We start from the raw sequence: 57,671 nt of genomic DNA, 5'->3' as shown, positions 1-57,671 counted from the left end.
GTCAGCGCGACGGAACGAGTTATTGATACGTTTAACCACGGCTGGCACAGAATCAACAGGGTACAATGACTGGTCCGGATACATGCTTGATGCAGTATTATTATCCGCTGCGACCTGCCAGCCTGACAGATAAACAGCCTCGATACCTGCTTTCGCTTGCTGAACAGCTTGACCACCCGTTAGCGCACCCAAACAGTTCACATACCCTTTTTTGGCAGAACCGTTCACCAGCTCCCACAGCTTGTCCGCACCGCGCTGAGCAATCGTCTGCTCAGGGATGAAAGAACCACGCAGTGCGACCACTTCTTCTGCTGTATAGGTACGTTTTACGTGTTTCCAGCGTGGGTTTTCTGCCCAATCTGTGTTCAACGCGTCGATTTGCTGCTGTCTTGTCAAAGTCATTGTGATTCCCTCTCTCAATGTAATTTTAAATCTTGGTTTCCATTTTCTTGGGCTTACATAATCTTGATGGTGCTTAATCCAGTAATTCGTATCCAGACAAGGTTAAGAAATCGGCCAGCTCATCACTGGTGGTCAGTTGTTCCATCAAACTGGCCGCCTGCTGGTACTTCCCTTGATTGAATACGTCTTCGCCTAGCTCGTCTTTCAGCACCGACATTTCTTCCGCAAGGCAAGCTCTGAAAAAGTCTGCCGTCACGGTTTTACCGTTGCTGAGTGTTTTTTGGTGTTTGATCCACTGCCAAATCGAAGCGCGTGAGATCTCTGCCGTTGCCGCATCTTCCATCAGGCCATAAATTGGCACACAGCCATTACCGGAGATCCATGCTTCGATGTATTGCACCGCAACACGAATATTGTGACGCATACCGTCTTCGGTGCGCTCACCGTCGCAAGGTGCCACCAGCTCAGTTGCCGTGATTGGTGCATCTTGCTCACGCATCACATCAAGCTGATTTTTACGCTCACCAAGTGCGGTATCGAATACTGCTTTGGCTGTGTCTGCCAGACCTGGGTGGGCAACCCAAGTACCGTCGTGACCATTCTTCGCTTCGAGCGATTTGTCAGACTGAATCTTGTCCAATACCCATGCGTTTTTCTCTGGGTCTTTCGATGGAATAAACGCTGCCATGCCACCCATCGCCATTGCACCACGGCGGTGACACGTTCTCACCAACAAGCGTGAATAGGCATTAAGAAACGGTTTTTCCATCGTGACCACTTGGCGATCAGGTAAGACGCGGTCTGGATGGTTACGAAAGGTTTTGATATAGCTGAAAATGTAATCCCAACGACCGCAGTTCAGCGCCACAATGTGATCTTTCAGGCTATAAAGAATCTCATCCATTTCAAACACAGCGGGCAGCGTCTCGATCAACACGGTTGCTTTGATCGTGCCGCGCGGCAAGTCGAAATGATCTTCGGTGAAACAGAACACATCGTTCCACCAAGCGGCTTCTTGATGCGACTGCAATTTCGGCAGGTAGAAATACGGGCCCGATCCACTTTCCATTAGCGCTTTGTGGTTACGATAAAAGTACAAACCGAAATCGAACAATGCACCCGGAATCGGCTTGCCACTTAGCAACACGTGCTTCTCTTTCAAGTGAAGGCCGCGAACACGACAGATAAGCACCGCAGGATCTTCGCTCAATGCATATTGCTTACCATTGCCGGGATTTTCATAAGAGATGGTGCGATTAATCGCGTCAGTCAGGTTACGTTGACCTTGAAGCACCGGTCCCCACGCAGGAGAGAATGAATCTTCAAAATCTGCCATGAACACTTTCACGTTGGCGTTCAGTGCATTGATCACCATTTTTCGCTCTGGTGGCCCAGTGATCTCTAAGCGGCGGTCTTGTAAATCTTCAGGGATGCCACGAATCTTCCAAGACTCTTCGCGAATATTTGCGGTTTCAACAAGGAAGTACGGTAACTCGCCAGCATCAAACTTCGCCTGACGTGCTTCTCGTGCGGTCAATAAAGCTGGAATACGGTCAGCAAAGCGCACCGCTAAGGTGTGAAGGAATGAAAGTGCATCATCAGTTAAAACATCAGATTCTTTCTGAGTGATCGGCGGAACGCATGAGAGTTCCTGTGAAACCTGTTGTGCATGTGTGTCCATAAACTGCCCTCCAATTCCATTTGTAACTAAATCACAACAATATCAATTGTTGTCGTACCGCTTCGATTTCTTTCATGTCGCCGAAACACAACACTAAACTGGCGTATTTAGCGTAACACGTCAACACGCCACGTCGCGTTAGACTTAAGTATTAAATGATCAATATATATTAAAATCAGAAGCTTACACTAAAATAGAGTTTTAACTCAAAACACTGAATTAAAACAAATCTCAGATTGTTCTTCCGTTTGTGATCTTTTCATCCTTTGGTGCCATTTTTGTAACCACTTACGAAATTAAATTACATAACGGGTTTCTAGGTTGAACTCAAAACAGACCTGTTTTAAACGTAGCAGCAGAACTGTGATTTTGCAGAAATTCTTTCTATAACAAAAAGTTAACAATAGTGAAAGATATCAACACCCAACAAAAGTTCTCGCTAAGTGGTTAATAATTGTCAAAAAATATGTCGCAATATAGACAGAATTTAATTTCAGAAATGCATCAGGGTTACCAAACCGTTTTCGGAGTTATAGTCTGGTTAAATCAAAGAAATTAGAGGAATAAACCAAAGTTATAAGAAAAAGCAACGAGAGGTAAAGATTCTTGAAAAGTCAGAGGTAACTTCATCGTTTTGTGCATCCAGGCACATAACCAACGTAATCATTGACCTCTGACGTAAACCAACAAAACAGGAAACCGTGCAATATAGTGAGCAAGGCTAGAGCAGTGTTTTGACCAAATCCGCCAAAGCTTCAAAGGTCGGCTTACGGCTGGATGTAGGACGCCAAACCAAGCCAATATCACGATATGCCTTACGACCTGGCGGTTCGACGACAACCAAATCTAGGTTATCTAACAAACCATGATTAATCGCCATTTGAGGAATAAAGGTAGAGCCAAGGCCATTGGCAACCATTTGCACTAATGTATGCAAACTGGTGGCCGAGAACGGATTGATTTTTTCTGTGGTCGTTAACTGACAAGCAGATACCGCATGATCGGTTAAACAATGCTCGCGTTCGAGCAAAAATACGGATTCATCAGGAAGATCGGCATACCGTATTGGTACATTCACTTTTTCTGCCTGTGATTGACTGAGCACCATTTTGAATGCGTCCGCCCCGACAACACGGCTTTCCATGCCGCCAATCTCAACAGGCAAAGCCAAAATCAACACATCCATCTCACCGCTTTTCAACGCAGCAAGAAGGTTAACGGTGGTGTCTTCGCGCAACAGTAAATCCAACTCAGGAAAATGCTGATTCACCGCACGCACTAAATCACACAACAAAAACGGCGCAATGGTCGGAATGCAGCCCACACGCAGTTTTCCCTGCATGGGCAACTCACTCACTTTTGTCAGCTCCATCAGATCTTGGCTACGCGCCAAAATTTCCCGACTTCGCACCACCACATCTTCACCGATAGCAGAGAAAACCAGCGTTTTGTTATCGCGCTCAATAAGTTGAGTGCCAATGAGATCTTCTAAGTTCTGAATGCCGGAACTTAGTGTAGACTGACTAACGAAACACTGTTTGGCCGCCTCACCGAAATGGCGAGTTTCATGCAGTGTCACAAGATAATGGAGCTGTTTGAGAGAAGGGAATTTTGTCATCGATTTTTCCGATTGCAATAATCTATTAAATTCACTTTTTTCAATCTAACAGTTCCACTATAGTTTGTCCTGTTCATAGATGAATTAAGGCGTTCACGCCTGACAACGACACATTTTAGGAGCTGAGAAATGGTACTAGTAGGCCGTCAAGCCCCAGATTTTACTGCAGCAGCAGTACTGGGCAATGGTGAAATCGTAGATAACTTCAACATGAAAGAATTCACCAAAGGTAAGAAAACGGTTCTGTTCTTCTACCCACTGGATTTCACTTTCGTATGTCCTTCTGAGCTGATTGCTTTTGACAAGCGTCACGCAGACTTCCAAGCGAAAGGCGTTGAGGTTATCGGCGTTTCTATCGATTCTCAGTTCTCTCACAACGCATGGCGTAACACTGCTGTTGATGACGGCGGTATCGGTCAAGTTAAATACCCATTGGTTGCTGACGTTAAGCACGAAATCTGTAAAGCATACGACGTTGAGCACCCAGAAGCGGGTGTTGCTTTCCGTGGTTCTTTCCTGATCGACGAAGACGGTCTGGTACGTCACCAAGTGGTTAACGACCTGCCACTAGGCCGTAACATCGACGAGATGCTACGCATGGTTGACGCATTGAACTTCCACCAGAAAAACGGTGAAGTTTGCCCTGCACAGTGGGAAGAAGGCAAAGCAGGCATGGACGCATCACCTAAAGGTGTTGCAGCTTACCTGTCTGAGCACACTGAAGACCTGTAATTTGGCTAACTGCTTCACCGCAGTTTCCCCCTAGCGCGAAAGCGTAAAGCCAAAGTCAGCGAAAAATAGAATGAGGCCCGGACCACCGGGCCCTTTTTTTACCAAAATTTCACACCCTCCCCGCTTCTCTTTCTGTTTCAACTCCCTGATGATGTTCGTCGTCTTTTAGTAAGGAACACGTAATGTCTGTATTGATCGAAGTCTGTATCGATAGCCTTGAGTCTCTTCCTATCGCCCAACGCGCTGGCGCTGGACGTATTGAACTTTGTAGCTCTTTAGCCACAGGTGGCTTAACTGCCAGCGCGGGTTACATGAAGCATGCCGCTCGCATTGCAACGGTTCCTGTATACGGTATTATTCGCCCGCGCGAAGGGGATTTTCTGTATTCCAGCGCCGACATAGAGATCATGCTGGAGGATATTCATACCGCTAAATTGGCGGGATTAAACGGTGTGGTGATTGGCGCACTTGGTGCTGACGGAAAAATCGATGAGGTAGCGGTTAAAGCGATGATCAACGCCGCCTCTGGCATGGGTATTACCTTTCATCGTGCCATTGACCATTGCTCTGCCCCGTTTGAGGCGCTGGAGTTTTTGATGGCTCATGGCGTAGAGCGCGTGCTGACCTCTGGACTTGCCAAGCGTGCCGACGAAGGTATTAACACGCTAAAAGACATGGTAAAGCTGACCCAAGGCCGACTCAGCATCATGCCGGGCGCAGGGGTTTCTCCAGAGAATGCAAAACGCATTATTGTCGAAACAGGCGCGACAGAAATTCACCTTTCCGGTAAGACCACGCGCCCATCCTTGATGAGTTACCGCAATGAGAAAGCGACCATGGGCAGCGGCGAAAGCGACTTCGCAATAACCGTGACCAACCCAGACACCATCTTACACATGGTTGCGGCGCTGCAATAAGCCAAGCTCGCACTTTTCCTGACGGGGGATTGCAATGCTCCCCCATCCTTCTTAGGGTGAACAAGACCAAGTAGCACGTCACCTATCGCTATAAGGCACCCGAACAAGCAGGAGCGACAGCAGCATGGCAAACGCAGACAAATCCAAAATCATCCCGAAAAAACGCAAACTCACCAAAGAAACCTACGAAAATACGCTGGCCGATCTTCAAACTGAACTCGTAAAACTTCAAGAGTGGGTAAAACACCAAGGGCTAAAAGTCGTGGTGGTGTTTGAAGGGCGTGATGCCGCAGGAAAAGGTGGCGTGATCAAACGCATGACTGAAAAGCTCAACCCTCGCGTTTGTCGCATTGTCGCTCTGGATAAGCCCAACGAACGTGAACGCTCTCAATGGTATTTCCAACGTTACGTTTCTCACCTTCCTGGAGCGGGGGAAATCGTGTTGTTTGACCGCAGTTGGTATAATCGCGCAGGCGTGGAAAAAGTGATGGGATTTTGCAGCGACGACGAATACGAAGAATTCTTCCGAACGTGTCCTGAGTTCGAGCGCATGCTGCAACGCTCTGGCATTATTTTGCTGAAATACTGGTTTTCAGTGTCTGATGAAGAACAAGAAAAACGCTTTCAAGAACGCATAGATACACCGATAAAACGCTGGAAATTCAGCCCAATGGATTTAGAGTCTCGCAGCCGCTGGGTGGCTTATAGCGAAGCCAAAGATCGCATGTTCTCCTACACAGACACCAAAGAGTCACCGTGGTGGGTCGTCGACGCCGACAACAAAAAACGCGCACGCTTGAACTGCATTTCTCACCTTCTCTCGAGCATCCCCTATCAAGACATTCAATACGACAAAATCGCACTGCCTGAGATCAGCAAAGAGGGTTATGTCCGCGTGCCATTAGACAGCCAAAGCTTTGTGCCGGATGTGACAAGCAAGCGGGAATAACACCACGAACCTCAAACAAAAGGCGCAATCTGAAAGGGTTGTGCTTTTTTATCTGGCTTTTCTTTCTGTCTGCGCCCCTATTTAGGCATCGCCAAAAAGCCGTCTCCCCTCACAATTCTGTCGGTTATTTGGCGCTAATTTGCCCCCGCAGCCCATTCCGCACTGAGATTTGTGGGACTGCTTCAAATAACGGCCTGTTCTCATCACTCACGCGCTAATCCATCTATATATTCCCGCCCCATCGTTCACTAAAAACAATAACAAGCAGATGAAAAAGAAACAGTTAGCATGCCTGATCACGGCATTACTCGCAGGAATTTGCAGCCCAGCCGCATTCGCTAGCCCACCAAACGCTCAAACCGTTTACTTCAATCAAAAAGCCTTACCTTCTGATACTCAAGGCACGCTTGCTGCCAGCGTCAGCATGGCACAAAGCGTTATTATGCCGACCGTGCATGGTATAGAAGGTGATCGCCAGCCACACGTTGTCGCTTTGCGCAAAACGCTGGTGATTTTTGAACCCCATACGCAAGAAGCTCGCCAAGACGAAGAGATCACGGTTGTCGTGAAAAACCGCCAGGGCACCGAAGTACACCGAGCAACCATGCTCCCGCCTTCGGCACAGCCAAAACCCACAGGCCAAATTGACATAAACACGACCATTGTCGTGCCAGAGAGCTACGCACACCGTATCTCTTCACAGCATGCCATTAGCGCTATCGCTGGCACTCAGGGGCAAGCAGAATTTAACGCACTGCTAACCCAACATGGCACGCTTGAAGTCGCAACAAGCAATGGCAACTTTGCTTATGACTTTATGCTGCCTGAAGGCCAAGAGCTTGATGGAAAGATCGTGACCTTCTCCTCACAGGCTGGCTACAACTCCACCATTAGATACTCTCACGGCGTGGACACACTCAGCCAGGGCAATCGCATCACCTATAACAATGTGGGCGGGCTTTGGTACGCTCAATCTGATGTTGATTATGGCAAGCTTGCCTACAGCGACAAAGCATACACAACGGTACTGCCTGCCGAAGTGATTGAGCCAGGCTTGAGCCTGACGTTCAGCAATGGTGATCGTGAAGGTGTCGTGGAAAGCATTAAGATCGGTGCAAATACCACACTAATCATCAACACGGTAGACGTGGGTCTGTTAACTGAGCCGCGTGGCGAGTTCCGTTTTATGACCGATGAGAAACTGCATCGTGACTATTTCCAGTCAATCCAAATCAGCAAACTTATCGTCAACCCTTACGCACCGATCCATCTTGAAGAAATCATGTTGCCGGATGGTCGCCTATTGGTCGATGTTGACCCCAGCGAGGCCGACGCTTACGGCAGTGACTCCCACTACCGTATTGCCCGCGAGCTGATATCTTCCGGTATCAACAGCGCCAACTACGGCGTAAACAGTGCTGATGTAATGAACAGTTCTGTGTGGAATATCAGTGCGCCCTATCATGCTGCGCAAGTTACCGTCAATAACGCCATCGGCAATTACAGCGATGGCCTCATCACACACGGCATGCTGGGTTCCTACGCGGGAGTGGCGTCGGTTGTTAGCTCAACGGGCAATGAATTCAGCCATGAAGTCGGCCACGAGTTTGGCGCTGGCACACATGCAGCAGCGCACTATCTGGGTGGGTTTGCTGGCTCAGTACATAACCGTTCAACCAACATCAATGCGACTTGGGGTTGGAACCTGTTCGGCAACACCTTCCTCCCCAACCTCAGCAAAGGACGAAACAACGGCTCATCGTGCTATGAAGGTCAATGCGCGGAACCGTTCGAAGGTCACAGCTTTGGCTGGGGAACCATGGCCGGTGGTTGGCCATTGCACCCGAATGGCAACGAATACACACTTCACACCCCTTACGAACTGAATGTGTTTCAGGGCTTTATGGAAAGCAAAGCTAACTTTGACCCTTCTTCACCGTCGGGTTTCAGTAAGTGGGACAAAGAAACCCAAACCATGCAGCCTTGGGGCAATAACCTCTCCGATGATCTCAACCTTTCTGTGATTAGCGTGAGCGGCAACAATGAGCTCGCAGCGTTTGGCCCAGACAATCGCAAGTTCCATGAACTGTTCGAGACCGTCAACGCGGTTCGCATTCAAACCGGTAACGGACACTGGGCGCGTGATTTCTACCTGCCTGCTGACAACGCCTTTGAAGGTAAAATCGTGGTATTTAGCTCCAGTGCGGGCTACAACTCCCACATCCACATTGGCGATACCTCCATTTTGCTGTCCAATGGCAACAAGCACGCATTCCGTTTCGCGTCAGGCCAATGGACCGCCGTTGAGAATGACATACTTGATAAAACCGTAGCCCGCATACCAGAGAAACAAGGTGTTGCTGTCACCACCCTTGTCGGTTACTACGACCCAGAAAACACACTACCTAGTTACCTTTACCCTGCCCTTCACGGCGCTTATGGCGCAGTGTATGTCGATAACTTCAGCGCTTCCTCGTGCCAGCTGGACGTACTGACACAGAAAGGCGGCACCAAGACCTACAACCTGCACAACCGCCGTTTCAAAGAAGGCCTGATGAACCGCTTCCATATCAATGTGGAAAGCGCGCTGTCTCCTTATCGCGCCGAGGTTTACTGTGACAATCAGCTACTCACCAGCATAACGATCAGTGCGCCACAAACAGCATTGAAAGCGGGCATTGTAACCACAGAGCTGGGCGAAGCACCGACGATTTCAGGCGTTAGCGATATCACGCTTCAACAAGGTGACGTGTTTAACGCACTCGATAGGATTACAGCGTTTGATGCGGAAGATGGCGACATGACGGCCAACATTGAGGTTTTCGGCAACGTTGATCCCCAAACGCCGGGCAGCTATGTGCTGACGTATCGCGTGACTGACAGCGAAGGCCAGACGGTTTCAGTGACTCGCACGGTAACCGTTGAAGCAAGTGCGGCTTGTATCGCCAACTGGGGAAAACACACCATTTACGTGGGCGGCGACAAAGTTTCACACAACCATGTCGTATGGTTAGCCGGTTGGTGGACCAACGGTGAAGAGCCGGGCACGACGGGCGAATGGGGCGTTTGGAAGCAAACCGACGACAACAGTTGCGGCGCCCCAGAACCCACGCCTGATCCAGATCCAGAAGTGACACCGCCACCGCCAGGTGAATACCCAACGTATCAACCGGGCTTAGCGTATCAAGAAGGGGATATCGTGAAAGGCAGTGACAACAAACTGTATCAGTGCAAGCCGTGGCCAAACTCCGGATGGTGCTCAAACCCTAGCTATGCGCCGGGTACAACACCGTTTTGGCAAGATGCCTGGAACTCGTTCATCTAAATAGAGAAAGCGGAACAAAAAAGCGGTGACCATGTTCACCGCTTTTCTTTATCTTTCTCTTTAACCGAATGTTAGTTGAAATCCGCTAGTCACCTTTTCGCATCGGGTTGAGCTTTCCGCCCGTCACTGGGTCAGATTTGCCTTCCGCTTTCATACGTTCAGCACGGCGGCGACGGATCTCTTTGGGATCAGCCATCAAAGGACGATAGATTTCAATGCGATCGCCATCGTGGACCAGCGCATCCAGCTTCACCAAGCGGCTAAACACACCCACTTTGTTCTGTTTCAGATCAATCTCAGGGTATGCATCCAAAATGCCAGAATGACGAATAATGTCTTCCACATGCATATCAGGTGTCACAATCGACTTAAACACACGCTGCACGTCGGGCAACGCGTAAATCACTTCAATATGCAGCAGCTTTTCATCGCTCATACACGACTCTCGCCCTTTGCGTAAACGCTGTCACCATGTTGACCGCTAACTCGTTAAACACCCGGCCAAACGCCATTTCCACCAAACCATTGGTAAATTCAAAATCCAGATTCAGCTCGATTTTGCATGCATCTGCATCCAGCGACGTAAAATGCCACCCGCCGACTAATTTACGGAACGGGCCGTCGACCAGCTCCATCTTAATCGCTTGCCCTTCCACCAACTCATTGCGAGTCGTGAAGGTTTTACGGATACCCGCTTTAGCCACATCCACCGATGCTGTCATCGCACTGCCAGTCTCTTCTAACACGCGAGATCCAGAGCAACCCGGCACAAACGCAGGGTAAGCTTCTACATCATTAACAAGCTTAAACATTTGTTCAGCACTGAACGGCACAAGTGCAGAACGTGTAATTCGCGGCATACCATCTCCTCATTGCCTGATGTCACATCATATCATCGGAGCGTATTTATCCCCAAACGTCTTAAAAATGCAGAAGATAGGCTGTGTTTTAGCCATCCAACCCCTCCTTTATGTGAACGAAACTGGCGAGAATCCAAAAATCCCATAAAAACTATATCGCCCGTCACTACCACTACGTATAATGCCGCCATTATGGTAAAGAAAAATTCAAAGAATAAAGCGGGCGCCAATACAATTGCGCAGAACCGCCAAGCTCGCCACGACTACTTCATTCAAGATGACATTGAAGTCGGGCTTGAGCTACAAGGTTGGGAAGTGAAAGCCCTACGAGCCGGTAAGGTCAACATCGCGGAAAGCTACGTGTTTTTCAAAGATGGCGAAGCTTACATGTCGGGTGCCACTATTACTCCTCTTAACGTTGCTTCTACGCATGTAGTGGCAGACCCTACGCGTATCCGCAAATTATTGCTGAAACGTCGTGAACTAGACACACTGATGGGCAAGGTAAACCGTGAAGGTTACACCCTTGTTGCTTTATCTATGTACTGGAAACAGTCATGGGCTAAACTTAAGGTAGGTCTGGCGAAAGGTAAAAAACTTCATGACAAACGTGATTCTTCAAAAGATCGCGATTGGGAACGCGATAAAGCGCGTATCATGAAGCATTCAACCAGATAATCATTGACGCAGCAGGGCTTTATGCTAACATCTGCGTCAGAAAAAATCCGGGGCTGATTCAGGATTCGACAGGATCAAGAAGGCTCGTGGAGCATGCCGAGGGGCGGTTTGCCTCGTTAAAAGCCGCAAAACAATAGTCGCAAACGACGAAAACTACGCACTAGCAGCTTAATAACCTGCTAGAGCCTGCTCTCCCTAGCCTTTGTCGGTAGGACGGGGATCAAGATGCAGTCAAACCCAAACAGACTCGCGTGGAGGCTTACACCTAATAGCCAAAGCGTTAAAACTAAATTAGGTATGTCATTACATAGCGTGTCTATTCGCAGTGTGGTGCCGAGAATAAAGATAGACTAAGCATGTAGCGCCATTAGTTAGACTGATTTTGGACGCGGGTTCAACTCCCGCCAGCTCCACCAATCGATTGGTTCATGAATCTTCATGAAGCTTAAAAAGCCCGTAAGTTCTAGTGACTTACGGGCTTTTTTGTGCCTATACTTATCCATTAGCGTTCATAAAATAACACCTAACTTACACCAAAAATAACACCAAGATTTCTTGGTGCCATTTTCTTGGTGTTATTCCTAAAGTGGGTGTCATGAATTGAAAGGATACGTATGGCACGCATGGTAGTCCCGCTGACTGACACTGAGATCAGGCACGCCAAACCCAAAGATAAACCTTACATCCTCTATGATGGTGGGAATCTGGAGCTTTCGGTTCGCCCAAGCGGGAAAAAGGTATGGATATTCGTCTACAGCCGCCCATACACCAAAAAACGCACAAAACTCACTTTAGGGCCTTACCCAACACTCACCCTTTCCAACGCACGTAGAAAACGCGAAGAATATGCCACGCTGTTGCTCGATAATATCGACCCTCAAGAGTACCTTGATAACGAGCAACGAAGAGTCTTAGAGAGCATAGAAAACACACTCAGCAAAGTGGCAGCGGCCTGGTTTCAAGTAAAGAAAAATGATATCAGCGAAGACTATGCTGAAGACGTTTGGCGATCACTCGAACGACACGTTTTCCCCAAGCTTGGGCACTGCCCGATAACCAAACTCTCAGCACAACAAACTATTGCTGTACTCAACCCCATTGCCAAGAAAGGTAATCTCGAAACCGTTCGTCGACTGTGCCAGCGACTCAATGAAATTATGATCTATGCCATTAACACAGGGATTCTTTTTGCGAATCCTCTTGGTGGGATCAAAGCGGCTTTTATCAAGCCTCAAAAAACAAACATGGCCACGATCAGGCCTGATGAACTGCCCGCTTTTCTAAACGCCCTCTCCAGAGCCAGTATCAACAACGTCACCCGATGTATGATTGAATGGCAACTTCACACAATGACTAGGCCCAGCGAAACAGCGGAAGCCAGGTGGGATGAAATCAACCTAGATGCCCAAGTTTGGTCAATCCCAGCTTCCAGGATGAAAGCCAAAAGAGAGCATGTTGTGCCGCTGACGCCACAAACACTGGCGATACTGGAAGAGATGAAAGCAATTTCTGGCCACCGTGTTCACATTTTCCCTGGAAACGGAAATCCGACAAAGCCAGCCAATTCCCAAACAGCAAACATGGCCATCAAGCGTATGGGATACAAAGATTTACTTGTCGCTCACGGACTTCGCTCCATCGCAAGTACTGCGCTCAATGAGTCAAAAGCCTTCGATGCCGACCTTATTGAATCCGCTTTGGCACACAAAGACCACAATGAAGTACGCTCCGCGTATAACAGAGCACACTATTTGGAACTTCGTAGAGAGCTTATGGCCTGGTGGAGTAACTACATCGATGATGCGTTTAGTAAGAGCTTGAGAAGACACTGATTGATGTTGAGCGAACACCGCAAACTCGAAACTGGTGTTCTTCTTACCGCAGGTTTCGACCACTATTCCCACGGAATAACTGCAAAATTTCAAAGTGGTTCAATACCATGGCATCGGAGAAACTATGAGAGTACCAGTTAAAACTGATAATGCAGGTGAACGTTTCTTTGAAATACCAAACGAGCTGCTTGAAGAATTAGGCTGGCAAGAAGGCGACGAGTTGGAATGGGACAAGAACGATGATGGCTCGTATACGTTATCGAAAAAACACACATCAGTTGACCACTTGTATGTTGAAGCTTTGGGTGATTAGCTATCTCCAAGCTCTAAAGTCAGTGAGGATGCTTGGCCACATAATGCAAAGTGAGTCAAAGTAATTGAATTTAATGATATATTTTAGGATCACTCCTTCTATTTTACATTTGTTAGCTCGAGGATTGTGGCACTAAAGTAAAAAGGCATGGTGCTATCTGAATACAGTTTATAGATGCTTTCTTTATCGCCTGATAGGAAGAGCACTGCTGTTGTATCAAAGCAATCCAAAAGATTTCGGATTTGCGTGTGAAACAGGTAAAGGTGTGGCCTTAGCAAAAGCTCGGTGTTTTGAACAATTAGTAATGGACGTCGCTTATCCCCGCACAAGTGAAGCAACGCCTGCATTTCTCTGAATTCGATTGCAGCATCCTGCTCGGAATTTAAACTAGATAGCTCCACATGTTTGCATACAAAATCAAACTCATCTCCCATTGGCTTCACTATAAATCTCACAAAGCCTCCAACATCAAAGTTCGCATCATGTTTAATAACACGCCTAAAGACAAGTCCTAACCCCACAGCTCTTAAACACTGCTCAGTAAAATGCTCCAAACTGTCATCTATATTCATGATTTTAATGTTTTTTATTTATTGGAGTAATTCTGACGGTACCACATATTGTCAACGCCAGTTTAAATTTGACCCACTTTTCGAAGTTATCGCCGAAGTAAAACTGACCACCCATGTAGCCGACTGCAATATCAAAGATGCACGACATTGCTATCGGTATGATGCACAGGCTCAATCCCCGACGCTTTTTTCAATTTGCTCAAACAACCAAACAACGCATATTGCCTAGACTCGGACAGACCAAGATCAACCAGCTGGCTTACCGTCGCTTGAGGATGCAATTGAATATAGCAGCTCACCATATACAGCTGAAATATGTCTTTCATACTGAATCCAGCCGAAATCCATCGTGACATGTCAAAATCATCACGCTCTTGCATCTCCAGCATCGACTTGACCAACTCTTCCAACATTAGCTTGGTTGAAACTCCCATATCACTGTCTCCCATTTAGTGGCTTTGTACAGCATTCGTATCTACATAAGACACACGATAAACCCTAGACTCCAATTTGAATCCTGTAAAGATACGAATTGAATCTTTTAAAGATACTTCTCGTATCTTTCAGGGATACCAAGTTGTCCACAATGTATCTTTATAAGATCCTTTATGTGATCGTAACGTGATTAAACGAGAGATAACCGAAGAGTTACGCTCTTTTCCAAGATGTTTTCTTAGTTACTTGATAGGATTGAAAAATCCATTCGATGAGATTCTGTCTGTATATGATTCAACCGATGTTCATATACATCCAAAAATAAAAATGATTAGATTCAAAGTCCAAGAACAAATTGAACGTAAGTCCCTAAAAGAGGGAAGGAAAATCACTGCCGCAGAGGTAGCTAGAGCTATCGGCGTGCAACGAGCGGCTATCAGTAAGATGGTCCGAAATGACGACTACTCAACGACAACGAAAACGCTTAACGCATTGTGTGAATACTTTGAGTGTGAGTTGCATGATTTAGTGGCTTACGAAAAAGCCTAGATAATATCTGCCACAAATATCAGCCAGCGATGGCTGGGTAGCTGGCTGGTATTCACTTATCTTTGCCAGCCAGCGCGAGAACATACAAACCAACAAAAATACCAACCACCATACTCGCTACCGCAGCAAAACCATTCAAAGACAATGAAGGCATCGCCACCAATAGTTGAGAATCATTCCCGCCTTTCGCCATCACTGCGCCAACCCCCATCAAACATCCTGCAGCAAAATGCTTAGCTGCGCTTTGAAATGCCATGCCGCGCAAAAGAAACGACCCCGTTAGCTTTGCGGCAACAAACATACCCAAAATTAAAATAGCCACCAGCATAAATCTTGTAGATTCAGGCCATTTTTCAGTATCACCATGCCAGATCGAAAGACTCATCGAGCGCAACAATCCACTTGGTGTCCAATGAGGTTCATACAGAAAAACCAAACCACCCAATAGCCCGATTCCAAGAATAGAGAGCCACAACTTCCGACGCTCTGGCCTAACAAAGAAAAGACAACACAGAACAACCAAAGATAATGCCGTCAAAGTACCATAGCGTATCGGCCCACTTAGGTGGATTGACTCAGGAGCCGTCGCTTGAGGAATTAAAGGTTCAAGGGCTAACCAAGCAACTACCCATCCCAAAATAGTCATGACCATCGGTAATTCGCCACGAGCAAAACGGCTTACCGTCGATACGCCGCATCCCCCGTTTGCAGCTGCACCAAGACCAAAGAGCAACCCGCCTACAAATGAGAAAGTGCTTGGGTATAAACCACGTTGAGGCTCCATAGCGACGAAATAGTGCCCACTGGCCATAAGTATCCAAGCGAAAGTACCACTTGTAACAATGGCTAATAAGAAAAAGGGGTTTCCCGATTTCGCTTGCTTAACCCCTCTTACCATGCAAAGCCCTGTTGATTGAGAAAGGTAGCCAATCGAAAAAATGCACACCATAGTCAGAATAAAAAGCATTCCATCTCCATGTCAGTATCCAAAGAAATCCATTCTGTTTACTATAGACAAATACAGACCTCGAAGGAGTTGCTATGCGGAGACAACTGATTGATTGGTTTAGGTATATGCATCCAGACACTCCAGTGCATTTAGAGAACCAGCCACTTCACTTCGACAGTATCGACGCCCTAAACATGCTTGATACAGATATTCTGGGTCCCATCGAACTCCAACATGGCTCAGTCTCCATCACCTACGGCTTTACCTCCAATACGCTTAAAAACCATCTGCTACGCCATAGCCCAGGTCAAATGGCCCCCGCTCTTGACCAACACGCAGCTTCAGAGCTCAATGCCAACGGAAAACTCATTTGCAAACGACAAGGTGCAGCTTGTGATTTTCTGGTGATGGGGTTTGAAAAACGGATGGACATCATTGCTCAATTCATCATTACCCAGCTACCTTTCGATAGACTCTACTTCTATGGCAAAGACAGGCCTATTCATGTGAGCATTGGCCCAGACAACAGTCGATTTGTACAGATAATGAAACCAAGCAACCAAGGGCATGCAGTGCCAACAAAGCGAGCAACAAGCATAGATAGCCTCAGATTGTTTGAATAGCGAGGATGAAACATGGACAGTGCGCAGTTTCAAAAGTTGGTGGCAGAAGCCTCTACAGGAAAACACCTTCCCGATGCCATCTACCTCCACAAAGACGCCTTTAACGCTCTTCCATCTGCACTGGCCGAGTTCATTTATAACGTTGCCAAGGCCCTGAAAATTTCCGAAGATAACTGGCATATCGTCAAACTCAGTAAAAACGATTTTCGCCTGTCACTGCTTAACTACCCTACTTTCTACACCGAGGCCTATCCCAGCCTAAAACAAAGCGTCACCGTCGACTTGTCCAAACTGATGCATCGTATTACCTCTTATGAAGACAGCGATAATCCGCCGATACTGCATCGTAAAGAGCTGATGATTTTACCGGACAGCCCTTCATATGCGGATTTTCAGCAGGTAACACAGGAAGGAGAAAACGCAGGACTTTACGAGAATTCACGATTAATTGGTTTTAAGCAATCTTGGTTAAACCTCATCGCCCAGCACGGTTACGAGCTGGTGGATGGTCGCTTGTTTAGAACGGCAATGCTGGCCGATAGCGATGAGCATCAGATAGACAGACACAAAACCGCGATTGTCCGGCATGCACTTTCTTCCCCCATGAAAGCTCTCGCCAAAAGCGGCTACCTCAATGGTGACTATTCCGTTTTTGATTACGGATGCGGCCGAGGTGACGACATGCGAGAGCTCCTTGCCCATGGCATTGATGTACTCGGATGGGATCCAAACCACTACCCAGACGGAGAAAAAAGCCATTCAGACATCGTCAATCTTGGCTTTGTACTTAATGTGATTGAAGACAGGGACGAAAGGCTCGATGCGCTCCTCAACGCTTGGGAGCTCACAGACAAACTACTAGTTATCAGCGTCATGTTAGGGACAGAGCAATTCATCGCCCAATTTACGCCCTACAAAGATGGCGTGATCACCTCACGCAACACTTTCCAAAAGTACTACCAACAAAGCGAGATAAAAGCCCATATTGAACGAAGCCTGGATGAACAAGCCATTACTGTCGCGCCTGGCATCTTTTACGTGTTTAAAGACAAGCTAGAAGAGCAAGCATACCTGCAAAACCGCTATCGCCGACATCATGGCTGGAAGCAAATCACCGCCCCAAAAACACCCACACAAAAAGAAAAGGCCACTCTCGTTATCACTCAAAACGCCATGCTTTTTGATGCCTTTTGGGTCACAAGCTTAGCGCTCGGACGCGTCCCCGCAATTGATGAGTTCGAACACTCAGACGCCATTAGGGAGCTTCTTGGATCGCATAAGAAAATCCATAGGCTGCTATGTGAATATCACGGTGAAGAGGCGTTCGAGCTAGCGGAAGTGCAGAGAAAAGAAGACCTATTGCTTTACTTTGCAATGGGACTGTTCGAAAAGCGGCGCCCTTACACACAACAACCAGAGCGGTTGAAGCGAGATATCAAAGCCTTCTTTGGTGACTACAACACAGCCTTAACACTCGCGCAGGACTTACTGTATTCCATTGCTGATACCACAGCCATAGAACAAGCTTGTATTGACGCACACCAAACTCTTCCAGCGAGCATACTGAACGACGGCCATTCACTGCTGTTTCACCAACGTTATTTAGGCCAGTTACCGCAAATACTCCGCGTGTACGTGGACGCAGGCCTCCAAATGTATGGTGATATCGACAATGTCGATGTGATTAAAGTGCACATTCAATCTGGAAAACTCACCTTGGCTACCTATGACGACTTTGACAACAGCGCCGTTCCATTTCTCGTCGAGCGAGTAAAGATCAAGATGGCCGAGCAAGACATCGACTTTTTTGATTATGTTGTTGAAAGCAAACGCCCGCCTCTTCTCAACAAAGGCCTACTACTAGGCGAAGACGTTGAACAACAAAGCAAGCAACGCGCTTTTGATAAACGCTTGGCGACACTATTGGGGGTTTCTCATCAAAGTGAGGCATTGATGGGGCGGGCCACATTTGAGCGTGGGCTGTTTGAAGAAGGGAAAATGATAGCAGGGTATAGATTAACCCCCATGAAGCAACCCAACTACTCAAATAACAAATCAGATTCGTAGTCATAAATATCAATAGATTGACGCTGAACACCAATGCCTTTATCTATCATAATATCAGCAAGTTGCTCACCATCGATCAGAATGATTGGAACACAACCTGGTTTGAAAGAAATATCTTGGGCTTCTCTTGTAAAACTACTGGTCGTTATGAAAATACCCTGTTCAAAGTCACCTGTAATATCCCCTCGGAATTGAGACACATCAGGTCGACCTACTTTATTGCCTTCTGCATAGCGTTTACATTGGGCTGCAACACGCATCTCTGCCAAACCAATTTTCAAAAGTCCTTTAACATCAATCCCTCCATCACGACTAAGACTGGTTACCGACATTTTGGTAAAGCCATAACGATTTAGGAAGATCTTACTGAACTCTTCAAACTTAGCCGGACTCAGTTGGCGCAGAGAAGCAAGTATTTCGAACTTAACTCGCTCTCTCTGTTCAGCAGCCAAATCTTTTATGCGTTCAATTAGATCAATAACGACCATCTCTTCCTTGATGAGATTGCTTTTACTATCATTCAGGTTCAGATCGCCCGAAGGATATCTTTGAGAGTCGTAAAGTTCGTATGTCCCATCCGGATGGGCAACAAAATAGCGCTCTTTATGCATGTTGCTCATGGACTTGTTGACGCAATGCCGTCCCAACGTTACGCGAAGAACACTCAGTGGTGTCTTTGCACCAAAGGTATAGAGATCTTCGGTCACAATGACATTCATGATTTTCTCAAGAGAGTCTCGACCACCAAGTCGATTTAATGCTTCAATTGCAGCGCTAGAAATAGTATGAGTTGTCACAGATATTGCTTTAACTTGTCTAGTATTTCCTGCAATGGTAACTCTTTAGTCATATAACACCAAGACATCCTGATCGCATTATCAATAACTTCTTCGTCAAGCTGCATCGCAGTAAGCACATGACTTGGTGTATAGCTATTTGACGTACATGCAGAGCCATTAGACACTGCCGCAATCCCCTTTAACGCTAACATTGCTGTTTCTGAGTTAAGTTCAGGAATAGAAAAGTTAATCACATGAGGGGCAGTATTCGCACCGTTGACAACCACATTGAGTTCACTTAGCGCATCAAGCGCTTGTTCCTTAAGTAACAAACAATGCTTAGCCCAATCCAGTGAATATTGGTTTGCTAACCTTGAGGCTTCACCTAGTCCCGCAATCAATGCGACTGGGAGCGTTCCCGGGCGCAACCCTTTCTCCTGGTCACCACCAAACATGATTGGCTTTAAAGGTGTCTTTCTGAAACCGCGTCGCCGACAAATTAGCGCACCGACCCCTTTAGGCGCATAAACCTTATGACCACTAACACTAACCAAGTCGATACGCTTGTTTTTTAAATCATCACTATATTTACCGAAGCTTTGGGCCGCATCAACGTGAAAGTAGGCATCGTGTTCTTCCAGAACTTCACAAAATCCTCTAACATCCTGTATACAACCCGTTTCGTTATTAACGTGCATGATTGAAACCAAGCATGTGTCTGGTCGCAACGCTTCACGAAGAGAATCGGGAGATACAATTCCTTGGCTTGTCACTTCAAGGTAAGTAACGTCAAAGCCTTCTTTTTCTAACTGTTCAAAAGGCTCCAGAACAGCCTTATGTTCGATACAGGTAGTGATGAAGTGTTTTTTGCCAGAACACATTGCGTGCTCACGCATTCCCAAAATGGCGATGTTGTTGCTCTCTGTAGCCCCACTAGTGAATACAACCTCTGTCGGATCCGCATCCAATACTACCGCAACTTGCTTTCTTGCCGATTCAATGGCTTGCTTTGCCCGCACGCCAAACTCATGAGTTCGACTTCCTGCGTTACCAAATTCTTCTAGCATGTACTTGCTAACTAATTCTGCAACTTCAGGTGCTACTGGTGTCGTTGCATTGCAATCTAAATAAGCAGTCACTGGTGATTTCCTATATCTAAAGGGAGACTTTTTGCTTTCACTGACGTATAGTACACAACCTGTTCGTACGAACAAAATCACTTGTTCGTAAATACATAAAGTTACGTTTGGATATGGCAAAGCTAATTTCAGGAACTTCGTTTCCGGCAATAAAAGGCATTCAAGCTGACACTGAGTTTTACACCGTTATGTGTCCTCTCAAGCGCCTCAGAAGAATATTCACCTTCGATGAGAGCACATTACCTGTTAATGAGCGGGCTCAGCGCATTCTGAACCCAGAGCGTATACCTGAAATCAGCAACTACATTCTCTCAAACAGAGACAGCTATGTCTTCTCTGCGTTGACAGCATGTATTGATGGTGAAAGTGATTTTACGCCAATCGGAGACGGCAAACACCAACAACGCATTGGTACACTCACTATCGATGACGACGCCGAGGTCTATATCACTGATGGTCAACATCGAAACGCAGCGATTCTTGAAGCCCTAAAGCAAGATCCGTCGCTTGGTGATGAAAGTATTTCTGTTGTGTTCTTTGTAGGTAAAACTCTGCCAGAGAGGCAAAAGATATTCAAAGACCTCAATCTTTATCCTGTCAAAACAGACAGTTCTCTCAGTCTCACTTACGACGATGAGCCAGATGCGTTGCTTTCTAAAAGTGTGGTTTTTGACAGCCCAGTGCTTTCGAAATTAATACATATGGAAAAGAGCAATTTAGGTGCCCGCTCTAAAAAACTCGTCAGCCATAGCGCGTTGAACAAAGCAACGAGAGAGCTTTTTGATGTCATTAATGAAAAGACGTTCCAGGACCAAATCCCTGCTGCGAGAGAATTTTGGGAACACTTGGTGAAAGTGATTCCTGCTTGGCATCTAGTATATCGGGAACAGGTGTCGGGGGGAGAGGTGCGAGAGGACTCAATCCACGCGTACTCCGTAACTTTTCAAGCACTTGGAATCGTCGGCAATTGGCTTCTGAAAAACGATCCAGACTGGAAGAAGACAACAACATTGCTCGGAGATATTGATTGGTCTCGAGCCAATAAAAAAGATTGGGAAGGCCGCTGCGTTGTCAATGGTGCCATGCGCAACTCTTCTGTAGCGACTAAATTAACGGCCAATCGCATCAAGCACTATTTAAATGTTCCTCTCAGCGAGAAAGAAAAAGCTGAAGAGAAAAAATTCAAACAGGCGAAACAGAGCAAGTAACTATTAGGCTCAACGAATATTATGACAGTACAAACACATACACCTACTTACTCTGCATTCAACGAACTTGGTCTAAAGCAGACGGTTCAAAATCTAGTTGAACGTACGAAAAACCTCTATCTGAAAGACGATATTCCTTGGGTTATCGGCTATAGCGGAGGTAAAGACTCAACAGCGATTTTACAGCTAGTGTGGACCGCAATCAGCGAGCTGAATGCTGAGGGAAATGCCCACAAGCCAGTTCATGTCATCAGCACTGATACGCTGGTAGAAAATCCAATTGTGGCCCTTTGGGTAGAACGATCTCTCAACCAAATGCGTATAGCCGTTGAAGAGCAATCATTGCCGATTCAACCTCATAGATTGACCCCGAAAGTCACCGACCGCTTCTGGGTCAACTTGGTGGGTAGAGGTTACCCAGCACCTAGATACAAATTTCGTTGGTGCACTGATCGACTAAAGATCAGCCCTTCGAACAGCTTTATCCAGGATGTCGTTAAGAAAAACGGCGAAGCGATACTGGTTCTCGGCACTCGTAAGCATGAAAGCTCCGTACGCACTGCGAGTATGGAGAACATTGAGAAGCGCACTGACAATACCCGTAAGAATGACGGACTAAATGTTAATACACAACTTGACCGTGTATGGGTTTACACGCCTGTCGAAGATTGGACAAACGATGATGTTTGGGCGTATCTCACGTCCCAAAAGAATCCTTGGGGCTTCAGAAATGCCGACTTATTAGGCATGTACCAAGGCGCTACAGAAGGCGGTGAGTGCCCGCTGGTCGTCGACAAATCGACACCAAGCTGTGGTGATAGTCGTTTTGGCTGCTACGTCTGCACCATGGTAGGCGAAGACAAATCGATGGCGGCTATGATTGCCAACGACGATGAAAAAGAATGGATGCTTCCGCTTCTTGAGCTCCGTAATGAAATTGACATTAACGATCCCAATGAAGATAAAAAGAAGAACAAGATTGCTCGCGATAAGAGCAATCGCGATTTTCGACGCATGAACGGTAGTCTTACCGTTCACATCAGCATGAAGGACTTTAGTGACTCTAAGGAACTTGAAGATAGCGAAGATCCTTTCGAGCTGCTTGCTCAGTACGAAGATACCACTGATTACAAGTACGAAAACTTGCCGGCAGATATTGTTCGCGGTCCTTATAAGCAAGAGTTCCGTGTTCGCATGCTCAGAAAAATTCTAGAAGCTCAACTTTATGTTCAAGAAACAGGTCCAATCGAAGTTGCCAACTTAGAGCTGCTTACGCTTGAAGATCTAGAAGAAATTCGCCGTTTGTGGGTAGAAGATAAAAACGAAGTAGAAGACTTCGTGCCTGTGATTTTTGAGGAAGTCATGGGTAAAAAATATCCTGGTCCAAAGCGTGCTTATAGCCCTGTAATCAACAATGAAATGCTGCGCAAGTTAAAAATATTCTGTGAACAATTCGATGACAAAGACGGATTGAAGTATCAACAACTTCGCTCGCTTCTTGCAATAGAAGACAGATATAAGCACCAGCTACGCCGAGCTAAAATTTCAGATGATCTCGAATCAGCTATCGAAAAAGGGGCTTTTGCAAGTATTAGTGAAGCACGCAGATTTGCCCTTGAAAGAAGCAAAAACGAATATGCCATCAAGTTAAAACGCCTTGAAGAGGCTGGAGAAACGCGAGAGTTTATCGACAACATTGAGCGTAATTTGCAGATACTTGATGTCAAGAAAGATCTAAACAAAGTAAAAAAATATAAGCAGTTACTCGCGCAACTCACCAACACTGGACAACCATCCGAGAGTCGCGAGATCGCGCCGAATATCATTGATGGTCTTAAAAAGTTGTATAACTACTACATCAAACAGATAGATTTTTCTGTCGCTCTTCTAGCAAAAAAAGAGCATGAGGACAGAGAAAACGACGAACGAAATGCAAAACTAACCCAACCAGAGCAAGTAAACGTTCTGGAGATTAATTCATGATTTTTAAAGCAGTAAAACTCCATAACTTCGGCATATACCGTGGTGAGCACTTTATTGATCTAAGTGCTTGCGAGCATGACAAACCGGTCATCCTATTTGGCGGTTTGAATGGCGGTGGTAAAACCACCTTTCTTGATTCCTTACAGCTAGCTCTGTACGGTAAACATGCCAGATGTTCGAATCGAGGGAAGCTGTCATACAGTGACTATCTAAAACAGGCAGTGAACCGCTATGCGGAAGAGGGTACGGCTTCTGTCTCTCTTACATTTACGCACCAGCAGGTCACCAAACTCAATGAGTATGAAATAACGCGCTCTTGGGCAATAAATGGCATAAAAGACATTGCAGACTCAATAACAGTCAACGTAAATGGTAATTTCGATAAACTACTCACCGAGAACTGGGATGATTTTGTTTCGGAGTTTATTCCACAAAGTATGTCAGAGTTATTCTTTTTTGATGGTGAAAAAATTGAAGATCTCGCGGACCCTTTGCGGTCAGCCCAGCTTATTAAAACCGGCATTGAAGCACTGCTAGGATTGGATCTTTTTAGTCAATTGTCTGTCGACCTCAACACTCAAAGGCAAAATAGACAAAAGAGAAACTTGGATAGAGAAGCCTCCAAGAAAGTAGAAGACTTAACTTCACGCAAAGAGGTTTTAGAGGGCAACCTTAAAGCTTTAGATTCATTGATTGCAAAAACGATCACTGAAAAGGAAGAGCTTCAGGACCAACAAACCATTTTGGATTTCAGATTCAAAAATTCAGGCGCTCATCTGTTAGAAGCATTAAGTGAACTACAAGTCGAAGAGAGCTCTGTCAAAGCAAGAATTGGGGCGATAGATAGCAACCTAGTAAAACTTGCTGCTAGTGCATTGCCACTTTCTCTCGCATCAGAGCTCTTTGAAGCAACTTACAAGCAATCTAAACTTGAAGAGGATCAAAAAGAGCGAAGAAGTGCTGCAAAGTATATATCTCAGCACAACGAGATGTTACTTGATTTGATTAGGGAGAAAAGTTCAGATCTAGTTGGTACGATGGAAACCGTGCTTAACGAGATGGAAGGACGTCAAAAAGCGAGCGAACAAGATTTGGGTGAAGTATTCCTTAACTCCAACCCTGCAGTTTTTGAGCTTGTTTCGTCATCCATCGAAGCTGAAAAGGAAGACGCGAGAACCCTACTTGCTGAAAAAAAAGACCTTATTGAAAGCTTGTCAATTATTGAGAAGAAACTCGAAGCGATTCCCGATTACGCATCGGTTGAGAGCATAATCAAAGAAAAAGATTCGCTATCTCAATCTATCGAGCAAAAAACTCATCAGTTAAAAGCCGCTCTCGAAGATAGAGCTCAATGCAAAAACCAACTGCATGAGAATGAATCTAAGCTTGATGCTACATTGATTCAGAAGAACTCAGAGGAATTCGAGCACCAACGAAATCAGCAAGTGGCAGAGCATCTTGTTGACATGAAAGCTATTGTTGATGAGTTTAAGGCAAGTCTGGTCAAAGAGAATATTTCAGGTTTGGAAAGGGCGATTAAAGCGAAGTTCGATCAGCTCGGAAGAAAAGAAGCGCTTGTTTCTGATGTGAAAATCAATCCAACAACGTTTAATATGACGCTGTTTGGGCTAGATCGCAAACCACTTGATCCAAAAAGATTATCTGCAGGTGAACGTCAATTACTTTCAGTTGCTATTCTTTGGGCTTTGGCAGAAAAGTCGAAGAAAGAAATCCCAACGATTATTGATACTCCGATGGGACGCTTAGACGGAAAGCATAGAACCAAACTAGTAGAAAACTATTTTCCAAATGCAGCAGGACAAGTCATTTTACTTTCCACCGACGAAGAGATTAACGGTCAGTATTACAAGAAACTTAAGCCATCAATCGCTAAGGAATACCATATCCTCTATGACGATGCTTCGCGTACTTCAACTATTGAATTAGGTTATTTTGGAGGTCAGCTATGAGCATTGAAAACATCCGTTTATCGGAGAAAGCAAAAAGCCAGCTCATCACCATTAAACGTAATACAAAAATCGAGAACTGGAATGTACTTTGCCGGTGGACCTAATGCTTTCCCTCAAAGAGCCTAGCATTCCACCACATGAAGATATTGTCACTGACAGTAATGTGGAAATGACATGGAAGGTTTTTGGTGGTGAATTTTCCGATATCTATCTTGCGATGCTTAAGCAACGCATATATTTAGATCATGGCAAGGTCGATGAAGATGAGCTCTACTATCATTTCAAGCTTCATATTCATCGAGGTATCTCTTATCTAACACGCAACTGCAAAAGCATAGAACAATTGCTATCTTGCTAATTTATAAAGCAGGCTCTATTTTATAGAGCCTGCTACACTAAAACTAGTGAGATTTAATCATCAAGATCTTGATAATACTCATTCTCTTGCTGTTCAGGTGAACGAGTGAGTACACAAGCATCAAACCAACTATCGAGAACTGGATAAGTGTATCCAAACCATTTTTTTAGAGAACTTTTTAACTGAGATTTCGTGCTTTCAGAGGCCTTTTCAATGTATTCATCTTTATTTTTACTCCAGTCAGAGTTTGTGACATTTGCTTTTATAGAATTTTCATTTAAGTTAAGTAGATAGTTATAATACCCAACTCTTGATTCGGAAATCAAATATTCAACAACATCAAAATCCACGTCACAACTTAACTCATCATCTCTTGATAGATAAAGCAACTCTAACCAAAAATAGCGAAAATACGTTGCATCCGGCTTATCCATGCCTTTTATTCTATTTAAAGGATTATCTATATCTCTAAGTAGAAATGTTTTTAATTTCCCACTTTTCTTGTTCAATGATTCATTCAAACAAACAATAATAGATTCAACTAAATTTGGAACACTGCTCCCGACAACATTTTGCCTTTTTGCTACAGATGCCAATGCCAGGAAAAAACCTACAAAAGAGGCATATGTGTTGAATAGCTCGTAAAATTTCTTTGTATTTTCAACATTTAATTGTGAGTCACTTCCAAGATACTCCTTAGCTAAAAGTCTATCAAAATCATTTCTCTTAGCGCCAATAGCCTCCCATGCCCTTGAGGTATCATCTATTTCTTTTTGGCCATACTCCTTCCAGTGATCATAACTATCCTTAAGAGTCCAATACATGCCTTGGCCTTGGCTTATAGCCTCTTTTGCCAAGGAAGCATGGACCTCTACAGTGCTCCAATTTTCAAGCAAACTAGTCAGAGCTGCTGAATGAGCTTTGAAAGGCAGAAATGTTTCAAAAACAAGAATTATGGCATCTCCCCAACACTCCATATATTTTTCAATAAATTCATCTGCCAGATTCTTGGGGAAGAAATCTTTTCTTATCTTACTTCTTTCAAATATTTGACCTTCATACTCCACTTCTCTAGGCAACCAGTCTGCAAGTCCTAAAGTTTCTCTCATATACCTATTTTTATCTGTCCAGTTTGGTTTCCCTGATATTTTTATATTAACATCATCAACAAATTTAGTAGGTCCAAAAACTGTTCTAAGTACTGCATCCCGCAGCATTTCAATATTTGCAATAGCACTCCACTTTATCGGCCTTGATGACTGTTGCTTTTTACTAGACCCAGGATAGTCATATTCAATACCATAAATTGGAAAGCTACAGTTCTCAGTTCTTATTTTGTTAAGTGTTTTACGGGTAAATATATTAAGGAGATCGTTATCAGATAAAAGTATAATACGACTCTCTGATGGTCTCCTAGCATTTTGGTTTACGTCAACAAATAGTTTTCTTGCACTATCATGTTGATCAATCAAGCTTGAACCATTAGCAAACTTCAAAACACAGACTGGAAATTCTATTTTTGATATATTTTCATCCAGCCATTTATCCCCACCAAGACTTTTTATTATTTCATTCACTCTATTCTCATAAAAGTACTTATATTTTTCACCGCTTTCTTTCCATGAATCAGTAATAGTTCTAGCAATTGCTAACATAGCCATTGCTCTATGTTGCCCATCCAATACAACTAATCTAGCTCCCCCCTCATTCCAACTTAATCTTGACAAAGGTAGCGAGCCTTTTTCTCCTTTAGATGTTGCTAGATCTTGATATTTATATGCCTTACCGCTCTTATATCCTTTCCAATATGCGCCACCATGCTTTTCAAGTGCTATTTCAGTTTCATCATCAAATTTTGAGCGAGGTAACGTCTTTCTAAATGGAAGAATAGCAGCTACGATTGGAGGGAAAAATGACAAACCTTTATGTGCATTTTCTAATAAATATGGAATAAGTTCAGTTGCAACCCTATGATCATCCAAGTCTCGTTGCAGTAATTGATCAAAATCCATTTTACTAAAATCTAAGAGCTCTCTCACCGGGAATAGCTGTCTAGTCAATCTTTCTGAAGACTCATTTTCCTCAAGTGACAGTCGAGCATTTGTCAGTATATAGTCAACTGTGCCTGCAGCACTCCAAAATTGACCTTTTGTTCCTGTGATTTCATGCTCCCAATTAATCACTTCATCTTCTATATCATCAAAAATTAAATCGTCCATTATATTTTTCCTAAAATTGGTCTATACATTCTATTTAGCATATACTCGATAAAAAGAACAATTTTCTTTGCATCCTCGCTATTGGGCTGATTAACCTCAAAGTGTTTACAAATTGATTTAATATCCAAAGTATAAACAATCAACTCCTCTGCTGAAAATCCTGCGCCATACACCCGCTCTGCAAAGGTCTCTCCTTCAAAGTAGAATTTATCTTTTTCCTTTGGAGATACTTCAAATAGTGAGTCAATTTGAGATTTATGCTCTAAGAGGCGTTTTTTTAGACTGTATGCTTTTCCTATGTAAAGAGGCGAGCTCATTACCTCTTGGCTTACATTAAGAAACTCTGAGATAACATTCCTATTACCTTCACTAGATAAAACAACATCAACATCCTGAGAGTCACTAATAGATTCATCATTAGTAATTTTTTGAGTCACTGCATCACGCCAAGATATGAGGCTTTTTTCCTCTAACTTACTATTCCACTTCAAACCGAAGTTACTATTTACTTCGGCAATAAGATTACTAGGTCTATACAAATCAAATATTGATGTAACTAAACCAACGAAGTCTTCTCCATCTCTCGACCAGTCTACACGTTCTATTTTCAAAGAACCGAACCAGCAATATATCCCTGGCTCGTCAGTCACCCTATGAAGCTCGTCAATTTTATATTTTTTAAATAAAGTATTAATATAGCCATCAATCATCATTTAACTTCCGGCAAATCGAAAACATATCGCCATAAATATTCTCATAGTATCTTTTTAAGTACTGATGACCTGATATACTTGAAAATTCATCGACAAGCAAGAAAAGTGCATTTAACTCTAAGCTTAAAGTGCGAATCTCATCACCACAGAATTTAATTACACTAGCCTTTTCACTCGCATCAGTAAGATTTATTGTTATAAAAACCCTTTTGAGTTCAATCGATCCTCTAGTTTTATATGACTTAACTTCACTATTTAAAAGTGTTACTACTTTTTTATCTATCGTGCTTATTATTTTATATATATCATTTTTCTTTTCGCTTTTTTCCAGCTCAATAATTTGCCTTTCAGATATTTCATTCTGGCACCTTGCAAAATCAGCTGTTTTCTCTTGAGCAGAAACACTGTTGCTCAACTCAATTCTTGTCAACGCTAGTTCTTTTTGCTGAATTTGAATTGTGTATAAAAGTGCTACAAATGAAAAGAAAGCAAGTATTGGGTTAAGAACTCCACCAAAGAAGTCACCAAAGGTCCCCACTTCTCCGGGTTATTAGATATTTCATACTCACCAAAGTGGAAAATGTAAATCCCAAGCACTGTTGAAACTGCAACTATGACGATAAAAACAACGCTAAAAATAAAAACATCACTCTTGCTCATAATAACTTACCATAACAAAAACTCTAAAAAGCTTATTTGACTTATATTTAGCAACACTAACTGCAATGATTATGCTTTGAACCTCGCAGGTCTATATGTATTTACTATTGTACTTGGAAGGCAGTTTTCACTGCCTTTCAATGTGTTATGCCAACAACTCCCAGAATGCTTTATCCCGCATTTTCTGGATTTGCTTCGCTCCATCGATATATAAGCTGTAGTGCTTATCGAGCTTGTTGATAGTTTCCATCAACCTCTCCTGCTCGTTCTTATCATTGACGCCGAACATCGCTTTTAACTCTTGTGGGCGGATCTTCGCAACACGGTGAATCACCCAAGTCAGCACATAACTGGAATAGTCGTTATCCCCAGTTTGGAAGTGTGTGATGTCCTGTGTAGAAAGGATCATTCCCACACCATATTCACGGCCCTCTTTGAGGATTTTGCGCAGGCTCGGGAAGTTTTGAGACATAAAGTTATCGACCTCATCCACCAGAATCATCTTGGTGATTTGACGGAAATCACCTACGACTTCTGGCTTTCCTTTCTTCTGCATTTGCGAGTAGAACAAATCCAGTGTCAGTGCTACTACGAGGTTTTGGATCTCTGATGGGTAACCTGCCAACTCAACTACTCTAATACCATCAACAAGATCGTAAAGGCTCATACACTTGGTGTTGTCATCTTCGAAGATTTCCAGCTCATATAGGCTCTCAAGTGCAGCGTATAGTGAGTCTTCATCTGGCTCTGTTTCAATGAACAAATCCCACACTTGAGAGATTGTCGGTGCTGGTTTTGACCAAGTGTTTGGATCTGCTTTACGAATACCAGCTAACTCATAAGCTTCGCCCACCAACTTACGCAAACGCAGTTGCTGTTTTTGCCCTAAGCCAAAAGCTTTACCCATAGTTTCAGAAAAGCCGCGCGCGGTGTGCACTGGCAGCATTGGCGTATCACCAAATAGGCTCAGCGGGTTATATGGCAGTTTGTGAAGATTAAACTTTTTGCCAGCTGTCGCTTGCTGGAATTTGTCGTCTACGTAGTCAGACTTATAGTCGAAAATCAGCATGCCAATTGACACACTCTCCACGTTATCCGCCTGATTGCGGTGAAGCTGTGTAATCACCGATTTAGTAAACTGGGTTTTACCTGTCCCCATGGTGCCAATAATACCCGTGTTGGTATTCATAAACTTGGCAGTGTTAGTAGGCTCCCAATTTAACGGCGCATTTGTTGTTACATTGTGTCCGAATAGCACTTGCAAGTTGTTGCCTGAATGCTCATTCCCTGTAGATGCTGTTACACTCGCTTCTCCTTGATCTTCGCGCTCTGCTGCGTGAGAAGTGCTTTGTAATTCAGTCCTTAAAACATTTTTACCGTGCTCGTTTTTTGTCTCATCCGAATCTCCCGGAGGCAGCCCCTCTTTTGGAGAAAGTTCCGTAGGTCCGGGATTCGTTTTCCCGATAAGTATGTACCTATCAGGAACGTGACATAACTTCGCTATATCAATATCGTGAATCAGTTCCTGAAATGGCGTCTGGACCAGTTTCGGCAGTAGTGCCATCGGCAAATCGACTTTTAAAATACCATCGGTCAGCGCGTAGTTTGGCTCTAAGCAACTAGCGGATTCAATATGACTTACCACAAAACCATCAGGGTAGTTCGCCACTTTGACTAGCGAATAGTCTCCTCGTAACCACTCTTCTTTGTTGGCTAACAGTGCATCGAAATAGTCGTTCTCAAACACCTTGTATAGGCGGTATTTGTCTACTTGCATCAGCACTTGGCGAATAAATAGTCCCCGGTAAAGCTTGCAAGCTAGCGAGGTACCACCTAGCAATGTTTCACTAAGGTAGCGAAGCAACTCTTTGGCTTGAGTAATGGCTTTTTTGTAATCAGGGATAGCTCCCGTTTTTACTTCAACCGGCAAGAGATACATTTTGTCGTCTTTGAAGCCCACCAGCAGTACATCGTCAGAAATCGCACCTTTCTTATAGCCTTGAACATTACGTGAGAAGTCACTTTCAGACATCTTCAAACCAATGTTGCCAGAAACACGAATCATCTCGGCGACAGAAAGCGGTACCCAGGTAATATCAGATTGGTAAACCAGGCTGGTAACAAACTTATATGCTCCAATCACACCGCGACGCTCTTTATTGATGGTCTGATCACAAGTCATCATTTTAAGCAACCAGTCACCGTTAAAAGCATTGAACTCGTTGATTTGACCACCTTCACCTTGTTGTACGACTTTCTCGAACAATCCACGTTGGGCCGTGACGGTAATGGCGTCGTAGCTTGATGAACTGGTGTATTGATCCGAGTAATGAATCAGCACCACATCTTCATTGCTATGGAAGAAATCGAGGGTCACTTTAGGATCAATAATGGTGGTCCAAATCGAGTTATCGTAAGACCGCGAAAGCAATGCTTTGAAATCTTCTTTCACTGCAATAGCAATGGCATTGGAACCATTGTAAAGCGTGTTTGGTCTTAAGGCTGGTTTAATGAGTGCCCCAAGATACTTTGCCATCATCAGATGCGGCTGGTTACTGTAGTCGACATTTTTAAGACCAAAGGCAGTGAAATAAGAGCCAGACTTGCTCTCTGATGCTTCACCAGCTAAAAGTCCATCACACGCAATGCCCGAAGCTAAATCATCAATATCCACATCAGAGCAATCGACTTTTTCGTTGTTACGGAAAAACGTTAAATGAGCATACGCTTGACCACTGTTCAGCGCTTGCTTGTTTGTAAATTTGCTATACGTCAGGCGCGTACGAAGAATATCAATTACCGTATCTGCAATCTCTCGTGCTTTGCCTTTGTTGAGTTCAAGTTTATCTTTTAACGTGTCGTAGTTTGCTGTTTCCGCAAATTGATCAAAGGCATTGACCAAAAGCGCATCGTCATAGAGGTTAACGTGCACAGCCGCAGCATCATCTAGATTGGCTTTGATGTAATCGACTATGCCAAGAAAGAGTTGCTCTGCTGAATCTTGATTAACAGCATTAATAATGATGCTCTTCTCCGAACCTTCAAAAAGCTTCTCAAACGCGCTTTGGAATTCTTTAATCTTTTCTCTAACCAGTTTGCGAACAAATAGCAGCGTGCTTTTTTCTTGCGGTACACTTTTAAGCCAAAATGCGTTTTCTTTAAAAGCTTGGTTGTAAGCAAACTCATGCTTGGGATGATAAACAAGCGGCATCAGCCCTTTTGCAGAGAGACGCTCAAGTGTTATGTCAGGCAGGTCGGCAAAGCTTAAGTCTTTCACCATTGCTTGCCTTAGCGATAGGTAATACGCCAATACCAATGGATGAAAAGGAGAATAGAGCTCTTCCTCTTCATTTTTCAACATACCAAGTTCAAGCGCTAACTTCTGTGGTTCAGTCAGCACCTCCCCTCTTGAAATAGCGGAGAAATAGTCAATATATGCTGAGACTAAACGCTCAACAATGCCGGTAAACTCACCGCCCCAGGAAACAAGAGAAGGTACGGTATTTCTCGCTTCAAGATATTCAAACAGATCTCGATAGCCTTGTTGAATCGCCGTATCGATAGTTCCTAAATCATCCAATGTGACATGCTTGAAGGGCAGCTTCGCCACTAGTTTGTTACGCACAAACTCTTCTTCAAGTCGCAGCAGCTTCAATCGCGTAGCAGGAACAATGGATTCACTGTTATCTAAACTCACCTTGCCTCGGGCTGAAATAAGTTCACCGTTGAAGTTATCATTGAAAAGCTGTCGAAAACGCCTTCGATTTAATAGTAAAGGCAGCACGAGAGAGTCTGTTGCTACAGCTCCTTCTACGTTAAAGGTAAGCGTGCTCTGTCCCGACATAACTTGAAAAGTAATCTCATCCGCTTCGTTTGCCAGCGATTCGAAATCTACCTCTGCATAAACCCCTGTACACACTTCTAACGATTTATCTGAAAGAACAACACTCTCCCCATCGCTCTCACGAATTTTGAGCTTGTTTTCGTCCATTTTTAGCGTTAAATGCTGCTTCTTGGAGCTAGACTCAATTAGAAAGTTGCTCTTAAATGGTGAGATATAAAACTCGCCTTGTCTCAATACAACACAGCGGAAGTTATAAACTTCCGATTTATTCTCTCGCTTCAGAGCGAGGTTAAAGAATGTTGGTTTACCATCAAACGGAGCCGAGACGGTCACGATAGTTCGAGTACCATTTCGGACAGTTATCTGTGCTTCTTTTGCCAAATCTTTATTGTGCTGAATAACAAATTCATCTTTGGTTAGGTTATCAACACCTTGGAAATAGAGCTTCAATTCAAAGTTACTAATACCTTGGGCTACCTCTATGATCATATGGCGATCCCGCATCCCTGCATTCGACTCACTGCGGTTGCGTGCGGTTAGGGTCATGCCAGCGACCACGCTCTCTGATTCCAACACCAATTGCTGCTTAGCGTTTTTTTTACGCTCTTGAACGTAAGCTTCATATTCTACGGTTTTCCATTTATCAGACTCCGTAAACGTCTCCTTAATAAACTTGTCACTAAAGTGCTTTAAACGTTCTTGAAGTTGGTCTGGATAATCTTCCACATCTTTTGCGATCATCGTATAAAGCGCGCGGTTATCTTCTAGGCGTTGTTTTATCTGTTTTATATTGCCACCCATTTGAACAATGAGCGGATCTTCTAACATGCCTAGCTCCCCAAAGTGCAAATCACCATCACATACAGCATTGTAGAGAGACTCAAGGCTAAACATTGTGTCCCCACTCTCCGGTGAGATGGAGCTGAACTGTGCTTCGAGTAAGCTGTGAGAGACGTCACGATGTTGATCCTGGTCATCAATCAAATTCGAAAGCAGTTTTTTGATGTTTCCAAGACTCCAGAGCAAACCTTCTGTAGCCAAGTCCTTGGATGAATTGACAATAGTGTCAAGCGAGCTATTGTGTATGTACAAAATGGCACAGCCATCTAGAGGCGTAAGCTGATCAACCACCTGATCTCGGAGTTTGGCTAGATAATTCTCGTGGGCACCTTTTTGCTTTTTCTCATCGTCAGCGTGAAGAAGTGGTACGAGATAACACGAATTCACTTTCAACTTTGGATACTCATGCCCTTCTAAGTTGACTGTGGAAATCTGGTATTTCTCCAGTGCATCAAATAAGCGCAGTCGAAGCGCATAATCTTGGCAACGAAACTGATATCGACTGCCAGCTCTCATTTCAAGTCCTACCCCCGAAAAGAGCAATTCTGCGAGAAAATCATCGAATGGTTTTACGGACATACACTGCGTCTCCACTATCACTCATGCGCTCAACGTTACCGATGCGCTCATAAAACTTAACTAACTCTTGCTCTGTTTGCTTATCAACGAAAATACCGCGCTGCCTAAATGCGGAAAGCAGTTCGTGAAAACGCAGCTTATCTCTGTTACCGACAACTAGATTCGTTAACAAGATGACATAATCTTGATTCAACACCATCACACGCCCTGCTGACCCTCGGCGTTGAATAAAGTGGCGGCATATGAATTTTTCTGTGTCTTTAACAAAATCGTTATTGTAAGAAAAAAGGCGTTCACCTCTTTCAAACTGCCCAACGGTGAGCTGCATAAGGTTCCCTAACCAATCCAACGCGGTATCGGTCTGAGAGAAAACAGTTTTCAACCCCCTTTGAGTTCGAAATGCCTTCGCATAATTTTCTAGCTTTAACTTTACTGCGTCTTGTAACTCAGAGTTCTCAATGTCATTTGCTATTTGCCAGAGTGGGCGTTTCGATGGGCTATTTTTCTTAGCATCACCAGCTTGAAGGGACTCCAGCATAGATAGCATTGGAAAAAGTTTTTTTGATGCTTCACTAAACGCCTTATAGCCATCACGCTTAATATGCGGGCGCTCTTTTCCTGCCCGCTCATGATCCATGATAAAGTACAATGGTTTGGCCTTCGGTGCCTCGCAAGAACGCCAGCCACCTATAGAAAGACTGAGTTGTGCGGTATACGTAAATGCATAAAATGAAAGAAAATTCTCAAACTCGGCAAGCATATACTTGGGTTTAGACGCGATAAAACGTAAGTCCTCCCGGAAAGCGTCCGAAATAAACGGTAAGTATGGAAGCTCTTTTACTGCTTCAACAGCCTCATCTTTCATTTTGCTACGCAGCGTCACTAACATTTCGGTTTCAATGAAAGTCAGGCTCGGATCAATGGGTTTGATCTGTTCATTCTGGAGTAAATTGGTAAAAAGCTTCGCAAAGCGAGCATCCGTCTGGGTAACGCTTTTTTGTGCGTGAAAAAGCAAAAATTCAGGGCTAACCGTGAAAATATCACGCTGCTCGAAGTACATCTCTTGTAGCACTTGCCAGAAGTCATCTTTCACTGCTTTTCCAGCAAACATGATACGGCAATCTTCTTCGAAGGTTGCGTAGTCATAGTTTTTAATTTTCTTACGCAATAGGCGACGAAGCACTGAACCGACGACAACATCCATATTGAAATCATTGGATTTTGTACGAATCGGTAGAAAGCTACTTGACATATTTTTAGCAGGAACTTCCTCAGGAGTCTGTGGAAGGTCATGGTTAATTGGCCATGTATAATTATCAGTCATCTCAAATGTCACCCACTACATGATAACGCGAACGCTTATTGGTCACTTTGCAACTCCAAGTACCTTTAAAAATGTGAAGACTGCTTTTACTTTTCGCTATCGACACGATCTGCTCAGCAATTTCATCCAGTAATAGAACGGCATTTTTGTCATGCTTATTGGGGCGATAGCCTCGGTTAATTTTTTCAAGCAAATCGAGAAGATTGACACTGACTGGAATAGGGTTTAGCTCTTTGTCATCTACTTCTAGACAAGCCGTAAAATAGCTAATTTTGTCGGACGGTTTAATCCGTTTCGTCAATGCATCAAAACACGCCCCGACTTCGAGTTCCGCAGCAGTGGTAAAGCCGTTGTATTGGGAGATATAAAAAACACCTTCGTCTAACGATGGGCAATTTCGGTTGCAGTACTTTCTGATTGCCGAAATGAGCGTATCTTCATAAAACTCATCAAGCGCAAGTTCTTGTGCAGGAGTACCTTCAAAATTCCGATGCATCAACCAAACGCTGGCATACTTTTCCAGCAACTGGCTTTCAAAGCCTGACTTGAATGACGTAACCAGCCGGCTGTTAAGCTCTGGCTCTCCTTTAAGGAGGTACATCATTCGGATATAAGAAGCTGCATTTTCCAGTCCAAACACCCCCCAGGATTGTGCTTTTTCTTTGAATTCGAGAAATGCAGGCTCTTCAATACCAAGCGCTAACTGAAGAACAAATTCATCCAGCTTTTGCGTATGCTGGTTACTAGGATCAAAGCTTTGGATATGGCGGAGCAACTCATTCTTTCCTCCAGCAAACAAGGCATCAAATAGGTATTTCTCTTGTGTCAGGATCTGAAAAACAAAATCAAGAAGCGCTCGTGCTGTCAGAAACTGATCTTTAATGAGGCGCGCTTTGAGCAGCAAAGTAACGATGCTTTTCTGCACTGAAGGCAAAGATAGCAGAGCATAATTCGTAGTTAGTATTGTGTGTCCCTTCTTCTCTATTTCGTTCTTGTAGAGAGGAAAGTAAGGATTAATGTCTGTTGGGATTGTTAGCTTTGCCAAGAATTCTGCTGCGAACTTCGAGGTATTTTCGTCATGCCCAAGCGAAAACTTCGGGAACTGTTCAAAGTCGAGGAAGTGATGATTTTCCGGTGTAACATCGCCTTCGAGAAAGGCTTTGATAGAGCTTTTAATATCGCTGTGTTGCTCATCACCCTCTTCTGCATAGTTGCCCAACATGCCGACGTTGATGCCCACGACCAAAGGCTTAGATTCCGCTTTAAACGATGTGAAGCGCTCGTCTAAGGCCTGAATCGCATTCTGTGTTGGCTTAAAGCTATGGGTAGCATCAAGGTGAAACTCACGGGTTGCCTCATAATCGCGGCTGTATTTTGTCAATATTTCTGACTTGCCATCACCACTACTACCACATAGAAAAATGATATCTCCCGCTTTGGCAGATTTCAGCTTGGTTTCAAACGCATCTTCAATATCCATTCGGATTCGAATGTACTCTTTGTATGTCGAAAACCGATCGTATTCATCGTCCCGTTCAGTGCTCACCGCATATGGCGATGACATTTCAAAGATTCCTAATGCCTGCTTTAAGTCCAAAATTCCATACCCGATATATTAAGTTTGATCCTGGAATTTTACCGTAATACTCGCAAATAAATTAGTGATATAACACCGAACAATGAACAACCGACCACATAGCACTCATAAATTACGCCCGAACTTTCAGACTAGTGTATCAATCTTTGCATACAAGCAAGTGCTGCGAGATTGCATATTGAACGACCTCACTTAATGTTCATTGCTCGTTCAACACATTAGACGTGGGGAAACAAACCAACTTCAGATATATGTCATGGCAGTGAACACATGTGTTTCACTGCTTAAGGAGTTGTTTATGTTGGCTTCTGACTATGATGGTCTTGAATTGCCTCAATCGTTGTGCGCTTTGTTTGAGGAGATCCTCTCTCGGTACGAGATCCCCGACGATACCCGTCAGGCTACGTTGAATTGCCGCGATACTAAGTTCTACAAAACAAGAAAGGGGTTGCACCCTGTCGAGTTCAGGTTCAAACGTGAGGATGTAAAAGCACCTTGGAAGCTGGCTTTTGTGGCGAGTTTCTCTTATCGCGACGAAAGCGATGAGTCGCTGGATGTGGAGCTTTACTTTCACCTCGCCAATCGTTGGTGCTTTCAACCTGACGCTGGCGTTGCTGACCTCAATCACCCCACCGTTTTAGATTTGTTTTACACCTGGTGTGCAGCGTTCGAACGGCACGTCCACCAGCACGCGTTCGACGATATTCAATTAACCCTGTTGCGTTAACCCCTTCCCAAATCCAATCACATCTTACTCTTGTAGGAGGCATCATCATGTCTGACGTAACCTTTGAGCCATCGAGCTTGCCGATATCAAATAAGCTTCATGCACTGCTGGCGTTAACGCTGCGTGAGAAGCAAAAGCAAGACGCTCGCCTTTGCGATGGCCGGTACTTGATCTTCAACTTTCGTCAAAGTAGCTATAGCGCTGAAGCTGGTGGCTTTCACCCTGTTGAAATCGGCATTTGCAAAACTGACAGATGGACCTTGAACATCGAATACATCACCAACTTTGCTTACGTGGGAAACTGTTACCCGGAACTAAAAGGCTGCATCGACTTCGATTTTCGCGTGCAGTCGTTCTTTGCCCAGTACTGTGGCTGGCAATGCTTCTGCGGTTGAGCTCTATCAGCTTTGGGAGGGGAACTTTCTTAGCTATGCGGAGATGGCAGTATACGACGAGGGACAGTGAGCGCGGACTGCTGAATAAAGCAGAAGGCCAAGTTGGCCTTCTGCTCAACACTTCTTAAATGTCGTAGATTTTGTATTTCCTCATTTCCCATTTTTATCGCTTACCAATAGGCTGTATCACAAAGAAAAAGGTGCCACACTGCCACACCAGCGAGTATATTGAGTAAGCATTTTAATACGTTAGCTTTAGAGGTGTGTTCATGGACAAATGGTCAACGGTTAGCTTTTTCGAACGGTACGGAGTACTTATCGTGTTGTTCAACGCTGTGGTTGGCTTTATGCTGGGCTATCTGTTTTTAGGCTAGTTTTTGGCGTGTCTTTTTACTGTTTCCACGCCGAGTTTTCGGTTGTTGATATGCTGTACTATTTTAAAAAAATCAAATGTAAAAGCGAGATACTTGGTCTCAACTCAGAACTAAATGAGATTGAATTAAAACGACTCAATACTTCTCTATGTAATATAGACGCACCAACTCATGAGCTTGAATTTCTGCAAACAGAAACCGAGGTGATCAAAAAAAGAACAGAGGTTATCAACAAGAGAACGGAGCTTACTGTTTTGACGATGAAGAACAACATTTCGTCCTTTCTTTTATTAATTCATATTTTGGCATCGATGAAATACTTTTTGTTCCAATAGAATTTTTCAGGAATGCGGGTTTTCACTTACGGGGCCAAGTTTCAGCGTAATATTAAGCGCTTTAGATACAGCCAGTAACGTTTTAAGATTCGGATTGCCGTTTTCACTCAAAGCGCGATAGAGGCTTTCTCTCGATAATCCTAAGGCTTTCGCCAATTTTGTCACTCCTTTGGCCTTTGCTACTACACCAAGAGAGGCTGCAATAAATGCAGTATCACCCGTCGCCACTGCTTCATCGATGAAGCACTGGATTACTTCGTCACTATCTAAATACTCCGCTGGGTCAAACTCGGCTAAATTGTTAATCAACACTACACCTCCATTCCCTTGCAGTCTCTTTGACTTTATTTCCCGCCCATAAATCTCAGTGACTTAGGCTCAAGCTCTCTTGCTCATTTCTTCCCAGGACGCCACTAATGCCGGATAGCTCCAGTCCGCCGCTTCCGTCTTCTTCATGAGCAAAGCAATATCAGAAACGTTGTATTCCTCCGTAACATCATTGGCATACTTTACCGTCAAACAGCCGTTGTTCGGCTCCCATGATGAGTATTCTTTGTCTCCGTTTAAGTCACGGAGGTGATTGCTTAAGCAACAATGCACAACAAAGAAGTTTTCCACTTCCCCTTCCGCCGCGCCTAATAACTCCGCTGCGTCGTGGCTGGTATACTCTGAAGTGTCAAACTCGGCATGAAACTCGAGCTTAATCAAACTTGTATCCCAATAGTCAAAGTCTTTATCTGCGAGACCAGCGATGCGATCTGATACGTAAAAATAGTCTTTAACCATAGGGTTATACTGCTCAACCATGATTGTATCCTTAGTGATTAATAAAAGTAGGTGGTCATGCTTTACCACTTGCCAAAGTTCAAGCTGAACATGCAAGCAATAATGAGATAATTTGAGAATAAGATATTTAATTTCAGAGTGTTAAACTTAAGTAACTGAAATATACGCTACAAGCTTAGAGGGCAACATCAATTTCCGTCTGGACACGTTTCGTTTGAGATCGAACTACCAAACTGTTGAGCATTCCCTTGTTTATAAATGAATTATTTAAGGCTATTGTGAAAAAAGAGATGATTTCAAATTGGCAAACGCTTCTGAGCAACAGGCTGGAAAAAAGTACAACTGAGCTAATGAGGGATGGTTTAATTTGTGGTGATTTCACAGCCGATTATGTCGAAGTGCTTTTTGAAGACGGCTCATATTGTCGATTCAATCATGCATTTGCGATTGTTGATCATGAGAAGCGCGAGGTTGCCGTGTTTACTCAACATTGTGCTTATCACACATTTTCGAGCCTCGGAACCGCTGTATTTGAGTACCACGATTCAATAAGACATGTCGTATCAGAATGAATCTATTGATTTAAATTTTTTTGGTACTCTTAATAATACAAGAAGATTGTGTGAATAGACCGCGAGATACGGACTCAGGAAACTGAACATCGCCCCGCGATTCGCCAATCTTCTTCTAATCTGTCTGAATACATTGAAATTGTGTAACTATTCCCTAGGAATAGGCATCCAATCCTGCTTTCCATCTACCCTGATTGTTGTCCATCCATCACACTGAATCGCCCTCCCTTTGCTCCACTTGATGGCATTTTCTAGATGTTGCTGCCTTCTTAGAAAGTTCTCTTCTTGGCTTTCTGGCGCATCAAAATCATCCGGGACTTTCGGGTTGTGAAACTTGTTTTTAGTTAAACCGGCTTGTTCATATATCCAAGTCCATACATTACCGAGAGGTGTTTGGCGCTTAACACTCAATGGCGCTGGCACCCACCATACCCCTGATGGCAGAGTTAATGAGTTGGTCAAACTGTATATTTAGCTATTCCAAGTGATGGAATAAATCGTGCAGTTGATTAACTCTTCGCTCACATACCAAGAGATTGATTGTTCTTTGTCTAGATATGTTCCGCTTGAGTTGAGTGACTGCCGATAGTCTTCAAGCAACTCTCGAACGGCGTTCATCATGTTAAAACTCAGTCTGTCATCACCAAGGTGCTCTGAAAGCAGTCCTTCTAGCAACAACAATAAATCACTCAAGTTTTTGTTGAGATCGCCTTCTTCTCTCGCGAGTCGACGTAACTGTGTTTGTACTGTTTTCTTTTATGTTTCGTTTTTTATGAGGTCGGAACTGTGGCCTTTTTGGGCAAGGAGCCCTGAGCAGTCGATCACCAACCTCAATACTTCACCCAATGTTGGAAAGAATATAATCAAGCCTGTTGAACCTGATGAGAAAGCCATGGATGCCTAATAATGCCAAGAACATCACGGCGGGGAAGCAGCAGTATCCGTGGATTTTCGAAGATGAATGCTCTTGCTATTGTCGCGGGTGTGGAGAGAAGAATGCGAGGTTGAAATTTCGAAAAGCCAAACGGCTCAGTACCATTATTTGAAGTTTGTCACATTTTGTGTTATAAACATTATAATTCGTTATGAGCATTATAATCATTATATGTTGGATATAGGGCCTCACTCGTAAAGCCCCTCTTTGCGCCGCCTACAGACCTCTTGAATCACCTTTGACTTTATTGTTGTAAATTCGATTTAACCACGATTATTTAATTCAAGAATTGCACTATGTCGTTCGGAATTAACCGTTTTGGTCAAACCGATGTCATAGATAAATAACGTTAAGTTTCGCGATCTGGAAATTTCAAGAAAGGATCTGTGCTACTAATGGGGATACTGAAAAATACAAACACAGATAACGGCTTCCATGCCGCTCTTCTTAACCAACCTGTGTTTTGTTTGATTGGTGTTGGTTCTGTTACTGCAATCTATCTCGCGACTTAATCCAATCAGTCACATCTGATTCACGCCAACCCACCGCACGAGGTCCAGCCTCAATGGTGCAGGAAACAGACCATCACGCCGCATACGCCAAATCGTTGACCTGCTTAGACCTAAGAGCTCTGAGATTTCTTTTACTCTGAGGATTCTGTTCATTTTCTGTGTCCTCTCTATATAAGTGAAATTTCTCGGACTTCCCCCGACATCCAAGCAGTAATGTTCATTCTCAAAAGCGCCAACCTCAAGGTGAACAAAAAACATACTACGAAACGTGATCAACATCATCAAGTGATTTTGATGTCTTTTATAAAATAAACCATTGATATGTATAATTATTATATACGACCACTGCTAGGTGGCTGAATTTATTCTAGCTAAATCAAGGGTTTCCTTAACAAGCCTTGGATAAAGGCTAAAACAGACACAAATAATACAATTCAACGGCTTATAATATTGATAGGCTAAAACACCCAAAGCCCAAGATTAATGGATTATGACTATCAGGTTTTCTCTTAAACAAACACCTTACATAAGCGCTTGTTTCTTCTCGTTACTGCTGACAAATGGCACTTCAGCCGCAGATAACGTCACTCGCTATAACGCAGTGTTCAAATCCACAAGTGCCTACTGCTTTTCCTATGTCAACGGCTTGAGTGTGTTGGACAATCTAATGACATCTTCAGGTACTGCTTCTGCGGGTTACGATATAACTGCAATTCTCGAAAATGGGCTCAACACGCTTTCAATTGAAGTTGCCTCTGTTACCGCACCGCAGAACCTCGATTTCGTTAGTGATGCGAAGTGCGAGTTTTCTGTTGTCCCATATGGCACCAAAGATGAGCAGGATAGTATCCCCGTTTTAGCGACAGTGAATGACAACAATCGTGCGACTGGCTTGAATACACCACACTACAGCGGGACAAAATTACTGGGAACCGTAGAAGAAGGCACTGTCGAAGGCTCGGTACTCTACGAGGTGAAACGTACGTTTGTCGCTGCTGGCCTACCCAACTGGTCATGGACAACCTCAGAGCCATACACACTCAGCCAGAACAATCTCCAGAAACTGAGAGATCGCTATCTGGCACTTTGGGCACTGTTATCCCAAAAAGACGCTGATGCTTTGGGTACTGAAAGCGAAATTGCGATGCGTGAACATGGCTTATCGATAGGTTACTCTGCCGATGAATATTGGCAGTCTTTCGGCTTCAAGCAAGACTTTGCAGACGGTTACGAAGCCTTACCTATTGATTGGAACTTGTATGACTTTGTCAGCTACAAGAATGGACGCTTGTTTCGGCTAGAAGATCCCGACGGCCAGTCTCCGCTTCGAATTGGTAAAAAAGAGGAAGAGGGCTACATCACCTATAACCCACTGTTTTCTTATATCGACGGCAAACTCGTCATCACGAGATAACCAAAACACTTTATCACCCATTCCATATTGTTCTTTAAGCAACTTTTCGCCCGCTGAGCCATTTCTTGCCTAAAAGCGGGTAACTTTTCGCCCCGCCGATAAATCAATCAACATAAGCCTCTGTATTTATTGAACAATGATAATGGCACGAATTGTGATTAGTTGTGTGTTCTTCTTATCGCAATCTAAAAGGACATCGCAATGCCAACTCCTTGCTATATCGCCATCGAAGGCAAAACTCAGGGCAACATTACCGCTGGCGCATTCACCGCTGATTCTGTCGGTAACATCTATGTTGAAGGCCACGAAGACCAAATGCTGGTTCAAGCGTTTGACCACATCGTCACCGTACCGACTGATCCACAAAGCGGTCAGCCTTCTGGCCAACGCGTTCATAAGCCGTTCAAGTTCACCGTGGCGCTGAACAAAGCCGTTCCTTTGATGTACAACTCTCTGGCATCAGGCGAGATGCTGCCGAAGATTGAACTGAAGTGGTACCGCACCTCCGTAGAAGGCAAACAAGAGCACTTCTTCTCGACCATTTTAACTGACGGCACCATCATCGATATCGATTGCCAAATGCCGCATTGTCAGGACGCACAGAAGAAAGAGTTCACCCAACTGGTGACTGTATCTGTTGCGTACCGCAAGATTGATTGGGAACACACAGTGGCTGGTACATCAGGTGCTGATGACTGGCGTGCGCCGATTGAAGCGTAAGGCTTTTTGGCAAAAGGTAGAGCGCGTTAACACGCATTTTGTGTCAACCGCTCACTGACACCTTTTGCAACCAACCCGCCCTTTGGCGGGTTTTGTCGTCAAGCAATGACGCCTGACGATACTTCGTTTTAAGCAGGGATGATTTAATGGCTACGGAAAGCGGTCTCCAATTTACTCTTACCGTCGAAGGCTTGCCTGACGACACCTTTGCTGTGCTTGAATTCTCGGGGGAGTCGGCGCTCTCGGCACCCTACTTGTATAAGGTCAAACTTGCCAGTCGTCAGGATGCGGTGTCCAGCAATGCGGTGGTTGATCGCAATGTGACCCTGACTCTTTGGCGTGATGGTGAGCTTGCGCAGCGCATCCATGGCATTGTTCGCCGCTTCACCCGAGGGGATACCGGTGTTAGCCATACGTTTTACACGTTAGAGATAGTGCCTGCTTTGTCTCGGCTTTCACTGCGCCAAAATAGCCGTATTTTTCAGCAGCAATCCGCACCTGAAATCATCAGTATTCTGCTACAGGAAATGGGTATTGATGACTATGCCTTTTCGCTTTCAGCAACACCTCTAGTACGTGAATACTGTGTTCAGTACCGGGAGACAGATCTAGCTTTTCTCCAACGTCTTGCCGCTGAAGAAGGCATTTTCTATTGTTTTTTGTATGCCAAAGACAAGCACACGGTGTTGTTTTCCGATGACACTCAGACTTTGCCATCGTCTGATCAGGCTTTCCTTTATAACGCCAACGTCGGCGGTATCAGTGACCAGCCGTTTGTCAAAGGCTGGCAATTTACAACACAAGCCCGACCGTCTTCCGTCACGCTCAAGGATTACAGTTTCAAAAAGCCTGCGTACAGCTTTCTGCAAAGCAAGGCAGGCACAGAGATAGCTTTCCAGCGCGGCACGTATGAACACTACGACTACCCCGGCCGCTTCAAAAGCGATACCTCAGGAAAACCCTTTACCCAATATCGTCTCGAGCATTTGCGCAGTAATGCATTAACCGCCACGGCGTCCAGTAATCTCATGCAGGTCGATGCGGGTCAGGTCTTTCTCCTGGAAGAACACCCTGATGATGCCAACAACCGTGACTGGGTGGTGGTGAGCATGAATTGCCAAGGGACCCAACCGCAGGCACTCGAAGAGCGTGGCGGCGAAGGCATGACCACCTTTCACAACACCTTTGCGGTCATTCCCGGTCATCGCCCTTGGCGTCCTGAACCACTGGCAAGACCCTGCGTGCAGGGCCCTCAGATTGCTATTGTCACGGGCCCAGAGGGGGAAGAGATTTTCTGTGATGAATATGGGCGCGTGAAAGTGCAGTTCCCATGGGACCGTTACGGCAACAGCGATGAAAACTCCAGCTGCTGGGTGCGCGTTTCTCAAAGCTGGGCGGGTGCGCAATACGGCATGATGGCGATACCGCGCATCGGCCATGAAGTGATTGTATCTTTCCTCGAAGGCGACCCGGACCAACCTATTATCACTGGTCGCACCTATCACGCGACCAATGTGCCGCCCTACCCGCTGCCGGCCAATAAAACCCGCACGGTGCTCAGAACGGAAACCCATCAGGGCGAAGGCTTTAACGAGTTGCGTTTTGAAGACCAAGCAGGACAAGAAGAAATCTACGTGCATGCCCAAAAGGACATGAACCTGCTGGTGGAAAGCGATCGCAAAGACAACATCAAGCATGACCTGCACTTGGATGTGGAAAATGAACGCTTTTCTCATATCAAAGTGGATGACCATCTGACCGTCGATGGACAAAGCAAAACACACATCAAAGGCGACAAGACGGTCGTCACCGATCAGTCTTTCCACATCAAAGCAGGTAAAGCTTTGCTCAACGAAGCAGGCTCTGAAATTCACCACAAAGCCGGTCAGAAAGTGGTGATTGAGGCGGGCACCGAGATCACCCTGAAAGTCGGGGGCAACTTCGTCAAAATCGACCCTGCAGGTGTGCATATTGTCGGCTCTGCGATAAACCTGAACTCAGGCGGCGCTGCGGGATCAGGCTCGGGATTTGGTGGAGTCATGCCAATGATGCCAAATGGGGTTGTACGTGCTAACGCTCCTGCCGACATGCTATTGGCGCCTCAATCAGCAACAATGTCGAGTTTACTCCCTCTTATCGCTGGGAAAGACATCCCCATAATGGAACTCTGCCAAAAACGGAGTAACGGTGACTGTACCAAGCAAAATTGTGAGTGTGAGAATGTCTAACTCCGACCCAAAATACATTTTAATTGTTGACTCTCTTCGAGTACCAGACGCTATTCGTGTCGCAACTGAGCTTGAAAAATCATGGTTCTATCTTTATGACAATACGGATTGGGATGCTCAGCGACAAAATAGTCCAATATGTTTAGCGATAACCCGAGACGACCCGATATGGTCACGATGGCAGGCTGACATGCTTTGGGCAAGCAGTGCTGTTTTGTTTGAATTTGAAAACGCCACTTCACAAGAGAACATTGTTCAAACGTTACAAAAACACATCACGGTACATTCTGAGGATGGTCGACTTTTTCTTCTGCGTTTTTATTCACCCAATACCTTGTCGTTTCTTATGACGCAACTTGATGATGAAGCAAAGCACCTTTTTTTTGGCGCCGCCGATGCGGTCATAACAGCCTCAAAAGCAACCGCATCAAATACGTTATCGCGTCATACAAATCCCAGTATCAATGCCGTGCAATCAAATACGGATTTAATCCTTGATAACCAGCTTGTAGAGGCCATGTTCCAATGACAAAAAGCTATATGATTAAGTCGGGAGATACACTATCGGCTCTCGCTGTTCGATTTAATACGACCGTTGAAACGCTGCACAGTCTCAATTCGCAGCAAATCAAAAATATCGACTTAATCTATGATGGGAATACGCTGACCGTTCCTACCTTGCCCGATACAAGCACAGAAAAAAGAGATCCTACACCCCAACTCGCGAAAGAGAGCGTGGCGGCGTTAACCTGTAAAACACAAAAGTTCGTGGACTCTTTATTCATTCCCGAGCATCCAAGCAATAAGAAACAGCAAGTCCTCTTATTGACGCAGGAAGCAGTAGACTGCGTCAAAGCCGAAGCCGATATCTGTAAAACTGCGCTGAGCGGTGCGAGCAAAGAGGACATTGTCAAAGGGCTTAATGGGCTTGGCATTGTTGATTCCTTTGACGCTGTTGCGCATGAAATGTTTTTAAAGATCGACAATCCAAAGAGTGCAGAGCATTACAAGCACGCGCTGCTGGAACACCTTCAATTGACCCAAAGCGGTGATGTTATTCTGCTTCCCGCAGATAACCCTGATATAGGTCTTGGCGATATTTCAAAAAAAATTGGAAAGATAGAAAGCGACTTTGAGGAAGATAAACGTAGTATTCAAGGTAAAGAGATGATCCATAAACCGGGTGGATACTGGGGAAGTATCACTCTCTCTTACGAGCAAGCCCTTGAGCAGTTCGAAGAGGAGCGGATGTCTCAATATCGGAAGCTGAAAAAGAGTACTATTAAAGCACTAGAGAAGGCGATTGAGGGCTTTGAAAAAAAAGCGACCCGCATTGCTCGGAAGACCAAAGTTCAAGAGGGTGAGCACACGTTTGCGTTCACCGATAAGGGGTATTATTCCTCCGATCGCGATGCAGAGGTTTACGCAAGTTTAAAAAAAATCATTACCCAAAGAGTCAAGTTGGAGATCTCCGATTACCTTTCCCCTCAGACAATCAAAGAAAACAGTCCCATCCCAGATATTAAAACCGTTCATGATTTCTATCAGTATTGGCGTGACAAAGCAGATAAAGAAATCCAAAAAGCACACACCAAGAAGTGGGGGGTAAGTGCGTATCTGGGCACTCAAGATATAAAATACCGTTTTTTTTTCGAGGCTGTCCACGAGCTCAACCAGACGGGCACCGTCATTAAAGAGCAGTGCCTGACTGAAGATCAACTATTTCATGGATGGCAGGATGTCAAAGCCCTGATTGACACTGTCGATGAACGCAATCCGAGCATCGAAGTGTTTGTCAAAGAACTCAAAAACCTCCACAACACCCTGAGTTTCAAAGACGCAATAGGGTATTACCCTATGTATGTGCTGCATCTTTTCCTCATTCGAGAGGTCGGGAGGCGTTTACGTGATTTTTCTGAGAGGCTCGGAAAGAATGAAGCCTATGTTAAATATGTCCGCCAACTTCTCGATTTTGCATTGATGCTCCAACAGCGCCAACTGTCATTAAAACTAGCGGCTGAAACACAGAAATCTTCGCCATCTATCGCGTATATCGATGAAAAAATCACTCATTTTGGCGGTGTGCCAAGTGCAAGTAACACTTCGCATATGCTGCTTTGGGATGAATATTCATGGGAGCCAGAAAGCCTTGAACATCAAATTTTCGCGGCAGCTGGCCTCAACAACCTCTCTATCGTGGAATGCGCATTATCTTCTGATCCCCAAACGGTGATCTACCTGAAGTCAAATCACCCAGTATTTGAAAATAACCTTGCTTCATGCATTAAACCGCTCAGTGTCACCCCCCCTAGTGGTGCAATAGGAAACGGGGCGGCAGGAAACAAATTTTCCTCAGAAACCTCAATAGGCAACTTAAGCTATCAAGGCACACACTATTCGACACTCGCTCATATTCCTAATACGATCATTTTCCCCTGGCACGGCTATGTCATCGACAATGAATTCTTCGGGTTGCCCGGCTACACCCAGATCCACTCTGGCGCTCAATTTGCCCGATTCGTAAACAGCGCAGAGCTTTTTACCGCTCAGGAAAATACGTTTAGCAAAGACCATGTCCAACTCAGCGGCGAAGTAAAAGCGGGATTTGACTTAGCCAGTGCCGCCTTTGGCTTTGAGAGTAAAATACCGCTTCCATTGGACATTCGCTATAAAACAAAGAATCGCACCTCAACGAGCAAAAACCTTGGCAAAGGAGAGCTTTGTCTTCAAGCACAAGTGCACGGTTTTCTTTCTGCTAGCGTGCAGGTCGCATCCAACATACATGTCGGCAATATGGCCAATGGTGAAATCGGCGTGCGTGGCAGTTACGACCAAACCACCGATTTTAACGAGCAGCGTAGCCAAAACGCGACGATAACGCGAAACAATGAACCGACCACAATAGCTGCCGGTGCGAGAATGGAAGCGTCTGCCTTTGCAGGCTTAGAAGTGGGGGGCAAGGTAAGCTGTGAGTTCGACTGGATTCCCCCACAGACAGAGCAACGCCTCAACCTGTTTAAAACAGGGATAGGCGTTCGCGCCACACTGGGCGTAGGCTATAAAGCGGTATTCCAATGCACGTTCAATAAAGGCAAGTTTATCTTTGTCACAGACATGAGCATGACCAAAGGACTAGGAGTGGGTGGCAAATTTGCCACCGAGTTAAACGTCCTGGCGGCGGATGATTTTTTTGCGGCCGTACTTCAAATCATGGAATCAGCGGACTTTCATCGCTTCGAATTCTTTCTGGAAGATGAAAACGGAGAAGATACCTTCGGTGCCTTCAATACCGTGCTAACGGTCGCCGCCGCTTTTGGCCTCTCACTCTCACAGGTGTTATTGTTACCATTCAATATGATCAGTAACCTTGAGAAAGAAGCGTCTGACAAGAAAAACGCTTACTACGTCGCCGCGTTTCTCAACTCAAAAGAGAACCTGGATCTTAACGAGAAATGGATTAAAAACATGCCCGCCGAAACCTTGGCAAAATTGTTTGATGTGCTCATTGATTACAATCCATTTACCCTGTTTGGCGACGGCGAAAAAGCGGCAAGAAATAATATCGCGCAGTTAACCGCCATCAACCGCATTTTGACTTGGTTAGGTGCTCACAACCCCACGACGCAGCAAATACGCAAATTTGAAAATGCCATGCAGCGGGTTGGGATGAAAAAGCCGCACGAAAAGGTAGAAAGGAAATGGGAGCAGTACGCCGAGAACATCGCGTCATTGCGCAACTTCTTTGAACTGGCCACCAAGGATGATTATCATTCTATTACATATGACAAAGCTCCCTATCCGAGGAAAATCAAACGACAATGGGATGCATTCCAACAGTATCTTTCAGAATTGATGAAACTAACGCCGTTATTCAGAAAATCGATGTTGAAAGGTCCTTACCGGGAAGAGGACGTTTACCTCGCCATTCCCGCATCAGACCAACACGCCATCAAAGACGCCATTGCGAAAGGATACCGCCGTGTGTAATCCCCTGAAAACACTTTTCGTCACCACTTTATTAACCATCTCTACCTGGGCGTCTGCCAACGACGGTACCGCCCGCGGCATCGCTAAATACAATGAAGGGGCGTTTCATGAGGCGCGTAGCCTGTTTCTGGCGCAATCTGAGAAGGGCGATGCTTACGCCACCTATTGGCTGGGTGTGACCCAATGGGAAACGGGGGAACGCTTTGAGGCGGGTGACACCTTTTTCCGTGCAGCTGAAATGGGCGATCCCTGGGCCATGTATATGCTGGTGCCAAGAGACGGCAACCCCTGCCGCTATTTAGGCTGGCCATGTCATAAATCTTGGAAAGCCAAAGCCCTTGCAGGTTGGGAAGTCCTTGCTGAGCAAGGCAATGCCAAGGCCCAATTTGCCATCACCAAAGTCAGCCAACCTTGGTGGGAGTATATTCCGTTTTACCGGTTATTCCGCTATCACGAACTGCTGGAAGCTGGCATAGAGCAAAATACTTACGGTGCTTACTACCACTACATGGGGAAGTTTGGCTGGAGGAATAACCAGTATAAGCTGGACTACATGCATAGAGCCGCCGAAAAAGGCTATGCTCCAATGATATCTGGCATTGGCTACAGTGAACACTCGAGCGTCAAAGGCCAAGAGTTTTCTTGGCTGCAGAAGTCCCTGGACACTGGCTTCCCTACCGCTGCCAGTTCGCTTTGTACAGCATACAGTGTTGGGGGAGAGGGCTTTCCCGTAAACCGTGAAAAGGCCTTTTACTACTCGGTGGTTCATGAAGTGCTGAATAGAGGCAGAGACGAATGTAAAGTGTTTACCCAAGAGTCGGTAACGGATGAATACGGTTTGATAGTTTCAGATAGCGAGGGTAAGTCAATTAAACGGGACCTCATCAGTGAAGAGCGCCAACAAGAGCTGCGCAAAGAAGCAGAAGCCTATGCAAAGACCTTAACCCCCAACCTCTTTTTAGATGAAACCACCATTGAACTGTTTGTTAATTAAAGGCACTTGAACATGGGTATCGATACATTACTAAGCGAAAGCCTTTATACATTGGGGTTTATTCTTGTCGTCGGTGCAGCCGCCATCCCTGCATGGCTGTTATGGCGTTCAAAACTCAATACGCTGGAGAGAAAAGGGAAAACAGCGCCGCTTAAAATGACAATACTCTGCACCCTACTGTCCATCATCACTCTGCTGGTTGTGCAACCGCCGAAAGATTTCAGCGTGTTTGCGCCTGTATTTTATCAATGTGGGGGAACCGCATTGTGGTCACTCCTTCTGATATTAGGCTTACGCATTAAGAAGAAAAACGCGCAAGGTAGCACTGCCTCTTTATAGCCCGGAAATCAACGCCAAGCATGGTATTGGCATTGAACTGCATTACTTTCCCATGCCGGATGCACCAGAGAGAGACGTACTGCGTTTTCAAGCTGACAGCTTTACCCGTTTGGCCCACTTAGTGAAGTGGCTCTGTTAAAAGCCCAAAACGTATTGGCTAGTGAACTCTCCTCACTGACCACCCAATACATTACTTGGAAAACCCAATAACTATGTTTTGGAAAAAAAAGAAAAATCAGGACATCGACCTGACGGAGCTTACGCCCAAGGCGGGGGATACCCGCAAATTTTTTGCCGGCGAAGCGGTGTTTTTTTCGCCCAAGCCCCTTCCTTCAGCAAAAATAGCCAAAGAAACCAAGGTGACCTCGCCCGAGATACTGGCCATTAATGACACGTACATGGATATCGGTCAGCGGTGTCAGGGCAAGGCAAGGCAGGTACAACTAGGGAACTCCACGATAGGCTTTGGTGCCGTAGTGATGTTGATATTAGCCATCACCTTTGGGTTTAGGGATGTTTCTATTTATGGGTCTATCGAAGCATCATTTCGAGTAGTAGTTGATGAACTCGCTACACCCTTCGCCTTAGCCTTTACCTTTCTTATAGGCATTTGCTGGTACGTCGTTATCAGCAGCTCTCTGGATTTTGCCCGCCAGCGCCCTATTCGCTTAAACCGTGAGCGCCGTGAAATCTGCTATTACTCCGACAAAGAAAAAAAGCCCACCATTGCCCCGTGGGAAGAGGTGGTGTGCTGGGTCGCCACGAGCCGCGGCACCACAGGCAACAGTTTGGTGACGCACTTTACCTTTGGATTAGCCATTCCCACGCCTGATGGCAAGGATTACTGGATACTGCGCCGCCCAATTGCCACCGTGACCGACGGACAACGCATATGGGAAACCATGCGCATGTACATGGATGAGCCGCCAGCACGTCGTCCGACCCCAAGTCCCTTTGAAAAAGAAGACCGTGCCTTGTTTGATAAGAACCGTCGTGAAATACGGAAGAAGTTCAAAAAAGGCCCTAAACGTTGGCTTACCCTCAATTCAGATGCACCTTGGGTGTCTTATGCTTCGATGTTTTTCTATTACACCTACCATATCCTGAGTGGCTGGAAGCTGCCTTATCTGGTGTCCGAGTGGACAGACAACCTCGCAAAAGTAGAACTGCCGCAAGAAGTGGCAGATTGGTCGACACCTATTCCTGAGAGCGAATGGGCTAAACCGAGTGAGGAATTGCTAAGAGAACGCGCAGCCATTGAAAAGCACTACGAAGCAGGTGGTAGCATTATGGATTATCGTCAAACTGAGGGTGAGAAAACCCCATAACTATGTTCTGGAAAAAAAAGAAAAATCAGGATATCGACCTGACAGAGCTTACGCCCAAAGCGGGGGATACCCGCAAATGTTTTGACCAGTGAAGCCGTATTCTTTTCGCCGGTGTTCGCTCCGGAGTTTCTATTACGACTACTGCGAAGTGGTGTAAACCAGATGGTGGCCCCAAAGCCCGTCACTTCATCTCCCACTTGAGTGAAGTGCAGGTCAAAACACTCGAGAGTGAGCAACGCTATAAAACGACACCAAGCGAAGGCTGGGTACTAACCCGTGGCTCCTCAGAGAGCATTTATGCTCAGGAAAAATTCTACAACTTTGAAGAAAACCGCGGCTTTTTTGACAAGGTTAATGACTTGCTCAACTGACAAGGATGCAATTGGCTCTTGCTAGCTTATTGCACCTACGCTTGTCTATTCAGGTACCAGTAAACATGCTTCTTGGGTAGTTATCAAAACAACACGCTCTGCAAGGAAAGCACCAGTGAATACAAGAAAAGACATCAGACGGAAGATAAGAGGTCTCCTGAAAGTTTCATTCCTCATTTTCAGCGGTCTGTTCACCAACACTCCACTCTCGAAGGAAGCGGATACACTCAGGGTGATAGAGGTCCCCTTCGATGGAGATTTGACTATCGATTTACCTGTAGATTCCGAGTTGAGGCTTTGGGATACCGGCTTTTACTTTTGGTATATCCAAAGCCTCAGGTTGACCGCTGAAAAAGACAAAGTCTACACAATCAATCCTTACAACTTGGATATCTTCATCAGCGAAGCTCCGAAATCTGACTTTAATTATGCTGTTTGGCGAAAAAGCCTAGAAGAGGATGGCGTTAAGATTATTGAAGAAACTCCAGCAGGAGTGCTCTACTTATCTGAAAATGTACTGCAAATTTTCACGTATTTTCGCTCTGGCCGCGAACATATCCTTGGTAAAGCAACGCTGTTTGATACGGAAGATTTAGCGAAAGCAAAAGCCATGTTTGAAGTGCTTAACTCCTTCTATCCCCAAAGAGATCAAAGAAAGTTCACGTCACTTTTCAACATAGCGAACGAGTTACAAATCAAGAAAGTAGCCAAAGACAGCCCACTAGCAAATGAACTTAGAGAGCAGATTCAAAAAAACTTAACAAAAGAACGTTTGCTGCGCGCCGACACACTTGATGGTTTTTGGGCCAAATTTAACGCATTTAATGAGACCATAGACATATACCCTGAGCTTGAAACAGACACCCTTGAAAGATTCGCTGACGAGGCAGATCAATACGGTTGGGATATTCGTTTTCATCAAGCTTATTTGCCGGGAAAGCAATCGGGTAGCATGGTGATGCAAAGCCAAACGAACCCAATGAGCTTTATCACTTATTGCCTTTTCCAAGATTCGGGTTTGAACTTACTTGTCTCAATTCCATCAACAGTTTCAGTAACGAAGCAATTGGAATTTGCCCACCATTGCAATCACCTGACTACAGCTCAAACCCTGCCCTGGATGACTCAACAATGGCTCTCAAAATCGTTTTATTACAAGAGAGTTAAGCCTATGGATGAACCTGAAGGATGGTTTACTGTCTTTGATGACAATGACAACCCTGACGATTATTTCTTTGGGGCCGCAGGCGTTTTAGATAGTGAAGGCAGGCTTATCATCCCAAACCGCTTCGAAGAAATTGAGTGGGTTGACGGCTTTTTTGTTGGTCAGTCTAAACTTGGCAAAGAGCTACTTAATAAGTCAGGGGAGTCGTTACTGATAGCTGAGAACTTTCGACTTGTTGACGACAACCTTTACATTGCTTGGGAAGATGACAACCAGCAAGGCCTCTTTGATCTAAAGAAAAAAGCATGGATTATTCCGTTAGCCGAACAAAACATAGAGCTATTGGGTAACAGCGGTTTATTTACATTTCAAAAGGTAATTAAATCAACGCCAACGAGTATTCGCTATGGCAAAGCAGGTTTATTGGATAGCGAGGGAAAAGTGCTGCTAGAAAACGACTTTGACCACTTTTGGTTCAATTCTGAATTGAATGTCATCGTCGCTCAGCAACAGACAGTATCAGACTCTCGCTCAACTTATCGCTACGGTATTTTCGATATGAAAGGTGAGCAACTAGTGCCTCCCGACTATGAGCATGTCCTCAACGAACAGGGTGCCATTATCAACTTGCGTAAAGATGGGCTTTGGTATGAGTACCCAGCGAAGTAGATCAGCGTAGCTAGGTCTTTCCCTCGATACTATCTCCTGGAAATCTTACCTATATTAGTGTTCATTCTAAATTTGCGCGCACCAACTTGAGTTAGATACTTGACTGATGATACCAACTGAGTATCTGAAGAAAAGAAAAATAGAGGTAGTGAATGGATTCATTCTCCAAACAAGCTGAAGAAGCAATTAAATACAGTGCAATTCAAGATCTGTATCTTCGCGCACGCCTGAAAAAACGCTGGTTTGAACTCACCGAATCAGCCAAAGAGTTGATTAAGAACCAAGATGCGAGTTCTCTTACTAAAGCAGAACAGTTACTGTCAAAAGCATTGAAGTTAAGCTCAAAAGAACCGTTAGCGAAAGCGTCAACTTGCCACGACTTAGGCGTTTTACACTTTTCATATCATTCAAAGCTAGCAGGAGGCACATACCAAAACCTCAACAAAGCGGTTCAGTACCTTAGTCGCGCAATCAACACCCCACAAAGGCAACACTATCCTGACAAATATGCATCAAGTCTTTCTCAGTTGGCGGCAACTTATCGAAGAGCAGCCCACGAATACATTTGGCCAGACGAATGTGTCAAATGTCTAGAGAAGGCAAAGTCCCTACACGAACAAGCAATTGAGCTAATTAATAAAAGCTCAATACCTCAAGCAATTAAAGACGGGCAACTTTCCGTTGTATATTTCAATCTGGCGAGTGTGCTTTTTGACCAAGGAATGAATCGTGATGCTTGTGAGTCACAAACGAAGTCTGTGGAACGTTACTTAGCTTTTCAAAATTACAATCTTCCACAATTTATGAACGTCATGCGACCAGATCAAGCTCTTGGATTAAGCTTTGCCAGATTAAATCACTTCTCAGATTCAAAGAAATATCAAGATATATGCAACTACATTCTTCAGGTGGCGCCGAGTTATGAACTTGACCCCATAACATTGTCTACCATCAATCCTTTGGTAGACATAACAAGGCCTGAAGAAGAAATATCGTATCTGGTCAGATCGGTAGAAAGTGAGCCTTCAGAGAAAAACATTAAGAAACTACTAAAAAAGCAGTTTGAACTCATGAAGGTTCGGCAGACTTGCGATACGGATGCAGAAGCAGACCAGATAGCTCACCGAGTACAAATTTTATGCTCAGGGCTCGCTCGAATCTTAGTTTCAAAAAATGACTCAATAAAGGCATTGCAGTTACTTGAAAACTGCAGTGCCCTTCGGTTTTGTGAAAGTGCTAACAAACACTGGCTAGTTCCATCAGATAAATACAGTCAATTATTAAGGGATGACTTACTTCAATTAGGAGCCACTTACTTTAACCTAAATGAATTGGCGTTGATGTTGGAGAACGTGGATAAGGCGAATATTAAGCCCGTACTACAAAGCGTCTACGAAACCTCTATAGAAAGGTCAGCATTAGATAAAGTGAGAGAGTCAACACTATATTACAACGCTGAGAGATACCCTGAAGTCATTAATGATGCGTTAAAATCCAACGATCCCATTAGTTATTTTCGCCAACTATCTATCAAATGTTTAAATGACTTTCAAAAAATAGAATCCTTAATTGACCATTTGGACCCTGATTTTGCTCAACGGAGAATTAATGATAACTCAATTGATTCTCACGATTTTGAAAGAGCATTACGTGAGACGCCTGGACTGACCCTTATAAGAATTGACATCGAATCAAATTATAATGACGCTCTTATTCTGGTTGCTGAACTAGTGAATGAACAGGTTGTTGTTACTGCTCATAGTGTTAATCTTCCTCAAGAGTTAGTAAACCATACTGGTGAGTTCACCAAAGGTGAAACCGACTACATTTCCACATGGTCTTTAGATTTTATTAACTGGGAAGACATCCTACCAATTGGTTGTAAGCGAATAGGTTTACTTACTTCCTTTTTTGCGTCTCAAATACCTTGGATCGCTACCGGGCTAAAAGGTAAAGAGCTATTTACATTTGTCGATGAGGTAAATTGGCTCCCGACAGTGCTATACCTTTGCAATCATGTCACATATTTTAATGAACGACGTGGTGCTAGCTGTATCAATGGTGGTGATACTCACTTCCATGATTTAGCTAACCGGCACATTTCAA

At 44.6% G+C, this 57,671-nt stretch carries 46 protein-coding genes, 1 other RNA gene and 2 pseudogenes (2 of these 49 cut by a window edge); 29 read left to right on the top strand and 20 right to left on the bottom strand.

The window, feature by feature from the left end:
- The 3 genes from aceA to AC3CIC_RS03160 all read right to left on the bottom strand — a co-directional run.
- A protein-coding gene (gene aceA / locus AC3CIC_RS03170) for an isocitrate lyase (RefSeq protein ID WP_016960871.1) crosses the window boundary here: on the bottom strand, positions 1–402 show its 5' portion. The gene continues 903 nt to the left of window position 1, outside the view; the window shows 402 of its 1,305 coding nt (coding positions 1–402); the start codon lies at positions 400–402; its stop codon lies beyond the left edge, outside the window.
- 73 nt (positions 403–475) lie between these two features.
- Positions 476–2,083 (bottom strand): malate synthase A, encoded by a 1,608-nt coding sequence (aceB, locus tag AC3CIC_RS03165; protein WP_488515345.1) that lies wholly within the window; start codon positions 2,081–2,083, stop codon positions 476–478.
- Positions 2,084–2,804: 721 nt separating this feature from the next.
- Positions 2,805–3,701 (bottom strand): hydrogen peroxide-inducible genes activator, encoded by an 897-nt coding sequence (locus tag AC3CIC_RS03160; protein ID WP_016960869.1) that lies wholly within the window; start codon positions 3,699–3,701, stop codon positions 2,805–2,807.
- 129 nt (positions 3,702–3,830) lie between these two features.
- On the opposite strand from AC3CIC_RS03160, the gene AC3CIC_RS03155 reads away from it, so the two are divergent.
- The 4 genes from AC3CIC_RS03155 to AC3CIC_RS03140 all read left to right on the top strand — a co-directional run bounded on the left by AC3CIC_RS03155 (position 3,831) and on the right by AC3CIC_RS03140 (position 9,624).
- The gene (locus tag AC3CIC_RS03155) at positions 3,831–4,433 is read left to right on the top strand and encodes a peroxiredoxin C (protein WP_016960868.1); all 603 of its coding nucleotides are present in this window, start codon (positions 3,831–3,833) and stop codon (positions 4,431–4,433) included.
- A gap of 182 nt (positions 4,434–4,615) precedes the next feature.
- On the top strand, positions 4,616–5,350 hold the full coding sequence (locus AC3CIC_RS03150) for a copper homeostasis protein CutC (RefSeq protein WP_488515344.1): 735 nt from the start codon (positions 4,616–4,618) through the stop codon (positions 5,348–5,350).
- Between the two features lie 124 nt (positions 5,351–5,474).
- Entirely contained in the window at positions 5,475–6,299 is an 825-nt protein-coding gene (ppk2, locus tag AC3CIC_RS03145; RefSeq protein WP_488515343.1) for a polyphosphate kinase 2, read from the top strand.
- Positions 6,300–6,567: 268 nt separating this feature from the next.
- Positions 6,568–9,624, top strand: a complete 3,057-nt coding sequence (locus tag AC3CIC_RS03140; protein ID WP_488515342.1) for a M66 family metalloprotease — start codon at positions 6,568–6,570, stop codon at positions 9,622–9,624.
- 85 nt (positions 9,625–9,709) lie between these two features.
- Here the strand turns inward: AC3CIC_RS03140 and AC3CIC_RS03135 are convergent, their stop codons facing one another.
- Both AC3CIC_RS03135 and AC3CIC_RS03130 read right to left on the bottom strand, forming a co-directional pair.
- Entirely contained in the window at positions 9,710–10,060 is a 351-nt protein-coding gene (locus AC3CIC_RS03135) for an RnfH family protein (protein WP_488515341.1), read from the bottom strand.
- Entirely contained in the window at positions 10,050–10,484 is a 435-nt protein-coding gene (locus AC3CIC_RS03130; RefSeq protein WP_488515340.1) for an SRPBCC family protein, read from the bottom strand. The genes AC3CIC_RS03135 and AC3CIC_RS03130 overlap by 11 nt, the downstream gene beginning before the upstream one ends.
- 192 nt (positions 10,485–10,676) lie before the next feature.
- Between AC3CIC_RS03130 and smpB the strand changes: the two genes are divergently transcribed.
- The 4 genes from smpB to AC3CIC_RS03110 all read left to right on the top strand — a co-directional run bounded on the left by smpB (position 10,677) and on the right by AC3CIC_RS03110 (position 13,307).
- Positions 10,677–11,162: an SsrA-binding protein SmpB gene (gene smpB / locus AC3CIC_RS03125; protein WP_017004654.1), complete on the top strand. Its 486-nt coding sequence runs from the start codon at positions 10,677–10,679 to the stop codon at positions 11,160–11,162.
- 49 nt (positions 11,163–11,211) lie between these two features.
- Positions 11,212–11,578: a transfer-messenger RNA gene (gene ssrA, locus AC3CIC_RS03120) on the top strand.
- A 198-nt stretch (positions 11,579–11,776) separates the two neighbouring features.
- A complete protein-coding gene (locus AC3CIC_RS03115; RefSeq protein ID WP_488515339.1) occupies positions 11,777–12,994 on the top strand; it encodes an integrase domain-containing protein in 1,218 nt (405 codons plus the stop codon).
- 124 nt (positions 12,995–13,118) lie between these two features.
- Positions 13,119–13,307: an AbrB/MazE/SpoVT family DNA-binding domain-containing protein gene (locus tag AC3CIC_RS03110; protein WP_488515338.1), complete on the top strand. Its 189-nt coding sequence runs from the start codon at positions 13,119–13,121 to the stop codon at positions 13,305–13,307.
- 98 nt (positions 13,308–13,405) lie between these two features.
- On the opposite strand, the gene AC3CIC_RS03105 is transcribed toward AC3CIC_RS03110, so the two are convergent.
- Both AC3CIC_RS03105 and AC3CIC_RS03100 read right to left on the bottom strand, forming a co-directional pair.
- Positions 13,406–13,879 (bottom strand): hypothetical protein, encoded by a 474-nt coding sequence (locus AC3CIC_RS03105; protein WP_488515337.1) that lies wholly within the window; start codon positions 13,877–13,879, stop codon positions 13,406–13,408.
- A 131-nt stretch (positions 13,880–14,010) separates the two neighbouring features.
- Positions 14,011–14,313, bottom strand: a complete 303-nt coding sequence (locus AC3CIC_RS03100; protein ID WP_488515336.1) for a hypothetical protein — start codon at positions 14,311–14,313, stop codon at positions 14,011–14,013.
- A 328-nt stretch (positions 14,314–14,641) separates the two neighbouring features.
- On the opposite strand from AC3CIC_RS03100, the gene AC3CIC_RS03095 reads away from it, so the two are divergent.
- Positions 14,642–14,863, top strand: coding sequence for a helix-turn-helix domain-containing protein (locus AC3CIC_RS03095; protein WP_429740168.1), 222 nt, complete (start codon positions 14,642–14,644; stop codon positions 14,861–14,863).
- A 52-nt stretch (positions 14,864–14,915) separates the two neighbouring features.
- Here the strand turns inward: AC3CIC_RS03095 and AC3CIC_RS03090 are convergent, their stop codons facing one another.
- Positions 14,916–15,830: a YeeE/YedE thiosulfate transporter family protein gene (locus AC3CIC_RS03090; RefSeq protein WP_488515335.1), complete on the bottom strand. Its 915-nt coding sequence runs from the start codon at positions 15,828–15,830 to the stop codon at positions 14,916–14,918.
- Positions 15,831–15,904: 74 nt separating this feature from the next.
- Between AC3CIC_RS03090 and AC3CIC_RS03085 the strand changes: the two genes are divergently transcribed.
- Together AC3CIC_RS03085 and AC3CIC_RS03080 are read left to right on the top strand one after the other, a co-directional pair.
- Complete coding sequence (locus AC3CIC_RS03085; protein WP_488515334.1) at positions 15,905–16,435, top strand: hypothetical protein; 531 nt, start codon at positions 15,905–15,907, stop codon at positions 16,433–16,435.
- Positions 16,436–16,447: 12 nt separating this feature from the next.
- Positions 16,448–18,502, top strand: coding sequence for a DNA phosphorothioation-associated putative methyltransferase (locus AC3CIC_RS03080; protein ID WP_488515333.1), 2,055 nt, complete (start codon positions 16,448–16,450; stop codon positions 18,500–18,502).
- Here AC3CIC_RS03080 and AC3CIC_RS03075 read toward each other — a convergent pair.
- Positions 18,475–19,299, bottom strand: coding sequence for a restriction endonuclease (locus AC3CIC_RS03075; protein ID WP_488515332.1), 825 nt, complete (start codon positions 19,297–19,299; stop codon positions 18,475–18,477). The two genes, AC3CIC_RS03080 and AC3CIC_RS03075, sit on opposite strands and share 28 nt — an antisense overlap.
- Positions 19,296–20,420 carry a cysteine desulfurase DndA gene (gene dndA / locus AC3CIC_RS03070; protein WP_488515331.1) on the bottom strand — a complete coding sequence of 375 codons (1,125 nt, stop codon included), beginning with the start codon at positions 20,418–20,420 and terminating at the stop codon, positions 19,296–19,298. The genes AC3CIC_RS03075 and dndA overlap by 4 nt, the downstream gene beginning before the upstream one ends.
- 113 nt (positions 20,421–20,533) lie before the next feature.
- Between dndA and dndB the strand changes: the two genes are divergently transcribed.
- Genes dndB through dndE form a run of 5 tightly spaced genes read left to right on the top strand, consistent with a single transcriptional unit; the run spans position 20,534 to position 25,939 of the window.
- Positions 20,534–21,628 carry a DNA sulfur modification protein DndB gene (gene dndB, locus AC3CIC_RS03065; protein ID WP_488515330.1) on the top strand — a complete coding sequence of 365 codons (1,095 nt, stop codon included), beginning with the start codon at positions 20,534–20,536 and terminating at the stop codon, positions 21,626–21,628.
- A gap of 21 nt (positions 21,629–21,649) precedes the next feature.
- On the top strand, positions 21,650–23,611 hold the full coding sequence (gene dndC, locus AC3CIC_RS03060) for a DNA phosphorothioation system sulfurtransferase DndC (RefSeq protein WP_488515329.1): 1,962 nt from the start codon (positions 21,650–21,652) through the stop codon (positions 23,609–23,611).
- Positions 23,608–25,581, top strand: coding sequence for a DNA sulfur modification protein DndD (gene dndD, locus AC3CIC_RS03055; RefSeq protein WP_488515328.1), 1,974 nt, complete (start codon positions 23,608–23,610; stop codon positions 25,579–25,581). The genes dndC and dndD overlap by 4 nt, the downstream gene beginning before the upstream one ends.
- On the top strand, positions 25,578–25,685 hold the full coding sequence (locus AC3CIC_RS03050) for a DndE family protein (RefSeq protein WP_488515327.1): 108 nt from the start codon (positions 25,578–25,580) through the stop codon (positions 25,683–25,685). Before dndD ends, AC3CIC_RS03050 begins: the two co-directional genes overlap by 4 nt.
- Entirely contained in the window at positions 25,685–25,939 is a 255-nt protein-coding gene (dndE, locus tag AC3CIC_RS03045) for a DNA sulfur modification protein DndE (RefSeq protein ID WP_488515326.1), read from the top strand. Before AC3CIC_RS03050 ends, dndE begins: the two co-directional genes overlap by 1 nt.
- Before the next feature lie 53 nt (positions 25,940–25,992).
- Here the strand turns inward: dndE and AC3CIC_RS03040 are convergent, their stop codons facing one another.
- From AC3CIC_RS03040 to dptF, 6 genes are all read right to left on the bottom strand, one after another.
- Positions 25,993–28,158 (bottom strand): ParB N-terminal domain-containing protein, encoded by a 2,166-nt coding sequence (locus AC3CIC_RS03040; RefSeq protein ID WP_488515325.1) that lies wholly within the window; start codon positions 28,156–28,158, stop codon positions 25,993–25,995.
- A complete protein-coding gene (locus AC3CIC_RS03035) occupies positions 28,158–28,871 on the bottom strand; it encodes a hypothetical protein (RefSeq protein ID WP_488515324.1) in 714 nt (237 codons plus the stop codon). The genes AC3CIC_RS03040 and AC3CIC_RS03035 overlap by 1 nt, the downstream gene beginning before the upstream one ends.
- Positions 28,861–29,409 (bottom strand): hypothetical protein, encoded by a 549-nt coding sequence (locus AC3CIC_RS03030; protein WP_488515323.1) that lies wholly within the window; start codon positions 29,407–29,409, stop codon positions 28,861–28,863. The genes AC3CIC_RS03035 and AC3CIC_RS03030 overlap by 11 nt, the downstream gene beginning before the upstream one ends.
- A 267-nt stretch (positions 29,410–29,676) precedes the next feature.
- Positions 29,677–34,794 (bottom strand): DNA phosphorothioation-dependent restriction protein DptH, encoded by a 5,118-nt coding sequence (dptH, locus tag AC3CIC_RS03025; protein WP_488515322.1) that lies wholly within the window; start codon positions 34,792–34,794, stop codon positions 29,677–29,679.
- The gene (dptG, locus tag AC3CIC_RS03020; RefSeq protein ID WP_488515321.1) at positions 34,772–36,118 is read right to left on the bottom strand and encodes a DNA phosphorothioation-dependent restriction protein DptG; all 1,347 of its coding nucleotides are present in this window, start codon (positions 36,116–36,118) and stop codon (positions 34,772–34,774) included. Before dptG ends, dptH begins: the two co-directional genes overlap by 23 nt.
- A 1-nt stretch (position 36,119) precedes the next feature.
- Positions 36,120–37,682, bottom strand: a complete 1,563-nt coding sequence (gene dptF / locus AC3CIC_RS03015) for a DNA phosphorothioation-dependent restriction protein DptF (RefSeq protein WP_488515320.1) — start codon at positions 37,680–37,682, stop codon at positions 36,120–36,122.
- Between the two features lie 331 nt (positions 37,683–38,013).
- Here dptF and AC3CIC_RS03010 point away from each other — a divergent pair, with 331 nt between their 5' ends.
- Both AC3CIC_RS03010 and AC3CIC_RS03005 read left to right on the top strand, forming a co-directional pair.
- Entirely contained in the window at positions 38,014–38,442 is a 429-nt protein-coding gene (locus AC3CIC_RS03010; RefSeq protein WP_488515319.1) for a DUF2787 family protein, read from the top strand.
- Positions 38,443–38,489: 47 nt separating this feature from the next.
- Positions 38,490–38,907 (top strand): annotated as a pseudogene (locus tag AC3CIC_RS03005) (DUF2787 domain-containing protein).
- Between the two features lie 645 nt (positions 38,908–39,552).
- Here AC3CIC_RS03005 and AC3CIC_RS03000 read toward each other — a convergent pair.
- Both AC3CIC_RS03000 and AC3CIC_RS02995 read right to left on the bottom strand, forming a co-directional pair.
- Positions 39,553–39,858: an addiction module antidote protein gene (locus AC3CIC_RS03000; protein WP_488515318.1), complete on the bottom strand. Its 306-nt coding sequence runs from the start codon at positions 39,856–39,858 to the stop codon at positions 39,553–39,555.
- 66 nt (positions 39,859–39,924) lie between these two features.
- Positions 39,925–40,353, bottom strand: a complete 429-nt coding sequence (locus tag AC3CIC_RS02995) for a hypothetical protein (RefSeq protein WP_488515317.1) — start codon at positions 40,351–40,353, stop codon at positions 39,925–39,927.
- 227 nt (positions 40,354–40,580) lie between these two features.
- Between AC3CIC_RS02995 and AC3CIC_RS02990 the strand changes: the two genes are divergently transcribed.
- On the top strand, positions 40,581–40,904 hold the full coding sequence (locus AC3CIC_RS02990; protein ID WP_488515316.1) for a hypothetical protein: 324 nt from the start codon (positions 40,581–40,583) through the stop codon (positions 40,902–40,904).
- A gap of 471 nt (positions 40,905–41,375) precedes the next feature.
- On the opposite strand, the gene AC3CIC_RS02985 is transcribed toward AC3CIC_RS02990, so the two are convergent.
- Both AC3CIC_RS02985 and AC3CIC_RS02980 read right to left on the bottom strand, forming a co-directional pair.
- Positions 41,376–41,597, bottom strand: coding sequence for a hypothetical protein (locus AC3CIC_RS02985; RefSeq protein WP_488515315.1), 222 nt, complete (start codon positions 41,595–41,597; stop codon positions 41,376–41,378).
- Positions 41,598–42,324: 727 nt separating this feature from the next.
- A pseudogene (locus tag AC3CIC_RS02980) lies at positions 42,325–42,503 on the bottom strand (helix-turn-helix transcriptional regulator).
- A 337-nt stretch (positions 42,504–42,840) separates the two neighbouring features.
- On the opposite strand from AC3CIC_RS02980, the gene AC3CIC_RS02975 reads away from it, so the two are divergent.
- From AC3CIC_RS02975 to AC3CIC_RS02930, 10 genes are all read left to right on the top strand, one after another.
- The gene (locus AC3CIC_RS02975; RefSeq protein ID WP_488515314.1) at positions 42,841–43,764 is read left to right on the top strand and encodes a hypothetical protein; all 924 of its coding nucleotides are present in this window, start codon (positions 42,841–42,843) and stop codon (positions 43,762–43,764) included.
- Positions 43,765–43,965: 201 nt separating this feature from the next.
- A complete protein-coding gene (locus AC3CIC_RS02970; protein WP_017015011.1) occupies positions 43,966–44,484 on the top strand; it encodes an Hcp family type VI secretion system effector in 519 nt (172 codons plus the stop codon).
- A gap of 146 nt (positions 44,485–44,630) precedes the next feature.
- Positions 44,631–46,712 carry a type VI secretion system Vgr family protein gene (locus tag AC3CIC_RS02965; RefSeq protein ID WP_488515313.1) on the top strand — a complete coding sequence of 694 codons (2,082 nt, stop codon included), beginning with the start codon at positions 44,631–44,633 and terminating at the stop codon, positions 46,710–46,712.
- A complete protein-coding gene (locus AC3CIC_RS02960) occupies positions 46,705–47,241 on the top strand; it encodes a DUF4123 domain-containing protein (protein WP_488515312.1) in 537 nt (178 codons plus the stop codon). The genes AC3CIC_RS02965 and AC3CIC_RS02960 overlap by 8 nt, the downstream gene beginning before the upstream one ends.
- Entirely contained in the window at positions 47,238–50,699 is a 3,462-nt protein-coding gene (locus AC3CIC_RS02955; protein WP_488515311.1) for a LysM peptidoglycan-binding domain-containing protein, read from the top strand. The genes AC3CIC_RS02960 and AC3CIC_RS02955 overlap by 4 nt, the downstream gene beginning before the upstream one ends.
- On the top strand, positions 50,692–51,693 hold the full coding sequence (locus tag AC3CIC_RS02950) for an SEL1-like repeat protein (RefSeq protein WP_488515310.1): 1,002 nt from the start codon (positions 50,692–50,694) through the stop codon (positions 51,691–51,693). The genes AC3CIC_RS02955 and AC3CIC_RS02950 overlap by 8 nt, the downstream gene beginning before the upstream one ends.
- A gap of 12 nt (positions 51,694–51,705) precedes the next feature.
- Positions 51,706–52,032, top strand: coding sequence for a hypothetical protein (locus AC3CIC_RS02945; RefSeq protein WP_488515309.1), 327 nt, complete (start codon positions 51,706–51,708; stop codon positions 52,030–52,032).
- A gap of 212 nt (positions 52,033–52,244) precedes the next feature.
- On the top strand, positions 52,245–53,360 hold the full coding sequence (locus tag AC3CIC_RS02940) for a DUF6708 domain-containing protein (RefSeq protein ID WP_488515308.1): 1,116 nt from the start codon (positions 52,245–52,247) through the stop codon (positions 53,358–53,360).
- Between the two features lie 486 nt (positions 53,361–53,846).
- Positions 53,847–55,565 (top strand): hypothetical protein, encoded by a 1,719-nt coding sequence (locus tag AC3CIC_RS02935; RefSeq protein ID WP_488515307.1) that lies wholly within the window; start codon positions 53,847–53,849, stop codon positions 55,563–55,565.
- A gap of 152 nt (positions 55,566–55,717) precedes the next feature.
- Positions 55,718–57,671, top strand: partial view of a CHAT domain-containing protein gene (locus AC3CIC_RS02930; protein ID WP_488515306.1) — the 5' portion only. The gene runs 740 nt beyond the window's last position; the window shows 1,954 of its 2,694 coding nt (coding positions 1–1,954); the start codon lies at positions 55,718–55,720; its stop codon lies beyond the right edge, outside the window.

It is taken from the genome of Enterovibrio sp. QJM3NY_24, from assembly GCF_057786035.1.
Note: the sequence above shows the minus strand (reverse complement) of the source record. Positions and strands in the feature narration are given on the sequence as shown.

Coding starts and splice junctions, on each gene's coding strand:
- aceB (WP_488515345.1), bottom strand. CDS start 2,083: ATGGACACACATGCACAACAGGTTTCACAGGAACTCTCATGCGTTCCG.
- AC3CIC_RS03160 (WP_016960869.1), bottom strand. CDS start 3,701: ATGACAAAATTCCCTTCTCTCAAACAGCTCCATTATCTTGTGACACTG.
- AC3CIC_RS03155 (WP_016960868.1), top strand. CDS start 3,831: ATGGTACTAGTAGGCCGTCAAGCCCCAGATTTTACTGCAGCAGCAGTA.
- AC3CIC_RS03150 (WP_488515344.1), top strand. CDS start 4,616: ATGTCTGTATTGATCGAAGTCTGTATCGATAGCCTTGAGTCTCTTCCT.
- ppk2 (WP_488515343.1), top strand. CDS start 5,475: ATGGCAAACGCAGACAAATCCAAAATCATCCCGAAAAAACGCAAACTC.
- AC3CIC_RS03140 (WP_488515342.1), top strand. CDS start 6,568: ATGAAAAAGAAACAGTTAGCATGCCTGATCACGGCATTACTCGCAGGA.
- AC3CIC_RS03135 (WP_488515341.1), bottom strand. CDS start 10,060: ATGAGCGATGAAAAGCTGCTGCATATTGAAGTGATTTACGCGTTGCCC.
- AC3CIC_RS03130 (WP_488515340.1), bottom strand. CDS start 10,484: ATGCCGCGAATTACACGTTCTGCACTTGTGCCGTTCAGTGCTGAACAA.
- smpB (WP_017004654.1), top strand. CDS start 10,677: ATGGTAAAGAAAAATTCAAAGAATAAAGCGGGCGCCAATACAATTGCG.
- AC3CIC_RS03115 (WP_488515339.1), top strand. CDS start 11,777: ATGGCACGCATGGTAGTCCCGCTGACTGACACTGAGATCAGGCACGCC.
- AC3CIC_RS03110 (WP_488515338.1), top strand. CDS start 13,119: ATGAGAGTACCAGTTAAAACTGATAATGCAGGTGAACGTTTCTTTGAA.
- AC3CIC_RS03105 (WP_488515337.1), bottom strand. CDS start 13,879: ATGAATATAGATGACAGTTTGGAGCATTTTACTGAGCAGTGTTTAAGA.
- AC3CIC_RS03100 (WP_488515336.1), bottom strand. CDS start 14,313: ATGGGAGTTTCAACCAAGCTAATGTTGGAAGAGTTGGTCAAGTCGATG.
- AC3CIC_RS03095 (WP_429740168.1), top strand. CDS start 14,642: ATGATTAGATTCAAAGTCCAAGAACAAATTGAACGTAAGTCCCTAAAA.
- AC3CIC_RS03090 (WP_488515335.1), bottom strand. CDS start 15,830: ATGCTTTTTATTCTGACTATGGTGTGCATTTTTTCGATTGGCTACCTT.
- AC3CIC_RS03085 (WP_488515334.1), top strand. CDS start 15,905: ATGCGGAGACAACTGATTGATTGGTTTAGGTATATGCATCCAGACACT.
- AC3CIC_RS03080 (WP_488515333.1), top strand. CDS start 16,448: ATGGACAGTGCGCAGTTTCAAAAGTTGGTGGCAGAAGCCTCTACAGGA.
- dndB (WP_488515330.1), top strand. CDS start 20,534: ATGGCAAAGCTAATTTCAGGAACTTCGTTTCCGGCAATAAAAGGCATT.
- dndC (WP_488515329.1), top strand. CDS start 21,650: ATGACAGTACAAACACATACACCTACTTACTCTGCATTCAACGAACTT.
- dndD (WP_488515328.1), top strand. CDS start 23,608: ATGATTTTTAAAGCAGTAAAACTCCATAACTTCGGCATATACCGTGGT.
- AC3CIC_RS03050 (WP_488515327.1), top strand. CDS start 25,578: ATGAGCATTGAAAACATCCGTTTATCGGAGAAAGCAAAAAGCCAGCTC.
- dndE (WP_488515326.1), top strand. CDS start 25,685: ATGCTTTCCCTCAAAGAGCCTAGCATTCCACCACATGAAGATATTGTC.
- AC3CIC_RS03040 (WP_488515325.1), bottom strand. CDS start 28,158: ATGGACGATTTAATTTTTGATGATATAGAAGATGAAGTGATTAATTGG.
- AC3CIC_RS03035 (WP_488515324.1), bottom strand. CDS start 28,871: ATGATGATTGATGGCTATATTAATACTTTATTTAAAAAATATAAAATT.
- dptH (WP_488515322.1), bottom strand. CDS start 34,794: ATGTCCGTAAAACCATTCGATGATTTTCTCGCAGAATTGCTCTTTTCG.
- dptG (WP_488515321.1), bottom strand. CDS start 36,118: ATGACTGATAATTATACATGGCCAATTAACCATGACCTTCCACAGACT.
- dptF (WP_488515320.1), bottom strand. CDS start 37,682: ATGTCATCGCCATATGCGGTGAGCACTGAACGGGACGATGAATACGAT.
- AC3CIC_RS03010 (WP_488515319.1), top strand. CDS start 38,014: ATGTTGGCTTCTGACTATGATGGTCTTGAATTGCCTCAATCGTTGTGC.
- AC3CIC_RS02995 (WP_488515317.1), bottom strand. CDS start 40,353: ATGGTTGAGCAGTATAACCCTATGGTTAAAGACTATTTTTACGTATCA.
- AC3CIC_RS02975 (WP_488515314.1), top strand. CDS start 42,841: ATGACTATCAGGTTTTCTCTTAAACAAACACCTTACATAAGCGCTTGT.
- AC3CIC_RS02970 (WP_017015011.1), top strand. CDS start 43,966: ATGCCAACTCCTTGCTATATCGCCATCGAAGGCAAAACTCAGGGCAAC.
- AC3CIC_RS02965 (WP_488515313.1), top strand. CDS start 44,631: ATGGCTACGGAAAGCGGTCTCCAATTTACTCTTACCGTCGAAGGCTTG.
- AC3CIC_RS02960 (WP_488515312.1), top strand. CDS start 46,705: ATGTCTAACTCCGACCCAAAATACATTTTAATTGTTGACTCTCTTCGA.
- AC3CIC_RS02955 (WP_488515311.1), top strand. CDS start 47,238: ATGACAAAAAGCTATATGATTAAGTCGGGAGATACACTATCGGCTCTC.
- AC3CIC_RS02945 (WP_488515309.1), top strand. CDS start 51,706: ATGGGTATCGATACATTACTAAGCGAAAGCCTTTATACATTGGGGTTT.
- AC3CIC_RS02940 (WP_488515308.1), top strand. CDS start 52,245: ATGTTTTGGAAAAAAAAGAAAAATCAGGACATCGACCTGACGGAGCTT.